Here is a 55,554-nt window from a genome sequence, read left to right as displayed (position 1 = left end):
GCGATATTCGGCACTTTTGAGCAGCGCACCGACCATCGCGTCAGGCAGGTTGACCGTCTCCAGCGAATAGAGATCAGCCGATGTTTCATCAATGCGAATGATCGTGTTGACGATCGGCATCGCGAGCAGGCCGAGAAATGACAGAAGGATCATCATCACTGGAAAGCCGCGCGCGTCTTCGATCGCCGCGTCGCTGCCGAACAGCCGCGCCGCGCGCGGAAACAAACGGTCGGCAAGGAAGAAAAGCAGGATCGCGAGCAGCGAGAAGGCGACAATCGCGTACCAGATATGTCCTTCAACATAATGGCCGATTTCGTGTCCGGTCACCGCCTTCACCTCATCGAGGGATGCCTTGCCGAGCGCGACGTCCGAAATGGCGATCCGCGCCGATGAGCCTATTCCCGAGACATTGGCGCTGAAATTGTTCGACTGGCGCGATCCATCGAACATCAGGATATGGCTGTGCGGGATATCGACGCGGTCAGCCATGACAACGAGTGCATCGCGCACCGGGCCAGCCGGAACAGGCCTATATTCGTTAAATATGGGCTCAATAACGATCGGCGAGACGAGCAGCAACGCCGAAATTGCGACCCCCACCAGCCCGCCCGTCCAGACCCACCAGCGCCTACCGGTTCGCCGGATCAGCGCATAGATGGCAAGGAAGAACAGGCTGCCGAGCAACGCAGTGATGACTGCCGAGATTGCTGTCTGCCCAAGCCAGTCGCCAAACGGCTGGCTGGTCCGGTCATAGGCCGCCTCGCGCCCCCAGTCTGCATAGGCGTCCCACGGAAGGCTGGTAATCGCCGAGAGGAGGAAAAAACTCACACAGAGAAGGAATGTCCGGAGCGCCCAGCCGCGCCGCGCCAGGCGCGCATCAAGTCGGTCGAGAATGCGCAGCCGCACGAAGAGGATCGTGACGACCGCTGCGACCAGAAGACCCCACAGCGAAAGCCAATGACTACCCTGCGTATAGTTGGCGGCTTTTGCGAGCGCGTCGGGCCCGAGGCTGTCGATAGCGGCTTTGGTGGCGGCGGCGGGATCGAAACGCATCATGCTCTCCCTGCTATATCGCTCCTTGGTAAAGGTCGGATCGCTTTGCGCAACCCGGCGCGGTCAAAACCCCGGCACCTGCGTCATCGCATCATGTTCGCTTTCAACCCACCTCCGGCCGTTCGCAGTGTTAAGTGAACGGACGGCAGCTTCCGAGGCGGCCAAGGGCTGCACCGAATGGCCGTTTTGTTGACGAAAGCCGCCATGCGACAGACCGCTCCTATCTCGGTACACAACGTGAACAAAAGTCCTTTCCTACATCCTTTTCGTCACTTATCGTACCTGTCGGGACGCTGCGTCCCTTGCTCTTTGAACTGTAGTAAAAACTGCGCCTAACCCGGTGAAGCGAGGGAAGCTAACGCACGCAAATACGCCGTGTTCGAAGCCGTTCGCGAGTCGTTCAGGTGTGACTTTCGTGTGACCTTTGGCGGTTTTCCGCCATTGGGCGGCAGACTCTAAGCCTTGCGCGGCATCCGGTAGGGCAGCATCCCCTGCACGATCGGCGTCACCAGCCGGTCGAGCGACAGGCTCTCGTGCACCCCTTCGCCTTCATGCCCGAACATTTTCGTGCGCAGCGCCGAGCGTGCGTAGAAGGGGGCGTCGAGCCAGGTCTTGACGATGCGCGGGCGAAAGCCTGCATCGGCCCTGGTGCTGCGCCCGATGGCGAACGGGGTCGGCATCAGGCGCTGGTGCGGCGGCAGGGGCTCGTCGGCCCAATGGCCGGTCTTGTCGCAGCGCAGCGCCATTGCGAACTCGCTGCCGTCGCGGCGCACGCCTTCGTAGATCACGCCGACGTCAGGGCCGACATGCGCGCGCGACCATTGCCAGTCGCGGAAGCCGTCCTCCAACGGTTCGCTGCCCTGGTTCGAATCGAAATAGCCATTGCCCGACCAGCGGATACCTGGCGCGCCGAAATCGGCCTCGACACGCGCGCGCGGGGAAATCGGGTGCCACATATGCCCGCCGCCGAGGTCGAACGCCGTGGTGCCCATGACTTGCGGCGTGACGCGGACGCGCCCCTTCACATTGAACGGCATCAGCGCGCAGCGTTCGTCGATGTCGATGACCAGCGCATCGCCGTCCCAATGCACCGCGCTGGGGCCGACCGAGAAGCTCGCCGCTTCGCGCGACACGCTGGCTTCACCGCGTTCGGTCATTGCCCAGCGGTTCCCACGGGGGCCGGTCAGCGCGACGTTGATGCTGCAATGGTCGAGCGGGTTTTCGCGTCCGCTGGCCTTGTAATAGGGCGAGAAAACGCTGCCGATGAACGCGATAATCGTCAGCCCGTACCGGCCGTCGTCGGAGATCGCGTCGACATACCACCAGCTATATCCGCCCCCCGGGACGTCGCGGTCGAAACGCGGTCCGAGAGCAGGGCTGCGGATGCCAGCCGTCCCGAAAGCGCGGCCATCGGTACGCCCGCCCCAGGATGGGTGCTCCCGCCCGCGCAATAGAGCCCAGGCATCCGGGTGCGCGACCCCTGGCGGCGGAAGGAGGCCGCCCACCCGTGCGAGGCCCGTCCATACAGGGCCCCACCCGTCGAGGGATTGAGCCGCTCGAAATCGTTCGGCGTCAGCACCGAAAGGGACGTGGGCGAGAGCGTCAGCCCGCAGCGTTCCAGTGTCGCCAGCATCTGCGATTGGCATATCTCGATCTCCTGCGGGGTGTAGCTGTGGGTGTCGCCATTGGCGGGCGCATTGACGATGATCTGGAACGCGTCGTTTTCCTGCGCGCAGACATAGACGCTTGGCGCATCGGGCACTTCGCCGCACGCAATGGCGTCGAATTCGGCGCGGTAATCGTCCGAAAAGAACACATTGTGGCGGGTGAGGGGCAGGCCGGACGTGGTCCCCTTTGCCAGCCACACCAGTGCCGATAGCGAGCGAGCGTCGACTGGAACCGCGCCGACCGCGCGCGCTGCGGCCAGCCCGAAACGGCCTGCGCCGAGTGCGGCAGGATCGGCGTTGACGATGACCTTCTCAGCCGCAACGCGCTCGCCGGTCGCGGTCAGGACGCCTGAGGCGCGTCCGCGTTCGGACAGCACTTCGGCCACGCGCTCGCTGTAACGCAGCTTTGCGCCCGCGCGTTCAGCGAGGGCGGCGAGGGCAGACCCCAGCCGGTGCATCCCGCCCTCGACCAGCCACACCCCCTGTGCCTCGACATCGGCGATCAGCATCAGCGTCGCGGGGGTTCGGAATGGCGAAGAGCCGCAATAGGTCGTATAGCGCCCGAACAACTGGCGCAGGCGCGGGTCGGGGAAATAACTGCCCAGCGCCGACCACATCGACCGGTAGGCGCGCAGGTTCAGCCAGTCGGGGAGTCCACGCCAACCCATCCGCCAGCCGAGCGTCAGCGGGTCGGTTTTGGAGTCGCGCAGGAACGGACGGTCGAGGGCATCGTGCAGTCGCCGTGCTTCCATGCGAAATCGGCGGAACCCACGCGCAGCGTCGGGTCCGGCAAAAGCCACAACATTGGCCTCACTGACTTCTGGGTCGGCGTGAAGATCGAGCGTCGATCCGTCGCCCCACGCATGACGCGCGAGCGTTGCTGCCGATGTCAGGGTCAGATGATCGGCGAGGCAGGCGCCGCAGTCGTCGAAAATCTGGTCGAACACATCGCGCATCGTGAAGACCGTCGGCCCCGCGTCGATACCGTCGATGGCACGGAGTTTTCCGCCGGGCATTGCTTCCGATTCGAGCACCGTTACGTCCAGCCCGCGAGACGCCAGCAGCGCGGCGGACACCAGTCCGCCGACTCCGGCTCCGACGATCACGACGCGTTCGGCCATTCGGTCTCCTTGACCGGGCGCACCCTAGCGTCCAGTCAACTGGACATATGGCTACGTCACTTCGTTCGGACATTAAAGTGCGTTGGGTCGGTTGGCGCAACGCAATTCTGGCGAGCGACAAATTCCGCCGCTGGGCCGCGAAGTTTCCGTTGACCCGGCCGGTGGCGCGTGTGCGGGCGCGCGAAACATTCTCGCTGGTGGCGGGGTTCGTCTATTCGCAGGTGCTGGCAGCGTGCGTCGAAGGGGGCGTTCTCGGGCTGCTGGCGAAGGGGCCGACTACAGCGGATCAGGTTGCAGCGGACTGCGAGTTGTCGCCTGCTGCTGCGTTGCGCTTGCTTCGCGCGGCTGCGTCGCTGCGTCTTGCGGAAGATGTCGGCGCGGGGCGCTACATGCTCGGTCGCGTCGGGGCGGCGATCCACGCCGATCCCGGCATCGTCGCGATGATCCGTCACCACAGTTTGCTTTACGCCGATCTCGCCGATCCGCTCGCGCTGCTGCGCAGGGAAGGGGGCGGCGGGGCGTTGTCGGGGTTCTGGCCCTATGCCGAGGGGCAGGGGGGCGGCGTATCGGACTATTCCGCGCTGATGGCCGCATCGCAGCCGATGGTCGCGGCTCAGGCGACCGATGCCTATGATTTCGCGCGTCACCGCAGGATGCTCGACGTCGGCGGCGGGCAGGGGGCGTTCGTGGCGGCCGTCGGCAGTGTCGCGCCCAGGCTGCATCGCGCCGTGTTCGACCTGCCCGATGTCGTCGCGCGCATTGCGGACCCAGCAGTGGAAAAACACGGCGGCAGCTTCCTGACCGACTCGCTGCCGCGCGGTTACGACCTGATCACGCTCGTCCGCATCCTCCACGATCATGACGACGACTCGATGTTGCGGATTTTACGTGCAGCAAAGTCGGCACTCGATTCGGGCGGACGGTTGCTGATCGTCGAGCCGATGGCGGGACTTCGCGGCGACGAGGCAATGGGCGACGCCTATTTCGGCATGTACCTGTTGGCGATGGGATCGGGGCGGGCACGCACCCCGCAGGAACTACGTGTGGCCCTGCAAAACTGCGGATTTTCGCGCACCCGGATGGTCGCCACGTCATTGCCGCTGATCGCGCAAATCATCGCCGCGGACGCCTGACACTACCGACTGTCAGAATTTATTGACATTGATTTTCGTCAACCTAGAGTGACACTCAGGTTGCAGTGGATATCGCTCCACGGAAGCAGCCGGGGGAGACGGCGTTGAGCGCTTCGGCGATCATCTTGGAGGGACCGGGCGATCTCTCGCTTCGCATCCTCTCGCTCGCTCCCACCCAGAATTCAGATGTCGTCGTCGATATCGCCTGGAGCGGAATCAGCTCGGGGACCGAACGCCTGTTGTGGGAAGGGCGGATGCCCGACTTCCCCGGCATGGGGTATCCCTTGGTGCCCGGATACGAATCGGTGGGACGCATTGTCGATGCGGGACCGGAAGCGCGCGGGCGCATCGGTGAGTGGGTCTTTGTGCCCGGAGCCAATTGCTACGAAGGTGCGCGTGGGCTGTTCGGCGGCGCATCGAGCCGCGTCGTGGTGCCGTCGGCGCGGGTCATCCCGGTGCCCGAAAGTCTCGGCGCGCGGGGCGTCCTTTGTGCGCTTGCCGCGACGGCGCAACATGCGATTGCGGGTCATGCAGCGCCCGATCTGATCGTTGGGCACGGCGTGCTCGGACGTTTGCTCGCCCGTGTGACCATTGCCTCGGGCGCACCGGCACCGACCGTGTGGGAAACCAACCCGGTCCGCCACGACGGCGCGCAGGGCTATGTTGTCACCGACGCCGAGCACGACGAGCGCCGCGACTATCGCGCGATCTATGACGCGAGCGGCGCGGAGGGGTTGGTCGATAGCCTCATCATGCGGCTGGCGCGGGGCGGCGAGCTGGTGCTCGCGGGCTTTTACTCCAAACCGGTCAGCTTCGCCTTTCCCCCCGCGTTCATGCGCGAAGCGCGCCTCCGTATAGCCTCCGAATTCCTGCCTGCCGATATGGCTGCCGTTTCGGCGATGCTCGACAGCGGCGCGCTCGATCTGGGCGGTCTCGTCACCGACATCCGCCCCGTTGGCGAATTCGACACGGCTTACCCGCAGGCGTTCACCGATCCTGCCTGCCTTAAAATGGTGCTCGACTGGAGTGCGCTATGAGTATGTTCGATCCTAGCGACCTGCGCGAAGAAGCCAGCCATGAGCCCGATCCCGTCCACACCGGCCCAGTGACAAAAGAAACGCAGATCATCGCGATTTACGGCAAGGGCGGCAGCGGCAAGTCGTTCGCGCTGGCCAACCTCAGCTACATGATGGCGCAACAGGGCAAGCGGGTTTTGCTGATCGGCTGCGACCCGAAATCCGACACGACCAGCCTGCTCTTCGGCGGCAAATCGACGCCGACGATCATCGAAACCTCTTCTGCGAAGAAACTCGCGGGCGAAGAAATCGGCATCGAGGATGTCTGCTTCCAGCGCGACGGGGTGTTCGCCATGGAACTGGGCGGACCCGAGGTCGGACGCGGCTGCGGCGGGCGCGGGATCATCCACGGGTTCGAGACGCTGGAGAAGCTGGGCTTCCACGAATGGGGCTTCGATTACGTCCTGCTCGATTTCCTCGGCGATGTCGTCTGCGGGGGCTTCGGCCTGCCGATCGCGCGCGACATGTGCCAGAAAGTCATCGTCGTCGCGTCGAACGACCTGCAGTCGCTCTATGTCGCGAACAACGTCTGCAAGGCAGTCGAATATTTCCGCAAGATGGGCGGCAATGTCGGCGTCGCGGGGATGATCCTGAACAAGGACGACGGGACGGGCGAGGCGAATGCGTTTGCCGAAGCCGTCGGCATTCCGGTGCTGACCGCGATCCCGGCGAATGAGGACATCCGCAAGAAGAGCGCGAACTACCAGATCATCGGCAAGCCCGGCGGCCAATGGGCGTCGCTGTTCGAGGAACTGGCGGTCAATGTGGCGGAAGCGCCGCCGCTGCGTCCGACGCCGCTCGATCAGGACGGGCTGCTCGGCCTGTTCAGTGCCGACATTACGGGGGCGGACTATTCGCTGAAGCCCGCAACGCAGGCCGATATGCGCGGCGTCGAATTCGTCGCGAAGCCCAGCCTCGAAGTGGTGTACGACACTGTCTGAGCTCGCAACTCCCTTGCCCGAAGGGGGCTGTTCGAGCGCGGACACGCTGCGCGCGGCTGCGGTGCAGGCAGGCAAATCGGATGTGCTTGCGCGCTATGCAGCCGACTATCCGCAGGGGCCGCACGACCAGCCGCAATCGATGTGTCCGGCGTTCGGTTCGTTGCGCGTCGGTCTCCGCATGCGCCGCACCGCGACTGTGCTCTCGGGGTCGGCCTGCTGTGTCTATGGCCTGACCTTCACGTCGCATTTCTACGGCGCGAAGCGGTCGGTCGGCTACGTCCCGTTCTCCTCCGAAACGCTGGTCACGGGCAAGCTGTTCGAGGACATCAAGGAAGCGGTCGAGGGCCTTGCCGATCCGGCGCTTTACGACAGCATCATCGTCACCAATTTGTGTGTGCCGACCGCGAGCGGGGTGCCGCTGCAGCTGCTGCCCAAATCGATCAATGGCGTCCGCATCATCGGCATCGACGTGCCGGGGTTCGGGATTCCGACCCATGCCGAGGCGAAGGATGTACTCGCCGGGGCCATGCTCAATTACGCGCGGATGGAGGCCGAGACCGGCCCCGTTGCTGCGCCCAAAGAACGATCGGCCCTGCCGACGGTGACGCTCCTGGGTGAGATGTTTCCCGTTGACCCGGTTGGTATCGGGCAGATGCTCGAACCCCTCGGCCTTGCGGCCGGGCCGGTCGTCCCGACCCGCGAGTGGCGCGAACTGTATTCGGCGCTCGATTGCGCGGCGGTTGCCGCGATCCACCCTTTCTACACTGCCAGCGTTCGCGAATTCGAAGCCGCCGGACGCACCGTCATCGGATCCGCCCCGGTGGGTGTGGACGGGACGGCGGCGTGGCTCGACGCGGTCGGCAGCGCGTGCGGTATAGCACAGGCTAAAGTGGATGAGGCGAAGAACCGCTTCGTGCCCGCCATCCGCGCCGCGCTCGCCGCCAAACCGATTTCGGGACGCATCACGGTCTCAGGCTATGAAGGCTCCGAACTGCTGGTCGCGCGCCTGCTGATCGAAAGCGGCGCAGATGTTCCCTATGTCGGCACGGCCGCACCGCGCACGGTCTGGAGCGACCCCGATCGCGAATGGCTGATCGCCCGCGGTGTGCACGTCGAATATCGCGCGAGTCTGGAAAAGGATTTGCAGGCGGTCGATGCATTCGAACCGGACCTCGCCATCGGGACGACGCCGGTCGTGCAGCACGCCAAGGCGAAGGCCATTCCGGCGCTGTATTTCACCAATTTGATTTCTGCGCGGCCGCTGATGGGCGTCGCGGGGGCGGGCAGCCTCGCGCAGGTGGTCAATGCCGCCATGGGCAACCGGGCGCGTTTCGACAAGATGAAGGCGTTCTTCGCTGGCGTCGGCGAAGGGCCGACGGCGGGGGTGTGGGAAAAGCAACCGGTCGACCGGCCCGAATTTAAGGCCAAGCTTGCGGCCAAGCGCATCGCAGCGGCCAAGGCCGAAGAGGCGGTGGGCGTATGACGCTCATCCTCGATCACGACCGCGCGGGCGGTTACTGGGGGGCGGTTTACGCGTTCACCGCGATCAAGGGATTGCAGGTCATCATCGACGGCCCGGTCGGGTGCGAGAACCTGCCGGTCACCAGTGTCCTGCATTACACCGATGCGCTGCCGCCGCATGAACTGCCTATCGTCGTGACCGGTCTTGGCGAGCAGGAACTCGGCCGCGACGGCACCGAGGGCGCGATGAAGCGCGCGTGGAAAACGCTCGATCCCGATCTGCCCGCGGTTGTCGTCACCGGCAGCATTTCGGAAATGATCGGCGGCGGCGTAACGCCCGAAGGGACGAACATCGTCCGCTTCCTGCCGCGCACGATCGACGAAGATCAGTGGCAGGCCGCCGACCGGGCGCTAACCTGGCTGTGGACGCAGTTCGGGCCGAAGAAAGTGCCGGGGCCGCGCATCCTGCCCGAAGGCGCGAAACCGCGCGTCAACATCATCGGTGCGCAATACGGACAGTTCAATTGCCCGAGCGATCTCGCCGAAATCCGGCGGTTGATCGAAGGGATCGGGTGCGAGGTCAACATGGCCTTCCCGCTGGGAAGCCATCTCGCCGATGTTCGGAAGCTGGCCGATGCGTCGGTTAACGTGTGTCTGTACCGTGAGTTCGGGCGCGGGCTGTGCGAGACGCTTGAGCGGCCTTACCTTCAGGCACCCATCGGGCTGGAGAGCACGACGCTGTTCCTCCGCAAGCTCGGCGAGCTGACCGGCGTCGATCCCGAGCCGTTCATCGAGCGCGAGAAGCACACGACAATCAAACCGCTGTGGGATCTGTGGCGCAGCGTCACCCAGGATTTCTACGCAACCGCCAGCTTCGGCATCGTCGCGGGCGAAACCTATGCGCGTGGGATCCGGTCGTTCCTCGAGGACGACATGGGGCTACCCTGCAACTTCGCGATTGCGCGGACGGCGGGGACCAAGTCGGACAATGCGGCGGTTCGCACCGCGATCCACAACAATGGCCCGCTGATCCTGTTCGGCAGCTTCAACGAGCGCATGTATTCGGCAGAGGCCGGTGGGCGCAGTATGTTCGTCCCCGCGTCGTTCCCTGGTGCTGTTATCCGCCGTCATACCGGCACACCGTTCATGGGTTATGCGGGTGCGAGCTATCTGATTCAGGAAGTGTGCAACGCGCTGTTCGATGCGCTGTTCAACATCCTGCCGCTCGGGACCGTGCTCGACAAGGTCGAGGCGACGCCCGCACGGAACTTGAGCGAGCTGGCGTGGGACGTGACCGCCAAGGACAGCCTCGATGCTGCTGTCGAGCGCGCGCCGGTACTGGTCCGCATCTCGATGGCCAAGCGCATCCGCGATGCCGCCGAGCGCGCAGCACGCCGCGCAGGCGAAGCGGTCGTGACGCAGAGCCGCGTCGACGAAGCCATGCTGGAGGCGAATGCGTGAGCGCGCCCCGCACCCTTTCGGTCCAGATGGACCTCAACAAATCCTCGCGAAGGGCATGCCCTTCACGCGGATACCGCCCGGGGGCGCACCCGTCGCTCCATCTTTCCAAGGGCATAATGGAGACGGAAACATGAGCGATAACAGAGACGGGGTCGGGACCTACCTGACCGCCGACGAGGCGAAAGAGTTCCACAAGATTTTCGTGAGCAGCTTCATGGGCTTCACGGCGGTCGCGGTGGTTGCCCACGTCCTCGTCTGGATGTGGAAGCCCTGGCTGGGTTGATCCGCAAACGACGACCGGTTTGTCGTTGCCCGATCTCGGTCGGGGGATAAGAGGCCGGAATTGACACCTCAATACAAGGAACCACGACGATGTGGAGACTTTGGATGATTTTCGACCCGCGGCGTACGCTGGTCGCACTCGCGATTTTCCTGTTCGTGCTGGCATTGCTGATTCACTTCATCCTGCTGAGCACCGACCGGTTCAACTGGCTCGACGGCCCGCATGCGGCAGCCACCGTTGCGGCAGCCCCGGCGACCACTACGCCGTAGCGATACGGCACGGGGAAGCGGAGCGGGGCCGGGCGCGACACCGGCTCCGTTCCGCGACCCGGAATTTGGGTTTGCGTACAAAAATGGACTTCGCCCGACGACCGGGTGAAGCACGCGGAGACGTGCCATGGCGCTGTTGAGCTTCGAGAGGAAATACCGGGTTCGGGGAGGGACGCTGATCGGTGGCGACCTGTTCGATTTCTGGGTGGGCCCGTTTTACGTCGGATTTTTCGGCGTCACGACGGCGCTCTGCGCGGCCCTTGGCACGGCGCTCATCTTTTACGCGGCCTCGCTGGGACCGACGTGGAACCCGTGGCTGATTTCGATCGCGCCACCCGATATCTCTTATGGCCTGGCGCTGGCGCCGCTCAAGGAGGGCGGCTTCTGGCAGATCATCACCATTTGCGCGATCGGGGCCTTTGTGTCCTGGGCTTTGCGCGAGGTAGAGATCTGTCGCAAACTCGGCATTGGCTATCACGTCCCCTTTGCCTTCAGCGTCGCGATTTTCGCGTACATCTCGCTGGAGGTGATCCGCCCGGTGCTGCTGGGCGCGTGGGGTTTCGGCTTCCCTTACGGGATTTTCAGCCACCTCGATTGGGTGTCGAATACGGGGTATCAGTACCTCCACTTCCACTACAATCCCGCGCACATGATCGCCGTGTCGTTCTTCTTCACGACGACGATGGCGCTGGCGCTGCACGGCTCGCTGATCCTGTCGGCGGTCAATCCCGCCAAGGGCCAGGACGTGAAGACGCCCGAATATGAGGACGCATTTTTCCGCGACACCATCGGCTACTCGGTGGGGACGCTCGGCATCCACCGCCTCGGCCTGTTCCTTGCGCTGAGCGCGGCATTCTGGAGCGCGGTCTGCATCATCATCAGCGGCCCGTTCTGGACGCGCGGCTGGCCCGAATGGTGGACCTGGTGGCTCAATCTGCCGATCTGGTCGTGAGGGGGAGATAGGACATGGCACGCTATCAGAATATCTTCACCCAGGTTCAGCTGCAGGGCGCACCCGAAATCGGCCCCGCGCTCCCGGCAGGCGACTTTGGCCGCGACGGCAAACCCGGCTTTTCCTACTGGATGGGCAAGTTCGGCAACGCGCAGATCGGCCCGATCTATCTGGGGCGTCTCGGCATCGCGGCGATCCTGTGTTTCTTCATCGCGTTCGAGATCACCGGGCTGAACATGCTCGCCTCGGTCAACTGGGATCCCATCCAGTTCGTCCGGCAGCTGTTCTGGCTGGCGCTCGAACCGCCGGGGCCGGAGTACGGTTTCCAGTTCTTCGTGCCTTTGGCCAAGGGCGGGTGGTGGCAGATTGCGGCGTTCTTCATGACGGCATCGGTGCTGCTCTGGTGGGCGCGCATCTATACCCGCGCCAAGGCATTGGGGATGGGCACGCACGTCGCCTGGGCGTTTGCGAGCGCGATCTTCCTGATGCTGTCGATCGGGTTCATCCGACCGATGCTGATGGGCAGCTGGGCGGAAAGCGTGCCTTTCGGCATCTTCCCGCATCTCGACTGGACCGCAGCTTTCTCGATCCGCTACGGCAATCTCTTCTACAACCCGTTCCATGCGCTTTCGATCGCGTTCCTTTACGGGTCTACACTCCTGTTCGCGATGCACGGCGCGACGATCCTTGCGGTCGGACGTTACGGCGGCGAGCGCGAGCTGGAACAGATTACCGACCGGGGGACGGCCACCGAACGTGCCGCGCTGTTCTGGCGCTGGACGATGGGCTTCAACGCCACGATGGAATCGATCCATCGCTGGGCGTGGTGGTTCGCAGTGCTGACGACCTTGACCGGCGGTATCGGCATTCTGCTGACCGGCACGGTTGTCGATAACTGGTATCTGTGGGCGCAACAGCATGGCTATGCGCCCAGCTATCCGTCGACGGGTGTCGTCGATCCTGCCACTCTTCCGGGAGCAGCAAAATGAGCCAGACGCGCCTCCTTATCGCTTCGGTCACGGTCGTTCCCCTGCTGCTTGCCGGGTGCGAAGTCGGACCGAAGCAGACAACGCAAACCGGCTATCGCGGCACGGGGATCGACCAGGTCGTCAACCCGAAGCTGGTCAAGGCACAGGTACCGATCCCGGCAAACGTCTATGCGACGCCTGACGACAGTGGGCCGCGTGCCAGCGAGACCTACAAGAATGTGCAGGTGCTCGGCGGTGCTTCGACCGAACGGTTCAATCATCTCATGGCGCAGATGAACAACTGGGTTGCGCCGCAGACCGGCAAGGATCCGAACGAGGTCGGCTGTAATTACTGCCACAATCCCAACAACATGGCGTCTGACGAGAAATACACCAAAGTCGTCGCGCGGCGCATGATCCAGATGACGCAGAACATCAACGCCAACTACACGCAACACGTGCAGGGGACGGGCGTGACCTGCTGGACGTGCCACCGCGGGAATGCCGTGCCGCAGTATAAATGGGCGACGGCTGCACCGGCGAAATCAATGGGCTTTGCAGAGGTCAACACCGGGCAAAATCATCCATCACCCTCGGCAGCTTATGCCTCGCTGCCAAGCGATCCGTTTTCGGCCTATTTGAAAGACGACGGGGTCAATAACATCCGCGTGGCTTCGAGTATGCCGTTGCCGTCGTCCAATCATGTCGTTTCGGTGAAGGAAGCAGAGAAGACCTATGGTCTGATGATGCACTTGTCATCTGGCCTCGGCGTCAACTGCACCTATTGCCACAACACGGCATCGTTCCGGGCGTGGAACATGAGCAGCCCGCAGCGCGCGGTGGCGTGGTATGGCCTGCGGATGGTCGCCAAGACCAACGCCGAATATATGACGCCGCTTGCCAGCGTGTTCCCGGCGGTCCATCCTGGCGGCGGTGACAGTCCATGGCGCAAGGGGCCGATGGGCGACACCTACAAGATCAACTGCGCGACCTGTCACCAGGGCGTCAACAAGCCGATGAACGGCGTGTCGATGCGTGCGGATAATCCGCTGTTGTGGCCCGCTGGCGGCCTTGTCGCCACCACTGCCGCATTGGTCGCGCCCAAGGCCGATCCCAATGCGACTGCGGCGAGTTGCAATGCCGATTTCGACAAGGCCTTGCTCGGCAAGACGGTCGAGTTCGATACGGGCGCGGCAACGATCCGGTCCACATCCGCACCATTGCTCGACAGTCTGGTGCAGGTTGCCGGGCGCTGCTCGAACTTCAAAATGGCGGTCGAGGGACACACCGATGCGGTGGGCGATGCGGCATCCAACCTGAAGCTCAGCCAGGCCCGCGCCGATGCGGTCGACAAATATCTGGCCGAACGCGGCGTCGCGGCAACACAGCTGTCGGCGCAGGGCTTCGGCTCGTCACGGCCGCTGGATAGTTCGGGGACGCCTGCGGGTAACCAGAAGAACCGGCGGATCGAGGTGACGGTCGCGGCGAAATAGGAGCCTTAGGGACTGTCTCCCGCTACGGCTGTGAGGGACAGTCCCCAAGCAGGGACAGTCCCTACTCGCTATCGAGAACCTACCGTTTCCGCGCTTTGCGCGCGGCATATTTGGCGTCGCGGATCGCTTTTTGCTCTTCGGGCGTGGGCACCTTCGGCGGGGGCGGCGCATTGGCTGCTGCCTCGGCCGCGCGCTCCTTGCGCGCCAGCTTCTCTGCTTCGAACGCTGCACGCTTTTCGGCGCGGGCCTTCTCGGCTGCGACTGCCTTGGCTGCCGCTGTTTCGCGCCGCGCGGCCAGTTCGGCCTCGTCCACAACGGGCTTCGCCTTCAGCTTTGCAAGTGCCGCCTCCTTGGCTTTGGCGGCAAGCGCGGCGCGCTCCTGAAAGGTCGGCTGTTTGAACGCAGGCATGAAATCGGTTCCGGTCGGGTGATGACAATGCCGCGCTGATAGTCGCGTGACGATTTCGCGCAAGGGTGTGTCGTACATGGCAATTGCCGCGCGCTGCCCCTATCGCCATTCACATGACCCCCCGCGAACTCCTCGGCACCGCGCATGTCCCCGGTGGCGAGCCGCTGCGCCTGTTCCGGCGCGGCGAGGATTTCATGATTGTGCTCGACCGCAACGAGCTGATGAACAGCCGGATGAGCGGGTCGGAGGAAGCGCTGGCGATAATGACCTGCGACCGGCTCGGCATGCGGGCCGCGCCGCACCTGCTGATCGGCGGCTATGGCATGGGCTTCACCCTGCGCGCGGCGCTGGCGCTGCTGTCGGCCGATGCGCGGGTGACGGTCGCCGAACTGGTGCCAGAGATCATCGACTGGGCACGCGGCCCGATGGCGACGCTTGCGGCGGGGTGCCTCGATGACCGCCGGGTATCGCTCGACATGCGCGACGTGGCCGACGTCATCGGCGATGCGCGCGGCGCATATGACGCGATCCTGCTCGACGTCGACAACGGCCCCGATGGTCTGGTCCGCGCCGCGAACGACCGGATTTACTCGCGGACAGGGCTGGCGGCGGCAAAAGCGGCCTTGAGGTCGGGGGGTGTGTTGGCTGTGTGGTCGGCGGCACCCGATGCGGTGTTTGCGCGGCGGTTAAGCGAAGCGGGGTTTGCGGTCGACGAAGTCGTGGTGCGCGCGCGCAGTAACGGCAAGGGGCCGCGCCATGTGATCTGGTTCGCGGTGCCGCGTTAGCGATCAGCGAAGGCCCGAGCACGGGCAAAGACCGCGCTTCGTCGGTCGGCTTTGCCGCCGGCCGGGCTTGTCGGCGTGCAAAATAGCTGTGCTATTTCGTCTCGCCGCCTACGCCGCCATCGGCACCCTTGCCAACGCGCACATTCCCCAGATCTCGCTCAGCGCCTCGGTCAGCTTGTCGATATCCCCATCGGTGTGAACCGGCGAGGGCGTGATCCGCAGGCGCTCGGTCCCCTTGGGCACGGTCGGATAGTTGATCGGCTGCACATAGATACCGTGGTTGTCCATCAACCAGTCGCTGATCATCTTCGCATGGTGCGCGTCGCCGACCATTACCGGGATGATGTGGCTGGGGTTATCGAGGTGCGGGATGCCCATCGCGTCGAGCCGCTGGCGGACGATCTTCACGCGGTTCTGGTGCCGCGTGCGTTCGATCTGGCTTTCCTTGAGGTGCCGGATCGACGCCGCTGCACCCGCCGCGATCGCGGGGGGCAGGGCGGTAGAGAAGATGAAGCCGCTGGCGAAACTGCGGACGAAATCGCACAGGTTTTTCGACGCGGCGATGTAGCCGCCCATGACGCCATAGGCTTTGCCGAGCGTCCCCTCGATCACGTCGATCCGGTCCATCAGCACTTCGCGTTCGGCAATGCCGCCACCGCGCGGGCCGTAGAGGCCGACGGCATGGACTTCGTCGATGTAGCTGAGCGCGCCGTGCTTTTCGCAGACGTCGAGAATCTCGGCGATCGGGGCGATGTCGCCGTCCATCGAATAGACGCTCTCGAACGCGACCAGCTTGGGGCGGCCGGGTTCGACCTGGCTGAGCAGTTCGTCGAGGTGCGCGACGTCGTTGTGGCGGAAGCGCAGGCACTCGGCGCGGCTGTGGCGGATGCCCTCGATCATCGAGGCGTGGTTGAGCGCGTCGGAGAGGACGACGCAGTTCGGCATCCGTGCGGCGAGGGTGCCGAGCGCCGCCCAGTTCGACACATAGCCGCTGGTGAAGAGCAGCGCGGCTTCCTTGCCGTGCAGGTCGGCGAGTTCGCGTTCGAGCAGGACGTGCTGGTGGTTGGTGCCGCTGATATTGCGGGTGCCGCCCGCGCCCGCGCCGCAGCTGTCGAGCGTTGCGTGCATGGCGCCCAGCACCTTGGGATGCTGGCCCATGCCGAGGTAATCGTTCGAGCACCACACGGTGACTTCGCCGATTTCGACCGAATCGCGGTAGCGGCGCGCGTTCGGGAACTGTCCCTGTTTGCGTTCGATTTCGTGGAAGACGCGGTAGTTGCCGGCTTCGCGCAATCCGTCGAGCTGCTCGCTGAACAGGGCCTCGTAGTCCATTTTTTGTCCTCCCCTCAGAGTTCTTTGACAGGCGCAGCGGGTATTGCCCAGCGCCACAATGCGCTGTCGCGGAGCGGCAGCACGAGAAACAGATGTTCGACCACGCCGAGCAGGGCGAGGCCGGTCAGCAACGACCACATCACCGCCGCATCGCCGGTGCTGGCGAGCGCCGTCCGGGCGAGCCAAACCGTCGTGCCGATCCCGAGCGCGAGCGAGACAGGCATCAGCGCGTTGAACGGGCGGCTGCGGAAATAGCTCTTCAGATAGGCCAACTGCGGCGGCAAAATCTCGGTCGAGAAATTGGGCACGCCAAGAAACACGTTGAACTTGGTCGACAGGCGCATCGCGAACAGGATGCCGAAAGCATAAGCGCCGGTCGGATTGGCGCTGCCCCAGGTCAGCACGAGCAGCAAAGCCAGCGTGGCGACCAGTGCCAGCTCGTGGTGGATGACGGTAGCTGCCGACATGCGGAACCGCGTCCAGCCGCGCGCGTCGTCGGGGCAGGGGGTGCGGCGCGGGCCGGTGGTGGTGCCGGTCAGGAAGCTCAGCTCGTGCCAACCCCAGACGGCGAAGGCGGCTACGAAGGAAGCGTAGGTGGCGAGCAGTGTGACCGAAGGTGCTGCCGCCGCAATGATCCCGACGCCGAACAAGGCGGCCATGCCAGTGACCGTCAGGCTGTTGGTAAAACTGACCGTCGGCCGGTTATCGAGCCATACGACAAGGGCCGTGGAGGCGAACCACAGCAGCGCCACGAAAACGAGCGGCAGGATATGACCCGTCGTGCTCACCAGGCGGGCACCAGCCGGACTTTGGCGGGCAGCGCATTGTGCTCGGTAGGCATGAAATAGAGGCGGACCATATGGTAGCCGATCTTGGCTTTGCTCAGCAGGCGTCCGACCGCACCGGCGCTCTGTCCCTCGACATGCGCGATGCGGATCGCTTCCATGCGGTTGCGGAATACGGGAGAGTCGCTGTCGAGCACCACCGGGAACACCTGCCGCGTGATCGCCGAGCAGGTGCGGAATACGGTGTAATCATATTCGGTCGGGTCGATGCCGAGCGCGGCGTGGAAATGCGGACGGGCGTGATCGCGGACGTACATCGTCGCATAGACCGCGACGAGGAAGAACCGGATCCATAATTTGTTGAGGCCGCTCAGCAGTTTCGGGTCCGAACGCATGACCAGTGCGAACGCCTCGCCATGGCGGAACTCGTCGTTGCACCATTGTTCGAACCAGTTGAAAATCGGGTGGATCATCCGGTCCGGGTTGCGCTGCAGATGGCGGAAGATCGTGATGTAGCGCGCGTAGCCGATCTTTTCGCTCAGGTATGTCGCGTAATAGATGAATTTCGGGCGGAAAAAGGTGTATTTCTTGGTCTTGGTCAGGAAGCTCAGGTCGATGCCGATCCCGGCGTCCTTCAGGCTGTCGTTGATGAAGCCGGCATGGCGGCTCTCGTCGCGCGCCATCAGCTTGTAGAGCGCCTTGGCATCGGGGTTTTTCGTGCGCTTGGCGATTTCGGCATAAAGGATGCAGCCCGAGAATTCCGACGTCAGCGACGACACGAGAAAATCGACGAACTCGCGGCGCAGGTTGGGCTCCATCGCATCGATCAGCCCTTCGAAGCTTTCCGATTTCTTGAAATGCTCCTTGTTGGGGTCGGCGGTCATCTCCGCAATCAGCGCATCCCATTCGCGGCGGACGAGCGACACGTCGAGCTTGTCCATCGCGTCGAAATCGGTGGTGTAAAAACGCGGACTGAGCACCGTGTCCTGCGTGGCGATGGCGTGCGCGTCATCCTTGGTGAAGTTCTGCGCGGTTGCGAAATTGTGCGTCATGTCGTTCATAGCGCGCGTCCGTTGGAAAAGCTGATTTCGTACAATTCGGTAATCTCGAAGCGTGCCTTGAGCCGGGTCCAGAAGCGGCCCAGCGGCGTCGCCCGCGTGACGGTCGCCATGCGGTGTTCGACCAGCCGCTCGCCATAGGGCAGGCGGATCGAGGTGCCGTGGACGCGGACCTTGTCCCCCGGGTAAATCTGCACATCGCCGTCGAGTTCGACATGCGCGTGCAGATGATCGAAGCCATGTTCGACCTCGATCGTGCAGGGCGTGTCGAAGGAGCGCGTCACTTGAGCAGGTCCGCCATGAAGGCGCGGTTGGTCGAACCGAACGCCGACAATTCGATGCTGCGGCCCGTGCCGGTATCGGTCAGCGAGAGCTGGCCGTTGGGCCAGGATTCGAGGTGGTAGGGCACTGTCATGCCGACGTGCTTCATCCGCCGTTCGCGGCTGAGACCGCGCAGCAGGCCGCGGATGAAGCCGCTCGGCTCGCCGGGCGCGATGTCCTTGACCACGCCGCCCGTCGCGGCATCGGTGATGAGCAGACCGCCGCCCGCCTGATCGCCGAAGCTCAGGCTGCGCGTTGCCGTCGGGGTCAGATGTGCCGCCGTGCGGATCGCCACCGGCGAGGCTGTAACGGGCGCATAGCCCAACCGGACCGCGCTTGCCGCGATCAGCGTAAAGGCGATGACACCCGCGCCGAACCAGATTGCGCCCTTCGGCACCGTCTGTTCGTGGCTGTGGTTGACCAGACTCATGCCGCCACTGCCAGCACCGGAGGCGTGGCCGCGGCCGGCGTCCCCTGCGCCGCGCCGACCGTACGGGCGAGGAGGCCCGCGACGTTCTCCGCTTCGGAAATGCTGCGCAGCATTGGTTGCACTTCGGTAAGTGCCCAAGGGCGGGCATGCGGCCACAGCTGCATCCAGCCGAGCCGTTGCTGCTCGGTCAGGCGCAGCGCGATGTCGCCGATGCCTTTGCCCTGCATCGCAAGGTCCGCCGCCGCAATCGTCCCGAGCGGCAGGTTGACGCATTTGGGCAGCGCAATGCCGAAGCGCAGCACGATCCGCTTGTTGGTCAGCGTATAGACCGTCGTCCGCGCTGCGCCCCAGGCGATCGCCCCGATGACCGCGAGGCCGATCGCCCCGATGCCGAGCGTCATCAGCGTCCCCGTCCAACCGTTCACGCCGCGCAATGCACCCACCGCGCCCCATCCGGCGAGCAGCGCGAAATAGATCGCGACTGCCCGGATGTGATAGGCATGCACCGCCAGTCGCCACGCGTCGGGCGACCCCTGCCACAGGATGCGTTCCCCCTGCGGCAGGTCGCCCGGCAAGCCGCGCACCGGCTCTACATCATATTCGACGATCACAGGTACGGTTCCTGCCGCTCGGGTGTGGCGTAGAGGTAGCCGCCGCCGAAATAGGCCTGGGCGCGTTCTTCCTCATAAAGGGTGATCGTGCCTGTGGTCGGGGCGAGCGGCGCGCCGGCGAACTGCGGCGCGGTCAGCGCGTCGCACACGACTTGTCGTGCGCGACCGTTGATTTTCGACATGGTCATCGGGACCAGCACATGCTGACCCGCGACGCCGTTGACCGCCATTTCGAGGTAACGGATCAGGCGGTCGGCCTTGTCGACCCAGATGTCGGTCACCGTTCCGGCAAGGCCGCCACCGGCACCGATCACTGCCATGCCGCGCGGGTCGGGGTCGCGCCCGTCGATCCAGATGGCGTCGGTCGAAGCGAGCGGCACGATGCGCGGATGCCCCTCGATATCGAGATCGGGCAGTTTCGCGCGGTTCGCCCAGGCCGCCGGACCGATGCCGTCGGTCAGCGGGTTACCGGTCGGACGCAGCGGCGAACCGGGGAAGCGCTCGCGCGCCACCGGCAGGTCGATCGGCTCGCGCGGATAATCCGCTGTCGAGCGGGTGCCGCGCCCGAAGGGCAGCTTGAACGTCTTGGGGCTGGCATCGTGGATCAGCGCACGGCTGTGGATCTTGCCGCCGAAGTCGTCCTCGAGCGGAAACCCTTCGCGGCGGCTCTCGCGGTTCAGGTAGATCACGAGCCCGATGAAGAACAGCACGAACGCATTCAACGTGATGAGAGCCACATCGATGTTCCCAGAAATCACGGGTGACATGGGCGTTTCCTTTCGTTTCTCAGGCCGGAAATTCGGCAAGGCCGAACGGCCGGTTGGTACGCAGCGACTTTTCGGAGGCGGGGCGCACGAGCGGCCCCACAGCAATCAATGTGGCGATCAACAGGACGATCTCGGCCGTGTAGACCGTGGCATAGCCCGACGCGCCGAGCGCATCGCGGACGAGCCCGCCGAGCAGGATCGCGCTGCCCGCGCAGCTTGCCTGCACCGCGCCCCAGGCCCCGAGCGCGAGGCCTGAGCGCTTGCCGTCCTGCGACAGCGCCATCGTCGCGGTCAGCGTGCCGACCGAAAACAGCCCGCCGCCAAAGCCCATCAGCGCCGCGCCGATGCCGAGCAGCGCGGCGTTTTGCGCGGGGGCAGCGAAGATGATCATCGCGAAAGCGGCAATGCCCGCGACGCAGCCGAAGCCCGCAAGGCGATGCGGTTCGCCACCACCGCCCAGCGCGCGCGCCGCCAGCGCGAAGGCGAGCAGAGTGCCGGTCGCCCAGAGCGCGGTGAGCGAGGTGGTCGCACCGACCGACAGGTGCAGCATCTGCCCGCCATAGGGTTCGAGCAGCACGTCCTGCATCGCGAACGCAGCCGCGCCGAGGCCGACCGCGACCAGCAGGCGCAAGTTGCGCCCCTCGCGGATGAAGCGCTGCCATTCGGCGCTGAAGGCTGGGGCGGGAACCGTGCTGCGGACCCGCGAGCGCGCTTCCTGTTTCCACAATGCGATCACGTTGAAGATCACGGTGAGCACCGCTGCGCCCTGCACGACTTGCGCGAGGCGGGTCGGGGTATAGTCGATCAGCACGCGGCCCATCACCAGCGCACTGACCATCATGCCGACCAGCAGCATGACATAGAGCAGCGCCACGACGCGCGGGGCGGTGTCTTCATCGGCAAGGTCGGTCGCGAGCGCGAGGCCCGCCGTCTGGGTCGTGTGCATGCCTGCCCCGACCAGCAGGAACGCGACCGCCGCGCCGACCTGTCCGACGATGGCGCTGTTGCCGTCCAGCGTCATGACGAGCAGCGCAAAGGGCATGATTGCGAGCCCGCCGAACTGCGCCATCGTGCCGAACCAGATGTACGGCACCCGCTTCCAGCCCAAAACCGAGCGGTGATGGTCCGACTTGTGCCCAATCAGCGCGCGCAGCGGCGCGAACAGCAGGGGCAGCGAGACCATTGCGGAAACAACCCAGGCGTGCAGGCCGAGTTCGACAATCATCACGCGGTTCAGCGTGCCCGTCAGCAGCACCGCGCACATGCCGACCGAAATCTGAAACAGCGACAGGCGCAGCAGACGCGACAGGGGCAGTTCGGCCGACGCCGCATCCGCGAACGGCAGGAAACGGGTGCCGATGCGGTTCCAGAAGGAGGGGCGAGTGGCGGCGGTCACGCGGGGAGCACCTCCAGCGCATGGCTTTTATAGAAGCCGCTGCTGATCCGGTCGCCGCGCTTTGCGGTCGCCCCGAAATGCGCGCGCAGCTTGTGCTCGGTAACAGGGATAATCGCGGGCGCGCGGTCGCTGCGCGGGAACATCAGCCCCGCCATGTGCATGACGGTGAGCAGCGGCGTCCGCGGCGCGAAGGTGAAGATCACGGAGCCGCTGGTGCGGGCGCGAAGCGCCTCTACGGCGGCGATGATGTCGGTGCTGTTGTAATGGATCAGCGAGTCCATTGCGACGACATGGTCAAACCGGCCGAGATCGGCGCTCAGCATGTCGCCGCTACGCCAATCGATGTTCATGCCGCTCGGCGCGCGATCGCGGGCGATGTCGACAAGGCCCGCCGCGACATCGATCGCGACGACTTCCGCGCCGCGCGCCGCCGCTTCGACCGCCAGCGCGCCGGTGCCGCAGCCTGCGTCGAGCAGGCGCAGGCCGGTCATGTCGGCAGGCAGCCACGACAAGATCGTCGCGCGCATCCGGTCGCGCCCGGCGCGCACCGTCGCGCGGATGCCGCTGACCGGGGCGTCCGACGTCAGCCGCTCCCACGCATCGCGAGCCGTCGAGTCGAAATAGGTTTCGAGGGCGTCGCGGCGGGCGTCAAAGGCAAGCGTGCCGCTCATTCGAAGCCCAAAAACTCGAAAATGTCGCGGTCCTTCATCGGCATCGCGTCGAGCGCGTCGGTTCCGGCCCACAATGTTGCGGCAAGGCGGAGATACTCAGCCTTCACCGCTTCGATCTCGGGGGTCGTATCCATTTCGAAGATCGTGCACTTTTTCAGGCGCGAGCGGCGAATGGCGTCAAGATCGGGGAAGTGCGCCAGCGTCTTGAGGCCTGTCGCTTCGTTGAAGCGGTCGATCTCGTCGGTCGCGGCGCTCCGGTTGGCAATGACGCCCGCCATACGGACTTCGTAGTTCTTCGACTTGGCTTTGATGGCGGCGACGATGCGGTTCATCGCGAAGATGCTGTCGAAGTCGTTCGCCGCGACGACAACAGCGCGCTCGGCATGTTGCAGCGGGGCGGCAAAACCACCGCAAACGACATCGCCCAACACGTCGAAGATCACGACGTCGGTTTCTTCCAGCAGGTGATGCTGCTTGAGCAATTTCACCGTCTGGCCGACGACATAGCCGCCGCAGCCGGTACCTGCCGGGGGGCCACCAGCTTCGACGCACATGACGCCGTTGAACCCCTCGAACATATAGTCCTCGGGACGGAGTTCCTCATGGTGGAAATCGACGGTTTCAAGGACGTCGATGACGGTCGGCATCAGCTTCTTGGTCAGCGTGAAGGTGCTGTCGTGCTTCGGGTCGCAACCGATTTGCAGCACGCGCTTGCCGAGCAAGCTGAGTGCGGCGCTCAGGTTCGACGAGGTCGTCGATTTGCCGATGCCGCCCTTGCCGTACACCGCGAACACTTTCGCGTTGCCGATCTTGTCGGCGCCGTCGAGCGCGACCTGCACGCTCCCTTCGCCGTCTAACCCTTTTTTCAGGTTATCCATCAAACGATCAGGAACGCGGACGGGTGGGTCCATCAAAGCCATGCAAAATTCCTCATGCCGCGATACCTTCGAGCCGGTCTTCGATCGCGTCCGAAGCGGCGTGGAGCGCGGCGAGGGTCGCCGCGTCGGGAGTCCAATAATGGCGGTCGCTGGCTTCGAGCAGCCGCCCTGCGACGCGGGCGGTCGCCTTGGGATTCAATGCCGAGAGCCGTTCGCGCATGACGTCGTCGAGAACGAACGTCTCGCTGATCGCCTGATAGAGATAGGGGCTGACCTGTCCGGTGGTTGCCGACCAGCCCGAGATGCAGGTCACGCTAGCCTCGATATTGCGGACGCCCTCGAACCCGTGATCGAGCATCCCCTCATACCATTTCGGGTTGAGGACGCGGCTGCGTGTTTCGAGATCGACTTGTTCGGCAAGCGTGCGGACTTTCGCGTCGCCTTGCGTAGCGTCAACGATATAGACCGGCGCGGCTTTGCCCTTGGCACGCGCGACCGAGCGGCTGATGCCGCCGAGCGCGTCGACATATTGGTCGATGGTGGTGACGCCGAGTTCGACCGAGTCGAGGTTCTGATACGCGAAATCGACCGTGGCGAGTGCGGATTGCAACAAGTCGGACTGGCGTACCGGCGCGCCTTTGACGCCGTATGCAAAGCCTTTTTTGGCCTCGAACATGTTCGCCAGCTCGTCGGGATCGGTCCAATTGCCGCTGTCGATCAGCTGGTTGACGTTGGCACCGTACGCACCCTCGGCATTCGAGAAGACGCGCAGCGCAGCCGTTTCGAGGTCGCAGCCGTGCTTGGCGGCATGAGCAAGGCTGTGCTTGCGGACAAAGTTCATATCCTCGGGCTCGTCGGCCTGCGCCGCAAGCAGCGCAGCTTCGGCCATCATGCGCGTCTGAAGCGGGAGCAGGTCGCGGAAGATACCCGACAGCGTGACGACAACATCGATGCGCTGGCGACCCAGCTCGGCCAGCGGGATGAGTTCGGCACCCGACAAACGCCCATAGCCGTCGTGGCGGGGCCGCGCGCCGATGAGCGCGAGCACCTGCGCGATCTGCGCGCCTTCGCTTTTCAGATTGTCGGTGCCCCACAGCACTATCGCGAGCGTTTCAGGGAAAGTACCGCCATCGGCAAGGTGGCGGTCGATGAGCTGTGTCGCCTGCGCGGTGCCCTCTGCCACCGCGACGCGGCTGGGCAGTTTGAACGGGTCGAAGCCGTGGAGGTTGCGTCCGGTCGGCAATACCTCAGCGTTGCGGAGCAGGTCGCCCCCCGGAGCAGGGCGCACGAACCCGGCGTCGAGTGCATGGACGATGCCGTCGAGTTCGCCGTTCGTGTCGAGCAGCGCATTAATCCGCGCGCGGTCGGCCTCGGGCGCGGCATCGAGGATCGCCGCACGCTGCGACGCTTCCATCGGCGCGCCGACGACGTGCAGGCCGTGCGGGATGAGCGCGCGTTCGATGTCGTAGAGATTGGCGGCAAGCGCGGCGACATTGCTAGCGTCGAGGTCCATCTCGGCGGCAGCCGCGACGATCATCGGCTCGATGCCGACACGCTCCGCATCGGTCGAGGTCCGCCAGCGTTCGACCAGCGCCTTGAGGTTGGCCAGCCCCTTGTAAAGTCCGGCCTCCTCGAGCGCGGGCGTGATGTACGAGATGAGCGTCGCGCCCGAGCGGCGCTTGGCGAGCATCCCCTCGGACGGGTTGTTCGCGGCGTAGAGGTAGAAGTTCGGCACATCACCGATCAGTCGGTCGGGCCAGCAATCGCCGGTTAGGCCGACCTGCTTGCCGGGCATCCATTCCATCGCGCCATGCGTGCCGAAGTGAAGGATCGCGTCGGCACCGAAATCCTGGCGCATCCAGCGGTAGAAGGCGCTGAACGCATGCGTCGGGGCGAAATCGCCCTCGAACTGCAACCGCATCGGGTCGCCCTCGAAACCGAACGCAGGCTGCACGCCGACGAAGACATTGCCGAATTGCGCGCCGAGCACATGGATATGGCCGCTCGATGCCTGCGCCTTGCCGGGGGCGGGGCCCCAGACCTTCTCGATTTCGCGCAGGAACGGCTCGTCGCGGACATGGTCGTCGGCGGAAATGCGGGCATGGACGTTGCAGTCCGCGCCGTAGCGGTCGGCATTGCCTTTAAGAATCGCGGTGCGGAGGGCGTCGACCGTTGGCGGCACGATGACGTCATAACCTTCGGCGTAGAGCCGAACGAGCGTGGCGCGGACGCTTTCGAACACGGCGAGATGCGCGGCGGTGCCGACCGCGCCAGCGTTCGGCGGAAAGTTGAACAATACCAGCGCGACCTTGCGCTGGGCGCGCTCGGAGCGGCGAAGCGCGATCATTTTAGCGACCTTGCCTGCCAGCGCTTCGGCGCGTTCGGGGCAGGAGACCATTTCGCGGACAAGGCTCGACGCCGGAAAAGTGCAGTTGCACGCGCAGCCGGTGCAGGCCGCACCCGACGCATCCGACCGCCCGCCAAACACGGTGGGGATGATCGCGCCGTCGAGTTCAGGAATGGCGACCATCATCGTGGCTTCGAGCGGGAGCAGCCCCTGCCGCCCTGCGCCCCACGCCTGCAGCGTCTGGAATTCGAGCGGGTGCGCCGCGATGTAGGGCACGTCGAGCTTCGACAGGATTTCTTCGGCGGCGGCTGTGTCGTTGTATGCGGGGCCACCGACGAGCGAGAAGCCGGCCAGCGAGATCACGGCATCGACTGTCGAGACGCCGTCCTTCATGAAGTATTTTTCGATGGCGGGACGGCTGTCGAGGCCGCTGGCGAAGGCGGGGACGACCTTGACGCCCTTTGCTTCGAGCGCCGTGATCACTCCGTCATAATGGCCGGTGTCACGCCCGAGGATGTACGAGCGCAGCATCAATATGCCGACCGTGCCGGTCTTGCCCTTGGCCGGGAGCGCCTTCGCGTCCTCGACGATCCGCAGCGGCAGGGCAGGGTGGTAGAGGCCGACCTCGGGATATTCGACCGGGTTGTCGGCTTTCATCGTCCCGCGCAGGTCGCGGCGCTCGCCGTCCGCGTAACGGTCGACCAGCATACGGACCATGTTCACGACATTGTCGTCGCTGCCCGCCAGCCAATATTGCAGCGTCAGGAAATAGGCGCGAACGTCTTGCGCGGCACCTGGGATGAAGCGCAGGATTTTGGGCAGGCGGCGCAGCATCTTCATCTGCCCTGCGCCCGAACTTGCGGCGGGCTTGCCGTCCTTGCCAGGCTTGCCGCGCAGCCGCTTGAGCAGCGCCATCGGCCCGGTGGCGGGCTTGTCCATCCGGTAGCCGCCGATCCGCGTCAGCTTCACCACCTCGGCCCCCGACATCAGGCCGAGCATCGCATCGCACGCCTCGCGGCGCGCTTCGAGCGCGGGCAGGACGGCGCGGATATGGTCTTCGAGGAATAGCATCGTCGAAACAACGATATCGCCGGTGGCGATGTCGGCCTTGCAACGTTCAAGCGAGTCGGGCGCGCGTTCCCAGTCGGCGGCGGCGTGGAACGCGATGCTGATGCCACTGCCTTCGCGCGCCAGCTGCTGCGCGGCGCGCTCGACCGCACCCGACAAATGATTGTCGAGCGTCACGATGACGACCCGCACTTTGGGGGCGAGGCTACCGTGCATAATGCGCTTTCGCGTCATACAAGGTGTCGAGGCTGATCGTCGCCAGCCCCTGTTCGGCGGCAAAGCGTTCGGTGTTCTTGCGCGCCTTGCCGCGCACGAAAAACGGGATTTTGCGGAGTTCGGCTTCGGCTGCGGCATCCCAAAGATTGCCGTCACCCTGAACTTGTTTCAGGGTCCACCCCTCCGCCGGAACCGATTGCTCGGGTTGAGGAGTGGATGCTGAAACGAGCTCAGCATGACGGGTGCTGGTGGAAGCAGCATGCCCAGCCGCCCCGTGATGGCTCGCCCCATTGGCATCGCTGAATTCGAAATCGTCGCGGAACATCGTCAGCAGATGCTCTTCCAGTCCCATCGTCAGCGGGTGAACCCAGCTGTCGAACAGGACGTTCGCGCCTTCCCAGCCCATTTGCGGCGAGTGGCGTGCGGGGAAGTCCTGGACATGGACCGGTGCCGAAATAACCGCGCAAGAAATCCGCAGGCGCTTGGCGATGTGGCGTTCCATCTGGCTGCCGAGCACCAGTTCAGGCGCGGCGGCGATGATCGCGTCTTCGACTTCCATATGGTCGTCGGTAATCAGCGGCTCGACGCCGTATTTAGCCGCTGCCTCGCGCAGGTCGCGGGCGAACTCGCGGTTGTAACAGCCGAGGCCGACGACTTCGAAACCGAGTTCCTCATGTGCGACGCGGGCAGCGGCGATGGCGTGGATTGCGTCGCCGAAGATGAAAACCCGCTTGCCGGTCAGATAGTTCGAATCGACCGAGCGCGACCACCACGGCATCCGCGACTGCGCGGCGGCAATGGCGGGCTCGGGGTCGGTCCCGGCAAGTGCGGCGACTTCGCGGACGAATTCGGTCGTCGCGCCGTGTCCGATGGGGACGGTGCGGACGATGGGCTGGCGGAAGGTCCGCTCCAACCAGCGCACCGTGGTATCGCCGATTTCGGGATACATCAGCACGTTGAAATCGGCACGACCGATGTCGGCGATCTGCGCGGCGCTCGCTCCCAACGGCGCGACGAGATGGACATCGACCCCGACCGAGTCGAGCAGCGTAGTCACTTCGATGATGTCGTCACGGTGGCGGAATCCGAGCGCGGTCGGGCCGAGCAAATTCGCGCGCAGCCGACGCCCCTCGACAGGCGCGCGCACTACGTCGCGATCGGCGAGTTTGCGGACCAGCTGGTAGAAGGTTTCGCCCGCGCCCCAATTCTCCTTGCGGCTATAGCTCGGGAGTTCAAGCGCCACGACCGGGCAGGGCAGATTCATCGCATCGACGAGCCCGGCCGGATCGTCCTGGATCAGTTCGGCAGTGCACGACGCGCCGACCAACATGGCGGCAGGCTTGAACCGCTCGTACGCATCGCGTGCCGACGACTGGAACAGCTCGGCAGTGTCCTTGCCCAGATCGCGCGCCTGGAATGTCGTGTACGTCACGGGCGGGCGCGCGCCGCGCCGCTCGATCATCGTGAACAGCAGGTCGGCATAAGTATCGCCCTGCGGCGCATGCAGAACATAATGGATATCGGTCATCGCGGTCGCGACGCGCATCGCGCCGACATGCGGCGGGCCTTCATATGTCCAGACGGCGAGTTGCATCAGACCCTCAAGACGTCGCGCCGCCGCAGCGGGCGCGCAAAGAGTTCGGCGAGATCGCCCGCTTGGTCGAAGCCGTGGATCGGCGAGAACACCAGTTCTATCGCCCATTTCGTCGAGAGCCCTTCTGCCTCCAACGGATTGGCGAGGCCGAGGCCGCAAACAGTCAGATCGGGCTTGGCCGCACGGACACGGTCGAGTTGCTTGTCGACGTCCTGTCCTTCGCTGATCTGCGTGCCGGCGGGCAGCGCGGCGAGGTCGCGGGCAAGATGGCGGCGGTGAAGATACGGCGTGCCGACTTCGACCGGGATCATGCCGAGCTCGTTGGCGAGGAAGCGTGCCAGCGGCACTTCCATCTGCGAGTCAGGCATGAAGAAGATCGACTTGCCGTTGAGGCGGCTGCGGCTGTGTTCGATGGCTTTGACGGCGCGGGCGCGCGGGGCGGCGATGACGGCGTCGAATTTGGCTCCCGGTATGTCGAACGCATCGGCGGCAGCGCGCAGCCAGTCGGTCGTGCCTTCGACCCCGAACGGGAACATCGCGTCGAGCCGCACCGCACCGCGATCGTCGAGCGCCATCGCGGTTGTGCCGAGGAAGGGTTGCGCGAGCAGATAACGGGTGTTCGGCCCAATGGAGGGAAGGGCATCGGCCCGGCGTCCGGGGAGGACATGTACCGGGCCGATACCCAACTCGGCAAACAGGCGGAGGAACTGGTCCTCGACGATATCGGGCAGCGCGCCGACGATCAGGAGTTCGGTGGCGCTCGTTGCCGGGGCGGGGCACTCCGGGACCAGCGCCGCGAGGCAGGCATCTTCGCCTTCGGTGAAGGTCGTCTCGATGCCGCTGCCCGAATAGTTGAGCACCCGCACCGCAGGGTTGTGCTTGACCGACAGGCGTTGCGCCGCGCGGCTGAGGTCGAGCTTGATGACTTCGCTCGGGCACGACCCGACAAGAAACAGCATCTTGATGTCGGGCCGCCGCGCGAGCAGCCGGTCGACGACGCGGTCGAGTTCCTCGTTGGCATCGGCAAGGCCCGCCAGATCGCGCTCCTCGATGATCGCGGTGGCAAAGCGGGGCTCGGCAAAGATCATAACGCCCGCCGCCGATTGGAGCAGATGCGCGCAGGTCCGCGAACCGACGACGAGGAAGAAGGCGTCCTGAATCTTGCGGTGCAGCCAGACGATCCCGGTCAGCCCGCAGAACACTTCGCGCTGGCCGCGCTCGCGCAGGACGGGCAGGTCGGCGGTGGCGGGCATCACGGTCATGCCGTGGCCCCGCCGGGCAGCTGAGCTTCGAGTCGTGCGGCGCGCAGCTTCAGCAGGAATTGCGTCGCGTTGACGATATAGGTGGCATAGGCGGCGAGGGCGACGAGCATGCGCGCCTCGACCGTGCCGATGTTCAGCAACAGCATCGCCAGATAGGTCGTGTGCAGCGCGATGACGATCATCGACACCGCGTCCTCCCACCAGAACGGCTCGGCGAACAGCCATTTGCCGAACACTGTCTTTTCCCAGATCGAACCAGTAATCATGATCGTGTACAGGGTGAAGGTCTTGATAATGATGGAGATATCGGCTGCGCCCTGTCCCTGACCGGTGGTCAGGTACCGCAGCACGAGGACAACGCTGACGAGGCAGACGAGGAACTGGATCGGTGCGAGAATGCCCTGAACCAACGTCCAGACAGAGGCGTCGCGGCGCATACGTTCTTGGTCAGTGTAGAGACCCTGCCGTGCGCTTTGCTGCGCTGATATGCTGCGGCTCGTCATTGCGGTTGCGACACGCCTCTCCACCCAGAAATCGAGACTGGCGCACCCTCTGGAAAGTGTCAAACTTTTTTGACGTAAAAGAAAAACGACAGTTTTTTTGTGCCGAAACGTGGCGGGGGAATTGCCAAGCAATTCGAACGGGCATAGCATCCCGAGTCGCTGGAGGTGGCAGTCAACGGGTCGCCTCATGAGATTGCGATATCGTTTGCAATCCGGCCGGTCGGGAGAACCGGGAATGGCATCGGTGGTCGGGATGATGGAGCAGGCACGTGCCTTCCTCCCCGATTTCGTCGCACGTCGTAAGCGGGGAGCGGGGCCTCGCGGCCCCGAACCGCGCGAACCGCAATCGCCGGTTTCTGCCCTCAAAATTGTCGGCGCGTCGCCGCTGCCGAATTTTGCCAATCCGCTTGCCGACCTGATCGAACGGGCCGTTATCCCGCGGGTGGTCGAGGCGCATCTGGCCGATACGATTCCGGTGGACGTCCGGAACCGCTGGCATGATGAGGCGCTGTCGTTCGCGGCGATGGCGATCGATGCCGATGCCAAGGAACTGCTCGACCGGCTCGATACGATGCTGGACAGTGGGACCGAAATCGAAGCGATTCTTGTCCACATTCTGGCCCCTGCTGCTCGACGTCTGGGGATCATGTGGGAACAGGACGATTGCGATTTCGTCGATGTCACCATGGGGCTTTGGCGACTGCAGGAGGTCGTTCGCGAACTTTCCTCGCGGATACCGGCGCGGCCCGGTCTTCCAACGGGTGGCTATCGCGCCGTTTTCTCGGCGATGCCGGGCGAACAGCATAATTTCGGGACAGTGATCGTCGAGGACATCTTTCGACGTGCGGGCTGGTCGACCGAATTGCTGCTTGAGGCACAACAGGGAGCCTTGCTCGCTGCCGTTGCGTCCGACCGCTACGACCTCGTCGGCTTGACCGTCAGCCTCGACGTACATACGGATCGCCTGCCGTCGCTGATTTTGGCGATACGCAGCGTATCGAGAAATCCACGGCTATGCATATTGCTTGGCGGCCGCGTTCTGATGAACGATCCCCAACTCGCTCTCCGCGTCGGTGCCGATGGAACGGCAGCCGATGCACAGTCGGCGGTCGCTTTGGCCGACCGGCTGGTTACCGCGAATGCCTGTCGCGAGGTATTCACCGCCTGACTGTGAAGGGCATGGCGATGAAGAAGGCATTTGATCGTGCCGGATAACGGCGTTGGGTTCCGCGCCCCCGAACAGGGGCTTGGCGGCTTCGGGGCGGCGAGCGTGGGGCGGCTCGCGTCGGCTTCGGGCGATATCGCGCTCATTATGGCATCCGATGGGCGGATCATCGACGTGTCGTTCGCGTCGGGCGATCCCACCGGGGCCGGACAGGATGGCTGGATCGGGCGCAACTGGGCCGACCTAGCCAATATCGAAAGCCAGCCCAAGATCGCCGAGATGCTGGCGGCGGCGCATAGCGACGCCGTGCCCCGCTGGCGGCAGATCAACCATCCGAGCAACGACGGCGATGTGCCGGTGCGCTATCTGGCGGTCGGGTCGGGCAGCGATGGCAATATCGTGGCGATCGGGCAGGACATGCGCGCGCAGGCGGCGCTGCAACAGCGCCTGATCCAGGCGCAACAGTCGCTTGAGCGCGATTACCTGAAGTTGCGTCAGGCCGAAACGCGCTACCGGATGCTGTTCGATCTGGACAGCGAAGCAGTGATGATCGTCGAGGCCGACACCCGCCGCATCCGCGAAGCCAATCCGGCGGCGACGGCGCTGGCCAAGGTAAAGCCCGGAGCTCTAGTCAACCGCACGCTGACAAGCCTCATCCATAGCAGCGATCACGAGGCTCTGTTCGCCTACCTCGGGCAGGCGACAGCGAGCGACACGGCGGAGCCGGTCCAGCTGCGGCTCGCGGGTGGTAAGGCGAATATCGGCGTGTCAGCTATGGCGTTCCGGCAGGATCGTACGGCATTCTACCTGATCCGGTTCCTGACGAAATCGCACGGCGACACGGCCGACATCCAGCCGATGCGCGACCTGATCGAGCGGCTGCCCGACGGGTTCGTCCTGACCGACGCGAAGCTGTCGATGCTGTCGGTCAATGCCGCCTTCGTCGATATGGCGGGCGAAGTTTCGGCGGCGCGGCTCAAGGGCACATCGCTTGGAGACTATCTCGGTCGCTCGGGCATCGACGTCGATCTCATCGTCGACCAGATCCGCGAATACGGCAATGTCCGCAACATCGCGACGATCCTGCGCGGGCGGGGCGGCAACGTAGAAGAAGTCGAAGTGTCGGCGGTAGCGGCCCCGACCATCGAGGGCGACGGCTATGGCTTCTCGATCCGCAGCATCGCCCGCCGCGCCCGCGATTTGCCGCCGCAGCCCAAGGACATGCCGCGTTCGGTCGAACAGCTGACCGAACTCGTCGGGCGCATGTCGTTGAAAGACATCGTCCGCGAATCGACCGACCTGATCGAGCGGCTCTGTATCGAGGCGGCACTCGAATACACCAGCGACAATCGCGCCTCGGCGGCTGAAATTCTGGGCGTGTCGCGGCAATCGCTCTATTCGAAACTGCACCGGCACGGGCTGGGCAATCTGGTCGGCGACGGGGATTAGTCCGCGCGGCTTGGGACGCTGAATTAACTGTCCATTCTTCTTGACGCTCTCCAGTGTCAGGCATAGCCTCGCACCCATGGCCAGCTCGCTGTCCCCGCCCGCTCCGGTGCCGGTTCCCGCCGTGCGCGATGTGCTTGCGCTGCTGAAGCCGATCACTTGGTTTCCGCCGATGTGGGCGTTCCTGTGCGGGGTGGTGTCGTCGGGCGTGCCGGTGGCCGAGCGGCTGCCTTTTCTCCTCATCGGCGTCGTCCTTACCGGCCCGCTGGTGTGCGGCACGAGCCAAGCTGTGAACGACTGGTTCGACCGCCATGTCGATGCGATCAACGAGCCCGACCGTCCGATCCCGTCGGGGCGGATTGCGGGCAACTGGGGCCTGCGGATCGCGATTATCGGCACGGCGCTGGGGGCGGTTGTCGCCTGGCCTGCCGGAACCTGGGTGTTTGCCGCGACCTTGCTCGGGCTGGCTTGCGCCTGGGCATATAGTGCGCCCCCGCTGCGGCTGAAGGCCGATGGCTGGGCCGGACCGGCGGTCGTCGCGATTACCTATGAAGGTCTGACGTGGTTTACTGGCGCGGCGGTAATGCTCGGCGCATTGCCCTCGGCACAGATACTCATTGTGTTGCTGCTCTACAGCCTTGGCGCGCACGGGATCATGACATTGAACGATTTCAAGGCGGTCGAGGGCGACCGCGCGACAGGCGTGCGCTCGCTGCCCGTACGCCTCGGCGTGACGAATGCGGCGCGGCTGGCGTGTCTGGTCATGGCGGTGCCGCAGGCGGCGGTCGTCGCGTTGCTCATGCAATGGGCGCTGGTCCTGTCGGCGGGAGTCGTCGGTGCGCTGTTGCTTGTCCAGTTCGCCCTGATGGCGCGGATGCTGAGCGACCCCAAGGCGCTTGCCCCTTGGTATAACGCCACCGGCACGAGCTGTTACGTCCTCGGCATGCTCGCCGCCGCCCTCGGCCTCGGGGGCGTGATATGACGCCACTGTCTTGGCCGCAGATTGCGCGCCTCGGACTTGTCCAGAGCGCGATCGGCGCGATGGTCATGCTGTCGACGTCGCTGCTCAACCGGGTGATGGTCGTCGAATACGCGATGGCGGCGGCCATCCCGGCAGGGCTGGTGGCGTGGCACTATGCGGTGCAATTGTCGCGCCCGGCCTGGGGGTACGGTTCCGACAAGGGGCGGCGGCGGACCCCGTGGATTATCGGCGGGATGGCGGTACTGGCGGGCGGGTCGATGCTCGCGGTCACGGCCACGGTTTGGCAGATGCTGGCGCTTGCCATCCTCGCCTTCACCCTGATCGGCGCGGGTGTCGGCGCGGCGGGGACATCGCTGTTGGCGCTGCTGGCGACGCGGACGGCACCCGAACGCCGCGCGGGCGCGGCGTCGCTGACGTGGATCATGATGATCGTCGGGATCATCGTGGCGGCAGGTGTCGCGGGCAAGTTGCTCGAACCCTTTTCGGTGCAGCGGCTGTTTGCGGTGGTCGGCGGGGTGGCGCTGGTCGCTTTTGCGCTGGCCCTGCTCGGGGTGTGGGGTATCGAGGGCGTACCGGTCGCCGAGCCGCGCGCAAGCCCCGAAACCGGTTTCGGCACGGCGCTCCGCGAAATCTGGGCCGACCCCGAAGCGCGTAACTTTACGGTTTTCGTCTTCATGTCGATGCTCGCCTATTCGATGCAGGACATGATCCTCGAACCCTTTGCGGGCCTGATGTTCGCGTACACGCCGGGGCAATCGACCGGCCTGTCGGGTATCCAGCATCAAGGCGTGCTGGCGGGCATGATCCTCGTCGGTTTCGGTGCGCGGACCTTCGGCGGCGGGACCGCGCGCGGCCTTCGCGGCTGGACGGTCGGGGGATGCCTCGGCTCGGCGGTCGCTGTGGCGGCGCTGGCAGCGGGCGCTCAACTCGCGCCACACTGGCCGCTAGCTGCCAATGTCGCGCTGCTCGGCTTCTGCAATGGCGTGTTCGCGGTTTCGGCTATCGGCGCGATGATGGCGCTGGCCGGGCAGGGCGGTGGGCAAAAGGAAGGCATCCGTATGGGCGTATGGGGGGCGGCGCAGGCGATTGCCTTCGGCCTCGGCGGGCTGATCGGCGCGGTCGGTGTCGATGCCATGCGCGCGATGACCGGGGCCGATGGCCTCGCCTTTTCCAATGTATTCGCGGTCGAGGCGGGGCTGTTCCTCGTTGCGGCCTGGCTTGCGGCGGGGGCGGTATCGTCTGCCCCGGCGCGGGCGCGGGAGGTACTGGCATGAGTTACGATTACGATACGATTGTCGTCGGCGGCGGGCCGTCGGGTGCGACAGCGGCGACCGATCTGGCGCGGCTGGGGCGGCGGGTGCTGCTGATCGACCGCGCGGGACGCATCAAGCCATGCGGTGGCGCGATCCCGCCGCGCCTCAACCGCGATTTCGAGATTCCGGACAGCCTGATGGTCGCCCAGGCAACGACCGCGCGGATGATCGCGCCGTCGGGAAACTGTGTCGATATGCCCGTCGGCAACGGCGCGGTTGGCATGGTCGACCGCGAAGTGTTCGACGAATGGCTACGCGCGCGGGCGGCGCTCGCGGGTGCCGAACGCGAAACCGGAACGTTCGAGCGCATCGACCGCGATCCCGACGGTGCGGCGCGCGTGGTGTGGCGCGGCGAGCGCGGCGGCGCGGAACTTAGCGCGCGCGCAAAGACGGTGATCGGTGCGGACGGCGCACGCTCGGGCGTCGCGCGGCAGGAACTGAAAGGGGCCGACCGCATCCCCTGCGTGTTCGCCTATCACGAAATTGTCGAGGTACCTGAGGGCGGCGTGCCCGGGTACGACCCCAACCGCTGCGACGTGCTGTATCAGGGCCGGCATTCGCCCGACTTTTACGCCTGGGTGTTTCCGCACGGGCATACCGCCAGCATCGGTTTGGGCAGCGCCAATAAGGGGTTTCCGCTGCGCGAGGCGACGGCGGAACTGCGGCGGCAGACCGGTCTCGACGCGCTGAAAACGATCCGCAAGGAAGGCGCGCCGATTCCGCTCAAGCCGCTGAAACGCTGGGACAACGGGCGCGACGTTGTGGTCGCGGGCGATGCGGCTGGCGTTGTCGCACCTGCCTCGGGCGAGGGGATTTACTACGCGATGGCGGCGGGGCGCGAAGCGGCTGACGCGGTCGAGCTCTGCCTCGCCACCGGCAAGGCTTCGGCGCTCAAACAGGCGCGGAAACGTTTCATGCGCCAGCATGGCCGGGTGTTTCTGATCCTCGGTATCATGCAATATTTCTGGTATTCGTCGGACAAGCGCCGCGAGCGCTTCGTCAAAATGTGCGCCGATCCCGATGTCCAGCGGCTGACGTGGGATGCGTATATGAACAAGGCGCTGGTCCGCGCCGACCCGATGGCGCACGTCCGCATCTTCTTCAAGGATCTCGGGCATTTGCTGGGCATCGGCAAGGTCGACGGACCGCCGATAGTTCCCGCCGAATGAGCTGGTTCTTCGCCAGCGGTCACGCTGTCGATGTCGTGCTGGGGTTCATGTTGATCGAGGGCATCTGGCTGGTCGTACGACGATGGTCGCCGCTCACTGTCTTCCTGACGCTGGCCCCCGGCGCGCTGATGCTGATCGCGCTGCGCGCCGCGCTTACGGGGGCACCGTGGTACTGGATTGCCTTGCCGCTGACGGTGTCGCTGCCGGTCCATCTGGCCGACATGCGACACCGCCGACAGGCGTAGTTACTTCAGCGTATTGAGGTACGCGATCAGGTTCGCTCGCTGCTGCGGATCCTTTACGCCGGTATAGGTCATCTTGGTGCCGGGAATCACGCGCTGCGGATTTTCGAGATACTGGAACAGTTTCTCGTCGCTCCACACGATGCCGCTCGCCTTGTTGGCGGCGGAATAGCTGAAGCCCGGGATCTCGCCCGAATGACGACCCTGGATCGAGTGCAGCGAGGGGCCGACCATGTTCTTGCCGGCTTCCGATGAATGGCAGGTCTTGCAGTTGAGGAAAACCTTTTCGCCGGCGGCCGCGTCGCCAGTAAAGCTCGCGAATTTGCTGCCGTCGAGCGTATCGGTGTTGTCCGCGGCAGGCGCGACCGCCGCAGCCGGTGCCGCAGCATTGGTTTCTGCCGTTGCCGCAGCGGGTGCCGCATCGTCTTCGGCCTTTTTGGAACAGGCCGGCAAAGCCAGTAACGCAACGATACCCAGCGAAACGCCCAGATATGCCTTCACACTCGCCATGTGCTTCTCCATCCGCAAATTCTTGCTGACGCCATAGTCAGGCGGCGGAAATTGCATGAAAAGGATGCCCGCGCAATCACAATAGCTTGTGTCCAAAATGCCATCGTCTAGCGTGGTCGGAAGAGGGGACGGCAGCGATGCAGCAGAGCACGGGTTTCGACTGGCACGCCGACCGGGATCGCCTGTTGGCGGAGGCGCATGCGCGGCCCTCTACTCCGCTCGATGCGCCGGTCGTCGCGATCCGCCTCGCCAATGTGTCCGGACAGGAAGCTGCCGATAGCGATCGCGCCCATATGGCCGATCTGTGTGCCCGTTTCGACGCGCAAGTACCTGATCGCCGTGCCCGTTGGTGGGCGCTTGAGGGGCCGGGCTGGTCGCTGCGCTGGGAGCGCCATACCGAATTTTCGAGCTGGACGTTCTTTTGCCCGCCACCGACAGCCGCCGATCCGCGCGGTCCGCTCGAACGCCTTCCTTCGGACTGGCTCCTGCAATTTCCGGAGGATGTACTTGTTGCGACAATGCTCGAGCTGCGGCGCGACGATACCGGCGACCGGTCGCCGCCGCTGGCTTCCGATGGCGTGATCATCGGTGCGGAAGTGCTTGAGAGAGCCGCTCGCGTCTTCACCGACTTTCGCGCCGACGACAGCGGCATGACGCGGTTCCGAGTTATGCTGCGCTCTAACGATGCAGCATTGGCGGGACGGCTGGCGCTGATTCTTCTCGAAATCGAGACCTATCGGTTAATGGCGCTCCTCGCCTTTCCGCTGGCGGGCGAGGCGACGGTGAAGTTGCGCGCGATCGAGGCTGAAGCGGGCGAGCTCGCCTCGCGGCTGGCGGCGGAAGAGGGGGTGGAGGCCGACCGCACTTTGCTCTCGCGGCTGATAACGCTGTCGGGCGAGGCGGAAGGCTTGAGCGCGCGCACCACCTTCCGCTTCGGCGGTGCCAACGCCTATCATGACCTTGTCCGCGACCGCGTTGCGTCGTTGCGCGAAGAAAAGATCGCGGGCGTCCAGACCATCGCCGAATTCATGGAGCGCCGCCTCGCGCCCGCAATGCGGACCTGCAATTCGGTGGCGGAACGCGAACGCGCGGTGATTGCGCGTATCGCGCGGGCAGGGGCGATGCTCGACACGCGGATCAAGGTGGCGGACGAGGCGACGAGTGCCGAACTGCTCAGTTCGATGAACGCCCGCGCCGACGCTTCGCTGCGCCTGCAACGCACGGTCGAAGGGCTGTCGGTGGCGGCCATCAGCTATTATTCGCTGATGCTGTTGTCCTATCCGATCAAAGCGCTGGAACATGTCCAGCATGGCTTCGATGCGACGCTGGCGCTTGGGATTGCCGCACCCGTAATTGCCGTGCTGGTCTGGTTGTCGCTGCGTGCGATCCGGCGCAAGATCGAAGGCCATTAAGCGTTTGCCGTTATCGATTGCTAAAACGTGCCGTTACCGGACAGTTGCAGTTTAACCACGAATATGGCTGGTCACGATGGTCAACGGCGCGTTTACGTTTGCGCCTATGACACGTCGCCTAGTCCTGACCAACGAGTCGGCCCGCCACCCCTTCCGGCAGATCCTGCCGCCTCCCGTCATCGAGGTGAGCGGCACGCGGGAGCCGCTGTCGGATCGCGCGCTTTTCGCGCTGACGTTCATCGCTGCATTCATGGCGTTTTCGACCTTCCTCGCCTGACGCGAAGGGAATTGCCTCCCGGTGCGTAATATCGTCCAACAGGGACGACCATGGCATCCGGCGGAGGGACGTGACACAGGCGCAACCGGCACTGCGGCGTGACGATATGGTCAGCGACGATGCGCTGATGGCGCGGGTGCACGCGCGCGATGCGACGGCATTCCGTATCCTCGTCGACCGCCATGTCCGCCCGCTTCACCGCATCGCCTATCGCATGATCGGCGACGCGACCGAGGCCGAGGATCTGGCGCAGGAGGCGTTGCTGCGGCTGTGGCGCGACGCTGCCAAATGGCAGGCGGGCGGCGCGGGGACGGGCGCGTGGCTCAAGCGTGTGGTCGTCAACCAGTGCCTCGACCGGCTGCGGCGGCGGCGCTTTGCCAGCGACGCCGAGGTGCCCGACCGCGTCGACGAGGCGCCGCTCGCACCCGACGAAATGGACGCGGCACGGCTGCGCGCAGTGACGGTCGCCGCGATTGCCGCGCTGCCCGACCGGCAGCGCGCGGCAATCGTGCTGACCTATTATGAAGAGGTATCGAACCAGGTGGCGGCAGAGACGATGGACATGAACATCAAGGCGTTCGAGTCGCTGCTGCTCCGTGCGCGTACCGCGCTGCGCGCAGCGCTGACCCCGATCAAGGAGGCGGCGCAATGACCGACGCCCTTAACGCGGCACTCGCCAAAGAACTCGACCGCTTCGACGTCCCGCCGTTGTCGGCAGGACTTGCGGACCGGATCATTGCTGCCGCCGCGACGCCGACCGCCGCGCCGTTCGCCGTGCCGCGCCGTGACCGGCGCGGCATGTGGCGGCGCGGGCGGCAGGTCGTGCTGGGCACCTGCGCGGTCGCGCTGTTGAGCGCGGGGGCGGTTGCTTCGGGCCTGCTCGGCAGCGTCGGGATCGAGGTGCCGGTACTGACCGCAATGCTGGCACCCAAGCCGAGGCCGGTCGCGAAGCCCGTGCACGTCGCGCCGAAACCCGCAGACGTGCGGAGCGCGATTGCACCACTGCCGCCCGTGGTGCCGCTCGCCGATCCGACTCCGGTGGGCTTGCTCCCGCGCCCGCTGCTGCCGGGCGAGCGCATGGCGTTGCGCGAAGAACGGCGCGAGCGGCGTGAGGTCTTCGCCGCCGAGCACCCTGTCGCGGCGGCCCTGATCCGTGAGCGTGTTCGCCAGCAACTTCAACGACGTGCCGCCGAACGACGTCAGGCGCTGATGGGGCCGGGTATCGACCCGTCGATCCCCGGTACCCGCCCGCTCGACCTGGCCGACCGCGCGGCGCTTGCCCGGGCCGCGCGGCGCGACCGGCTGGTGGCGGAAAAGATGATCGACCGGCGTATCCAGGCGCGCGAGGCAAAACTGGCCGATCGGCAGGCAGCGGATACGCCGGCTGCGGCCGCTCCGCCGACCGTATCGATGCCGCTACCGCTACCGGTTGCCCAAGGCGACGCGGCACCCTTCGGCCAACGCCTGCAGCACATGACGCCCGAAGCGCGCGCTGCCCGCCGCGAGCGGCTCCAGGCGCTGTCGCCCGAACAGCGCGCTCGACTTCGCGAGCGCGCGCAGCAACGCCGTGCGCAACGACTGGGCCAGCAATAGCAAGTCTGCCCCCCGAATGGTTCTCCCGAAGGGTTTCTCCGCCTTCCGCGTTCTCCCCTTCGAGCGATCGGCCGATCCTCCCACACTTACACCCCGATGGTCGGGGACAGGTTCAGGAGCAAGTTCGATGAAAACACTTATCCTCGTTTCGATTGTCGCGCTGGCGGCGTCCGGCGCAGCCCTGGCCGAGCCGGTCACCCGCACGACCACCTATGACGGGCCGAAGGTCGATGCGACCCGGGTGACCGTCCGCGACAAGGCGGCGGGCACCTACAGCCGCGATATGACCGCGATCCGCGCCAGCGATGGCGCTATCGCGACGCGCAGCTACGACCGGACACGTGCTGATACCGGTGTGACGGCGAGCGGCAGCGCCACCGGCTTCAACGGCAAGACGCGCAGCTTCGATTACGAACGTACCCGCACCGACACCGGTTATACCGCCAGCGGCACAGCGACCGGGCGCGGTGGGGAAACCTACACGCTGGCCGGACAGGGAATGCGGACCGACAGCGGTTACACCCGCGACCGGACCGTCACCAACAGCGCGGGCGCTACGGTGTTCGATAAAAACGTTACGGCGACCCGCGCCAACGGCCAAATCACGCGCGATGTCAGCACGACCCGCGCGGCGGGTTTCCACCGGCCCCGGTTCGGCGGCGGACGGCGTCACTAGCGCCGTCGTCGAGGCGGTCGACCGGGTGGATGCACCCCCTTACCCGGTCGGCCGTCTAGTTTGTCGGGAAACAATCCCCGGCCGGACACGCCTTGTGCAGCATCCAGGCGAGCCATGCCGACACGACGCACATTGCCGCTGTCATGATAAACTGATCGGTCGCCGAGACGCCGAGGGCGCTGAGCGCGACCGCCAGCACCGATCCCACGACCATGCATCCCGCGTTGACGAAATTATTGGCGCCCACGGTGCGCGCCGTCTCGCTCTTCGCCACCGTCGTCGTCAGGAAAGCATAAAGCGGCACGACGAACATGCCGCCCGACACGGCAATCGCCAGCAAACAGGTGAGCAGCACGGGCGCGCCGGGCAGATGCGCGAATTCGACGATGTTGTAGAGCGACCCTTCCGGCCCGCGCGTCCAGAATTTCGCGATAAAGTGAAAGCCGAGCACGAAGGCACCCATGAACAGCACGCAGACCGGCGCAAACCGCGCCGAAACCTCGTTCTTGAGCAGTCGGTTGATCCAGACCGACCCGATGGCGATGCCGATCGAAAAAATGGCGAGAAACAGGCTGGCGACGCTTTTGTCGGCTTGAAGGACGTTCTTCACCAATGGCGGAAACTGTACGAACAACACTGCCCCGATCATCCAGAAAAAGCTGATCGAGACGATCGCCAGAAACAGGTGCCGGACATGCATCGTCGCCGAGATCAGACGGTAGGACGCGCGGAAAATATTCCAATCGATCCGGTGATCGCTGCCCACGGGTGGGGCTGAAGGTACCTCGCGGCCTGCGAACCAGCCGATGACGGCGATAATGATGACGCCGGCGGCGGCAACATGATGGTTGATGAATCCGGCCAGGATCGTGCCTGCCAAAATCGCAATATAAGTGCCCGCCTCGACCAGACCGGTGCCGCCAAGCACCTCGTCGGTGGCAAGATGCTGGGGCAGAATTGCGTATTTTATCGGCCCGAAAAAGGTCGAATGCACGCCCATCGAAAACAGCGCGATCATCATCAGCGGGATGTTGCCGATCAGCAGTCCCGCACCGCCGATCACCATGATGCCGATCTCGCAGGTTTTCACGATCCGCACCAGCCGCGCCTTGTCATAGGCATCGGCCAGCTGTCCGGCGACGGCCGACAGCAGGAAAAAGGGCAGAATGAACACGGCGGAGGCGACCGCGCTGAACATCTCTTCCTGCTTGGGATCGTTGTAGATGTTGTAGATCACGAACAGGACCATCGCGGTCTTGAACAGATTGTCGTTCATCGCGCCGAGGAACTGCGTGACGAACAAGGGCAGGAAACGGCGCCGGTTCATCAGCGCGAGCGACATCTGCATGGGGGTGGGGCGATCCTTAGCCGGTTTCGCGAGCGCCATAGCGGGCTTTGCGCGCGCGTCCAATGGCGGTTAGAGGGTCGATCCGTGCTAAGCCTGCCCAACATTCTCACCCTGTCGCGGATCGTTACGGTCCCGTTGCTGGTGGCGCTGCTGTGGTGGCCGACCTGGCAGCTTGGCTACGGGCTGGCGTTCGCGGTTTATTGCCTGATGGGTATCACCGACTATTTCGACGGCTATCTGGCCCGCGCGCAAGGGACGGTGTCGAAGTTGGGCCAGTTCCTCGATCCCATCGCCGACAAGATCATGATCGCTGCCGTAATCCTTGTGCTCGCGGCGCAGGGCGTGCTGCGCGGGCCGTATGTCGGCGACATGCATGTCATCGCCGGGCTGATCATTTTGATCCGCGAAATTGCGGTGTCGGGCCTGCGCGAATTTCTCGGGCCGTTGCGTGTTTCGATACCCGTGTCGCGGCTCGCCAAGTGGAAGACGACGCTGCAGATGATCAGCCTTGGCGCGCTGATTCTCGGGCGCGCGCTGCCCGAATGGACCGTGCCGCTGGGCAGCGATGTCGCCAACTTGCCGCATACCGTCGGCCTGACGACGCTGTGGGCGGCCGCTGTGCTGACGGTCATTACCGGCTGGGACTATCTGCGTGCCGGCCTGAAGCACATGGACTGAGCGGCTTGGTCACGTTGCTCTATTTCGCCAGGGTGCGCGAAGCGTTGGGGACGGGCGAGGAGCGGATCGATCTGCCCGACGGTGTGGCGACGGTCACCGATCTCGCCGACTGGCTCGCCACCCGCCACCCGGTCTTCGCCGACCGCGACCGTCTGCGCGTGGCGGTCGATCAAGTCATGGCGCGGTTCGACACCGACATCCGGAGCGCAAAGGAAATCGCGTTCTTCCCGCCGGTAACGGGCGGATGATCGCCGTCCGCGTCTCTGCCGAGCTGTTCGATACGGGCGCAGAAATCGCCGCGCTCGGGAAGGATGGCATGGGCGCGGTGGCCAGCTTTACCGGGATCGTGCGCGGCGATGGCGGGCTGACCGCGCTGACCCTCGAACATTATCCGGCAATGACCGAAGCGGCATTGCGCGCGCTGGCCGGGGAAGCGGCGTCGCGCTGGTCGCTGGGTGGCGTCACACTTGTCCACCGGGTCGGGCGGCTGGTCCCGGGCGACCCCATTGTTCTCGTCGCTTGCGCGAGCGCGCATCGCAGCGACGCGCTGGAGGCATGTGCGTTCCTGATCGACCGGTTGAAGACCGATGCCCCGTTTTGGAAGCGTGAAAGCTTCGCCGACGGGCGCGAGGTCTGGGTCGAGGCGCGGACGAGCGACGACGCGGCAGCGGCGCGCTGGAGCTAGGCGAGCGCGCGATACAGGCTGAACGCACTCGTCGCTGTCAGCACGATCCCGACCAGTCGCAACAGCATCGTCGGGGCAATACGCTTTGCCAGCAGCGCACCGAACGGGGCAGCGGCAATGCCGCCGATCAGCAATCCGATCGTCGCGGTCGTGAACGCCTCGAATCCGATTCCCACGATGAAGGCAATCGAGATGCTGGTGGTCAGGAAGAACTCGGCGGTATTGACCGTGCCGATGGTCTTGCGCGGGTCGCTGCCCTGCAGCAGCAGGTTCGACGTTACTACCGGTCCCCAGCCGCCGCCGCCCGCCGCATCGAGGAACCCGCCGATCAGCCCGAGCGGCGCGATCACGCGCGGGCGGCGCGGTTGCGGCGTCACCCCGAACGAGCGCGCGAGCAGGTAAATGCCGATCAGCGAGAGATAGGCCATGACGAACGGTCGCGTGATCGAGGCGTCGAGGCTGACCAGGATATAGGCGCCGAGTACACCGCCGATAATGCCCGGGAACACCAGCCGCACGAACAGCCACCAGTCGACATTGCGGTGCGCGACATGGCTTATCCCGCTCGCCGCCGTGGTAAACATCTCGACGAGATGGACGCCCGCCGATCCCTGTTTGGGCGGCACGCCGAGGACGCTGACCAGCAGCGTGTTCGAGATCACGCCGAACGCCATGCCTAGGGCACCGTCGATCAGCTGCGCGGCAAAGCCGACCGCGATGAACGGCAACAGCGCTTCGAACATCGCAAGGTCGAACGTCATGGGTGCCGGTGTTGCAGGGCTGCGCGCGCCCGGCAAGCACACAAGCACTCGCTCCCGCAAAAGCCCAGCTTTCGGCTTGGGTTTGAAACCGCTCGTCGTCGTGCCTAAATCGCGTCCTCACAACAGTGCCGGGGAGGCACCTATGGCAAGCGGCCTGATTTCCTATCTCGACTCGATCAAGGCGCGCGACCCTGCGGCGCGCTCGCGATGGGAAGTGCTGCTCTATCCAGGGGCCTGGGCGCTGGCGTTCCACCGGCTGGCGCACTGGCTCTATGGCGGAGAGCTCTACTGGGCGGCGCGCTTCGTCAATCATGTCGGGCGGTTCTTCACCGCGATCGACATTCACCCGGGTGCGAAGATCGGGCGGAATTTCTTTATCGATCATGGGTTTACCGTCATCGGCGAGACGGCGGAGATCGGCGACGATGTGACGATCTACCAGTGCGTGACCTTGGGCGGTACCAACCCGGCCGATGGCATCCCCGGCAAGCGCCATCCAACCATTTCGGACGGCGTTATTATCGGTTCGGGCGCGCAAGTGCTGGGTCCGATCACGGTCGGCGCGGGTGCGCGGATCGGCGCGAACTCGGTGGTGACGAAGGATGTCGTGCCCGGCGCGACGATGGTCGGCATTCCGGCGCGGTCGACTTTGGTCGAGGCGAACAGCGGCTTCGTCCCCTATGGTACCCCGTGCAGCGAACGCTTCGACCCGGCGACGCAGCAGCTCGAAATCCTGAAATGCGAAGTGGAAACGCTGCGCGCGAAACTCGCCGCCTATGTCGACGAACGCGAAGAGGGGCGTAAATCCGCTTGAGCGTCCTCGCGTTTCCCAACCGTGCGCCCCCGCAAGTCGGTTTCGACCGTGCCGAACTGACCCGCATTCTCGATCTCTATGGCCGCATGGTCGCCGCCGGACACTGGCGCGACTATGCCGTCCAGTTCGACCGCGACGCTGCTGTGTTTGCCGCCTACCGCCGCGCGACCGAACGCCCCGAATATCGCGTTGAGAAACACCCAGCTTTCCGCAACCGCCAGGGCCAATGGGCGCTGATCGGCGAGCATGGGAATGTGCTCAAGCGCGGGCAGGAGTTGGGGCCGGTATTGGCCCCGGTCGAGCGGCGGTTGATGAAGCTGGTTGAGGGTTAGTAGTATGAGGGCCACTCCAGGTTCCGCAGCGAGCAATTTCTCCTTTGCGGTAGCATGGCTTTGGGCGGCAACGCTTTCTGTGCCGTCAGCGACTGCTGCTCAAACGTCGATCATGCTCGAAGAAGCGAGGGCCGCGTCTCCCGACGATTTGGCGCGCCGCTTTCTGCCTCGCGCCAGCGTGAGGATCGTCAAAGCGATTGTTTCTCCAAACGGTATGGATGCGCCATTGCCATGGGTAACTTCGATCCAGCTGTTCGAGGCGCCCGTTCCATCGGAAGATCGCGAATTTTGTGCGACACGTTCCTACGTCATCGATTTTGCGACTATCAACCCAGCCACTGCGATGGAGCCGCAACCTGCTGCACCAAAGGGCACGCGCGTCCAATCCTATGCTCGTTGGGTGCCAGACAGTCGGCTACAGGGTGTCTGTGATGCTCCGTTGAAACCATCGTTTGCAGTGGATACGAGTGACCGCGCAAATGCGCTTACGCTTGTTCGAAACCTTGCAGCGCTTTGGATTCGCGCACGCAGAGGCAAACGACTGGCACTGGATTTGGCGTTTGCCGATGAGTATGCCGACCAATTGGATCGCTATCAGCAGTCGCGGATTGCATCGGGACAGGTTAGAACAGCGGTATTGACTCAACGGTTTGCCAGTCCGCTTGCGGCATTCCGGGAGTTTCCGATCGATGAAATCGCGTATGTCGATCCACTCCGTGGCGTGCTGTTCGCTGGTGGCCTATGGGAGGCCGAGGTGAAGTGGGACGGTCGAACAGTGACGGCGTTGACGCTAAAGCGCCGGATTCCTCCCCCATTTTAGGACCACGAGTTCCTGCTTACCCCTGCATCGTCTTGAAGATCAGCATCGACTGCTCGTTCCCCGATGCGGGAACGATCTCTCCTGTCCGGTCGGTGATCTTGTCCCACAGGCGTGCCACCGCCTCTGGGGTGCGGTCGTCGGCGGGCAGGAACGCGCCGGGGGTCAGCGTCACATAGGCCGCCTGCACCACGCCCGCGCCCGCGCCGATAATGGCGTTCGAGGGGGCGTCTTCGCTCACCAGATAGAGCGCGGCAGGGACGACGTTTTCGGGGGCGAACGCCTTGAAGGCTTCGGCGGGAAACAAGTCTTCGGTCATCCGCGTGCCCGCGACCGGCGCGATGGTGTTGACGCGGACGTTGTACTTCGCGCCCTCCAAATAGAGCGTCTTGGTCAGCCCCGCGAGGCCCAGCTTGGCCGCGCCATAATTCGCTTGCCCGAAATTGCCGAACAGGCCGGTCGACGACGCGGTCATCAGGATACGGCCATAGGCCTGTTCGCGCATCGTGTCCCACACTGCTTTGGTCACATTGGCGCTGCCGCTCAGATGGACTTTCACCACCAGATCGAAATCGGCCGGCTCCATCTTGGCAAAACTCTTGTCGCGCAGGATACCCGCGTTGTTGATCAGGATGTCGACGCGGCCCCATTCGGCCTTGGCCTGTTCGACCATTGCGACCATCTGCTCATATTCGGTGACGCTGCCGCCGTTCGACATGGCGGTGCCGCCGAGGCTGCGGATTTCTTCGACCACGGCCAAGGCGGCGTCCGAATGGCCGGTGCCATCGCGCGCAACGCCCAGATCGTTGACCACGACTTTCGCGCCGCGCTTGGCCAGTTCGAGTGCATAGGCGCGGCCCAAGCCGCCACCGGCACCCGTGACGATGGCAACGCGATTTTCGAATGAGATAGTCATGACCGGAACCCCTGATGCATCGGCAAAAACAAGCCCAGCCGATGCACCGGGTTTCCGTTTACGTCAACCGCGACGCTTGCGCGGGCCGCCCTTGCGATCGCTCTCGCGCGCCGAATTCTGACGGCACTCGTCGGTCACGGTCGCCGAGCAGCGTGGGTAGCTCGCCTGTGCCGTGGGAGCGGGGGCCGGTTCGGCCATGGGAGCCGCAGGTGCAGTCGGGGCCGCCATTTCCGTAGCAGGGGGTGCGGCATGCGGCATCGGGGCAGCGGCAGGGTCAGCCGGCGGGGCAGGCGGGGGCGGCGTCATGGCCGGATCGGTCGGGGGCGCGGGCGGCGTGGTCTGCATCGCATCGGCAGGCGGTGTGCCCGGGGCGGTCTGGGCAAAGGCGGTGCTGCTCGCGAGCAGCGCGGCAGCGATGGCAATCATTTTCATTATCGATCTCCGTCGGGGCGGCGCAGGGGGCGTGCACCGTCGTGGAGATCAATGGCCATCAACGCAGAAAGTTTCCTCGTTTCGCCTCGCCGACGGTTCGACTGGTCTAAAGACGCCCCTCGGCATCGAGTGCATAACCCGCCGACCGCACCGTGCGGATGATGTCCGCATAACCGCCCTCGTTGATCGCTTTCCGCAGCCGACGGATGTGGACATCGACGGTGCGCGGCTCGATATCGCTGTCATGACCCCAGACGCTGTCGAGCAACCGCTCGCGTGAAAAGACATGCGCGGGGTGTTCGAGGAAGTGCTTGAGCAGGCGGAATTCGGTCGGCCCCAGCGGCACCATCTTGCCGCCGCGCTTCACCTTGTGCCCGACGGTATCCATTTCGAGATCGGCATAAACCAGGGCCTCGCCCGCCAGCGCCGGACGCACACGGCGCAGCACCGCGCCGACGCGCGCGACGAGTTCGCGCGGCGAAAACGGCTTGGTCACATAATCGTCGGCCCCGGTTTCCAACCCGCGCACGCGGTCCTCTTCCTCGCCGCGCGCGGTCAGCATGATGATCGGCACGTTGGCGGTCTCGGGCATCCGGCGCAGGCGGCGGCAGACCTCGATACCCGACAGCCCCTCGACCATCCAGTCGAGCAGCACGATGTCGGGCGCATTCTCCTGCGCCAGCAACAGCGCCTCTTCGCCGTCCGCCGTCTGCTTGACGTCGAAATCCTCGCGGCGGAAATGATAGACCAGCAGTTCGGCTAGCGCCGCATCGTCCTCGACCAGCAGCATTTTGGCGCGTGCCATTGGCGTCAGGCTCCTTCGTCTTCGGCAAAGGGGTCGCCCTTGTCGCGCTCGGCCATATATTCGCCGGTGGCGGCGAAATAGACCATCTCGGCGACGTTGGTGGCATGGTCGCCCACCCGCTCGATGTTCTTGGCGACGAACAGCAGGTGTGCGGCATTGCCGATGCTCTGCGGGTTCTCGACCATATAGGTGACGAGCGTACGAAAGATCGAATTGTAGAAATCGTCGACCACCTTGTCGCGCTCGTTGACCGCGACTGCCAGCGCGGCATCGCGCGCGGCATAGGCGTTGAGCACGTCGTGAACCATTTCGGTCGCGATCTTGGCCATCGACGGCAGCAGCGAGATCGGTTCGATCTTGCGCCGTCCCTCCAGCGCACCGGCGCGCTTGGCGATATTCTTGGCATAGTCGCCGATGCGCTCGAGCACGGCGGCGATCTTCAGTGCGGCGATCACATCGCGCAGGTCGTCGGCCATCGGGGCGCGCAGCGCGATGATGCGGACGGCCAGTTTCTCGACCTCGCTTTCGAGGCGGTCGATGGCCTTGTCTTCCTCGATGACCTTGCGGGCGAGATCAAGATCGCGCTTGACCAGCGCTTCCATCGCACTGGCAATCGCGGCTTCGGCGCGACCGCCCATCTCGGCGATATGGCCGCGCAGCTCGCCGATCTCGTCGTCGAAGGCTTTGACGGTATGCTCTGTTCCGATGGCCATCAGCCGTACCTTCCGGTGATATAGTCCTTGGTGCGCTCCATCTTCGGATTGGTGAAGATGTCCGACGTTACCCCGTATTCGACGAGCGTGCCGAGGTGGAAAAACGCTGTCCGCTGCGACACGCGTGCCGCCTGTTGCATGTTATGCGTGACGATGACGATGGCATAGCGCCCGCGCAGGGCGTGGATGAGCTCCTCGATGCGGGCGGTGGCAATCGGGTCGAGCGCCGAACAGGGCTCGTCCATCAGGATGACTTCGGGATCGACCGCGATGGCGCGCGCAATGCACAGGCGCTGTTGCTGACCGCCCGACAGCGCGGTGCCGCTGGCGTCGAGCCGGTCCTTGACCTCTTCCCACAGCCCGGCGCGCACCAGCGATTCCTCGACGATGCGGTCCATGTCCGACTTGGCCGAGGCGAGGCCGTGGATGCGCGGGCCATAGGCTACGTTTTCGTAGATCGATTTGGGGAAGGGGTTGGGCTTCTGGAACACCATGCCGACGCGCGCGCGCAGCTGCACGACGTCCATGCTGGGCGCGTAGATATTCTCGCCGTCGAGCGTAATGTCGCCTTCGACCCGCGCGCTCGCGACGGTGTCGTTCATGCGGTTGAGCGTCCGCAGGAAGGTCGATTTGCCGCAGCCCGACGGGCCGATGAACGCGGTGACATTTTCCTGCGTCACATCGATCGACACATCGTCGATGGCCTTTTTCGGGCCGTACCACACCGACACGTTGCGCGCGGTCATCTTGATAATGGACTCTGTCACCAGCGTGTCTCGAATTTGTTGCGGAGGTAGATGGCGATCCCGTTCATCGCGAGCAGGAAGACGAGCAGCACGATGATTGCGGCGGAGGTTTTCTCGATAAAGCCGCGTGAGATTTCATCGGACCACAGGAAAATCTGGACCGGCAGCACGCTCGACGGATCGGTGATGCTGCCCGGCGGCGTGGCGACGAACGCACGCATCCCGATCATCAGCAGCGGCGCCGTCTCGCCCAGCGCGCGCGCCATGCCGATGATCGTGCCGGTCAAGATGCCGGGAAGTGCGAGCGGCAGGACGTGATGGAACACCACCTGGATCGGCGACGCGCCGACGCCAAGTGCCGCGTCGCGGATCGACGGCGGTACCGCCTTGATGGCGTTGCGGCCCGCGATCACGATCACCGGCATCGTCATCAGCGCGAGCGTCATCCCGCCGACCAGCGGCGCCGAGCGCGGCAGGTCGAGCGTGTTGAGGAACACTGCCAGCCCCAACAGCCCGAAGATGATCGAGGGGACCGCCGCCAGATTGTTGATCGACACCTCGATCAGGTCGGTCCAGCGGTTTCGCGGCGCATATTCCTCAAGATAGACCGCCGACAGCACGCCGATGGGGAAGGCGAGCACGAGTGTCACCAGCATCGTCAGCAACGAGCCCTTGAACGCGCCCCAGATGCCCGCCTGTGTCGGGTCGGTCGCATCGCTGTCGGTCAGGAACGCCAGATTGAACCCGCGCGACACCGCGCCCTTTGCCTTCATATCGGCGTAGAGTTTTTGCATCGCCGCATCGCCTTCGCTGCTTTCGGCAATGCCGAGCGCGGGGGAGGCGGGGATTGTGATCGTTGCCTTGCGCGTCAGGATCGACGGGTCGGCCTTGATCGCCGCCCGCAGCGCCAGCCAGCCACTGTCGGACAGTGTCGCCGCACCCTGCGGCCCGAATGCGGCTTCGGCAGCACGGCTCACCGCTCCCGGCAGGTCGGCAGCGGCAAATTGCGAATCGACATCGCCGCCGCCCGACAAAGCGGCAGGCGACAGCGGAATGGCGAGCGCGGGAAAGTCGAACGGCACCGCGATATTGAGGCGCGTGAAGCCGCGCGCCCCGCTCGATGCCATGGTCAGGATCAGGAACGCGAGAAAGCCAGCCGACAGCAGCACCGCAAACAGCCCGAGCGCCTTGAAGTTGCGTTCCGAGCTGTAGCGCTTGCGGATGCGCCGCTGCATCGCGTCCGACCGCCATTCGGTAGGGGTGCGGGCTTCAGTCATAGGCTTCGCGATACCGTTTGACGACGCCGAGCGCGACGATGTTGAGCAACAGCGTCACCACGAACAACACGAGGCCGAGCGCGAACGCCGCCAGTGTCTTGGCGCTATCGAATTCCTGGTCGCCGGTCAGCAATTGGACGATCTGCACCGTCACTGTGGTGACGCTGGCGAAGGGATTGGCGGTCAGGTTGGCCGCAAGGCCTGCGGCCATCACCACGATCATGGTTTCGCCGATCGCGCGGCTGACGGCGAGCAGGACACCGCCGACGATGCCGGGCAGCGCGGCGGGAACGAGTACACGGCGGATGGTCTCGGACTTGGTCGCGCCCATCGCGAGGCTCCCGTCGCGCATTGCCTGAGGCACGGCGGCAAGCGAATCATCGGCCATCGACGACACGAACGGGATGATCATGATCCCCATGACGAGGCCCGCCGCGAGCGCACTTTCCGAACTCGCGCCGGGAATGCCGATCCAGTCACCGAAGCCTCGGATGACGGGGGCGACTGTCAGCGCGGCGAAATAGCCGTAAACCACCGTCGGTACGCCCGCGAGGATCTCGAGCAGCGGCTTCATCCATTTGCGCGTATTCGCGGCGGCATATTGTGTCAGGTAGATCGCGCTCATCAAGCCGAGCGGGATCGCGACGAGCATCGCAATGATCGCGCCGATGAAGATCGTCCCCCAGAACAGCGGGATCGCCCCCAGCGCCTTCATGTCGCCGCCCGACGCCGCCTGCGGACTCCAGCGCGTGCCGAACAGGAAGTCGAAGACGCCGACCTTGCCGAAGAAGCGAACCGATTCGAACAGCAGCGACGCGACGATCCCGACCGTCGTCAGGATCGCGATCAGCGAGGCAAGCAGCAGCGTGATCGTCACGGCCCGCTCGACCCGCGTCCGTGCGCGGAAATCGGGCTTCACCCGCGTAAAGGCGAAAAAGCCGCCGGCGAATGACAGCACGGCGGCGAGCGCGAGGCCGATCAGCCCGTAGTGCAGTTTGGCCGCCTTATACTCGGGTGCCAGCGCTTCTGCCGCCGGGTTGAACGCGCTCTGCAACGTCCCTTCGGCCAGCCCGCGTGCTTCAGATAGCACCGCGCGGCGCGCGAACGGGTCGGCCGCGAGCGGGGCCGCCGCAGGGCTGGCGATCACCCGCTGCGTCACCAGTCCCGGCGACACACCCGTCCAGACGGCGGCAAACAACAGCGCGGGCAGCGCCGTCCAGAGTGCAACATAGGCCCCGTGATACCCCGGCAACGAATGCTGCGCGCGGGCGGGAACTGCAAAGCGTCCCGCCCGTGCACGGCCGACCAGCCACGCGACCGCGCCCAGCCCGACGGCCAACACGAAGAGCAGTGTCAGCGACACCGACGCGGTTTCCCGATGCTTACTTCAGCACCGAAGGGTCGAGCGGCTTGAAATCGCGCGCGGCGGTGGCGGCTTCGGCGCGCACTGCTTCGGGCGAGATCACCATGCCCTTTTTGGCGAGGAAGCCATCAGGCCCCCAGGCTTTGGCGAATTCGGCAACGAATTCCTTCAGGCCGGGAATGGCGTTCAGGTGCGCCGCCTTCACATAGATGTAGAGCGGCCGCGCGCCGGGGTAGCTGAAGTCCGAAATCGTCGCATAGGTCGGCGCGATCCCGTTCAGCGTGTTCGCCATCAGCTTGTCCTTGTTCTCCTCGGCAAAGGAGAAGCCGAAAATGCCGAGCGCCTTGGGATCGGCCTCGATCTTCTGGACGATCAGATTGTCGTTCTCGCCGGCATCGACGAACGCGCCGTCTTCGCGGATCGTGGTGCACACCTTCTTGTGCGCCGCCTCGTCGCTTTTCTTGAGCGCGGCCATTGCCGGGTCGCTGTCGCAACCCTTGGCCAGGATCAGTTCGGCAAGCGCATCGCGCGTGCCCGAGGTCGAGGGCGGGCCGTAAACCTTGATCGCTTCTGCGGGGAGCGCCGGGTTCACGTCCTTCCACGTCTTCGCCGTCTGCGGCTTGCCGAACGGGGTCGCGGCCAGCGCCTTATACAGATCGACCGTGGTCAGCGGGATTTTCAGCCCCTTGTTCGATTCGGCAAAGGCAATGCCGTCGAGGCCGATCTGGATTTCGACGATATCCTTGACGCCCTTGGCCGCGCACGCCTCATATTCCGATTTCTTGATCCGCCGCGAGGCATTCGAGACATCGGGGAACGCCGCGCCGATGCCGCCGCAGAACAATTTGAAGCCAGCGCCTGTTCCGGTCGACTCGACGATGGGCGATTTGAACTTGGGGTTGGCGTTGACGAACTGTTCGGCAATCGCGGTTGCGAACGGATAAACGGTCGACGAGCCGACGGCGCGGACCTGATTACGCGACTCGCCGCCGCCGGCAGTCGAATCGCAGGCAGAAAGCGTCGCAAGCGCGAGCGTCAAAACGGCGGTGGCGCGGAAAAAGGTCATCGGTCCCCCAAAAATATCATCGGGCGGACGCGCCCGGTCGTGCAGCGCCGTTAGCGGCACCCCGCGTCGCTTAAGTTTCAGTTCGGTGACACTATTGTGACAGCGTCCGGCGCGGCAGTGGGCAATATCGCCGGATGGGCCGCGGGTGGCAGCAGGATCGATACCGTAGTACCCACGCCCGGCGCGCTCGCGATGTCGAGCCGCCCCCGGTGTCGTTCGACGATATGCTTGACGATCGCGAGGCCGAGGCCGGTGCCGCCCTGCGCGCGGCTACGCCCCGGATCGACGCGATAAAAGCGTTCGGTGAGGCGGGGGAGGTGCTCGGCGGCGATTCCTTCGCCCTGATCGGTGACCGACAGGCGGATCAGTGTGTCGCCATCGCGGCGCAGCGCAATCGTCACCGGTGTGCCGCGCTTCCCGTATTTCAGCGCGTTGCCGACGAGATTGTGAAGCACCTGCGCCAACTGTGCCGCATCGCCCGCGACCATCGGCACGTCCGGCGCGAGGTCGAGCGTCAGGTCCGCCCGGGCCGCCTCGTCGCTGTCGCGCAGGTCGGCGGCGACTTCCTCGACCAGTCGCCCCAGCGCGACTGGCATCTCGGGCAGGCGGTATTTCTCCGCCTCGATCCGGCTCAGCGAGATGAGATCGTCGATCAGACGCTGCATCCGCCGCGCTTCCTTCATCATCACCGACAGGAAACGGTTGCGGACCTCTGCATCGGCCCCGGCCTTTTCGTCGTCCAGTGTCTCGATAAACCCGATGATCGCCGCCAGCGGTGTCCGCAGTTCATGGCTGGAGTTCGCCACGAAATCGACCCGCGCGCGCTCGGCGGCATGACTGGTCGTACGGTCGATCAGATGGACCAGCCGCCGCCCCGGCGCGATCGTGGCCACCTGCATCTCGACCCGCTGGTCGCGCCCGCCCAGCCCGATCAGCTCGGTCGCCCCATCGGCCCCGCCCGCGCCCAGCCGCTCCGCCGCCGCCGGATGACGGATGGCAAGCCGGACATCCTCCCCGATGACATGACCGCCGAGCAGCGCGCGCGCGGCGGCATTGGCAATGCGGACGCGCCCGTCGACGACCAGCAGCACCGGCTCGGCAATGGCGTCGATCACCGCCTGTTCGGAGACCGGGGTCGCGGCAGCAGCGGGTTGCGGGCTATGCGACCGGTCGTCGGGCGCTCCCGTCGCCGAAACGAGCACCGCCGCCAGGCCGCCGACCAGCACTGCCACGATCCGAAGATCGGGCGCAAGCGCCGCTACCGCCGCCGCAGCGCAGACGATCAGCAGGGCGACGGTGATACGGATCATGGCGCGGCGTTTTTCCGTTGTAGACCGACTCGATAGGATGATCTGTCCCGACTAGGGCCACATGCCAACCAAGTTAACCAATCATCATCGCCACGCGCCGAATTTATGGTTATGCACCGCAGAAGAACGAACGGGGCAGCGCGACGAGATGGCCGGACAGGAAGAATTCGACGAAGGCACTCCCGAAGCCAAAGGGGTGGCCGACCGCCGTCAGCTGTTGCGTCTCGGCGGCCTCGGCGTTGCCGCCGTCGTGACGATCCGTCCGGCTATCGCGCAGGCGGCGACGTCTGTCCTTACCTGTCAGGTGCCGGTCCCCGATGCCGGTCGTAGCGGCAGCTATATCGCTGCCGATGGCAGTGTGGTCCCGACTGGCACCGCGGGTGCCTTCCCCGGTT

The 55,554-nt window shown here is 64.9% G+C and carries 59 protein-coding genes (2 of these 59 only partly in view); 29 read left to right on the top strand and 30 right to left on the bottom strand.

The window, feature by feature from the left end; genetic code table 11:
• The 3 genes from M0209_RS08375 to crtD all read right to left on the bottom strand — a co-directional run.
• A protein-coding gene (locus M0209_RS08375; protein WP_258887829.1) for a M48 family metalloprotease crosses the window boundary here: on the bottom strand, window positions 1–1,053 show its 5' portion. 126 nt of this gene lie to the left of the window's left edge; the window shows 1,053 of its 1,179 coding nt (coding positions 1–1,053); its start codon is at window positions 1,051–1,053; its stop codon lies beyond the left edge, outside the window.
• A gap of 455 nt (window positions 1,054–1,508) precedes the next feature.
• A complete protein-coding gene (locus M0209_RS08370) occupies window positions 1,509–2,210 on the bottom strand; it encodes a hydratase (RefSeq protein ID WP_258887828.1) in 702 nt (233 codons plus the stop codon).
• 122 nt (window positions 2,211–2,332) lie between these two features.
• Entirely contained in the window at window positions 2,333–3,841 is a 1,509-nt protein-coding gene (crtD, locus tag M0209_RS08365) for a 1-hydroxycarotenoid 3,4-desaturase CrtD (RefSeq protein ID WP_258887827.1), read from the bottom strand.
• Between the two features lie 47 nt (window positions 3,842–3,888).
• On the opposite strand from crtD, the gene M0209_RS08360 reads away from it, so the two are divergent.
• The 10 genes from M0209_RS08360 (at window position 3,889) to pufC (ending at window position 13,878) form a co-directional block, all read left to right on the top strand.
• Window positions 3,889–4,974, top strand: coding sequence for a methyltransferase (locus tag M0209_RS08360; RefSeq protein WP_258887826.1), 1,086 nt, complete (start codon window positions 3,889–3,891; stop codon window positions 4,972–4,974).
• Window positions 4,975–5,078: 104 nt separating this feature from the next.
• Entirely contained in the window at window positions 5,079–6,011 is a 933-nt protein-coding gene (gene bchC, locus M0209_RS08355; protein ID WP_258887825.1) for a chlorophyll synthesis pathway protein BchC, read from the top strand.
• Window positions 6,008–6,991, top strand: a complete 984-nt coding sequence (locus M0209_RS08350; RefSeq protein ID WP_258887824.1) for a chlorophyllide a reductase iron protein subunit X — start codon at window positions 6,008–6,010, stop codon at window positions 6,989–6,991. Before bchC ends, M0209_RS08350 begins: the two co-directional genes overlap by 4 nt.
• Window positions 6,992–7,004: 13 nt before the next feature.
• On the top strand, window positions 7,005–8,474 hold the full coding sequence (bchY, locus tag M0209_RS08345; protein ID WP_258887823.1) for a chlorophyllide a reductase subunit Y: 1,470 nt from the start codon (window positions 7,005–7,007) through the stop codon (window positions 8,472–8,474).
• Window positions 8,471–9,913 carry a chlorophyllide a reductase subunit Z gene (bchZ, locus tag M0209_RS08340; protein WP_258887822.1) on the top strand — a complete coding sequence of 481 codons (1,443 nt, stop codon included), beginning with the start codon at window positions 8,471–8,473 and terminating at the stop codon, window positions 9,911–9,913. Before bchY ends, bchZ begins: the two co-directional genes overlap by 4 nt.
• Before the next feature lie 130 nt (window positions 9,914–10,043).
• Entirely contained in the window at window positions 10,044–10,196 is a 153-nt protein-coding gene (gene pufB / locus M0209_RS08335; protein ID WP_258887821.1) for a light-harvesting antenna LH1, beta subunit, read from the top strand.
• Between the two features lie 89 nt (window positions 10,197–10,285).
• Complete coding sequence (gene pufA / locus M0209_RS08330) at window positions 10,286–10,465, top strand: light-harvesting antenna LH1, alpha subunit (RefSeq protein ID WP_258887820.1); 180 nt, start codon at window positions 10,286–10,288, stop codon at window positions 10,463–10,465.
• A gap of 127 nt (window positions 10,466–10,592) precedes the next feature.
• Entirely contained in the window at window positions 10,593–11,417 is an 825-nt protein-coding gene (gene pufL, locus M0209_RS08325) for a photosynthetic reaction center subunit L (RefSeq protein WP_258887819.1), read from the top strand.
• A gap of 14 nt (window positions 11,418–11,431) precedes the next feature.
• Window positions 11,432–12,406: a photosynthetic reaction center subunit M gene (gene pufM, locus M0209_RS08320; protein WP_258887818.1), complete on the top strand. Its 975-nt coding sequence runs from the start codon at window positions 11,432–11,434 to the stop codon at window positions 12,404–12,406.
• Window positions 12,403–13,878, top strand: coding sequence for a photosynthetic reaction center cytochrome PufC (gene pufC / locus M0209_RS08315; protein WP_258887817.1), 1,476 nt, complete (start codon window positions 12,403–12,405; stop codon window positions 13,876–13,878). The genes pufM and pufC overlap by 4 nt, the downstream gene beginning before the upstream one ends.
• Window positions 13,879–13,957: 79 nt before the next feature.
• On the opposite strand, the gene M0209_RS08310 is transcribed toward pufC, so the two are convergent.
• Entirely contained in the window at window positions 13,958–14,365 is a 408-nt protein-coding gene (locus M0209_RS08310) for a DUF6481 family protein (RefSeq protein WP_309547055.1), read from the bottom strand.
• 35 nt (window positions 14,366–14,400) lie between these two features.
• Here M0209_RS08310 and M0209_RS08305 point away from each other — a divergent pair, with 35 nt between their 5' ends.
• Window positions 14,401–15,072 (top strand): spermidine synthase, encoded by a 672-nt coding sequence (locus M0209_RS08305; RefSeq protein WP_258887816.1) that lies wholly within the window; start codon window positions 14,401–14,403, stop codon window positions 15,070–15,072.
• A gap of 108 nt (window positions 15,073–15,180) precedes the next feature.
• Here M0209_RS08305 and hemA read toward each other — a convergent pair whose 3' ends face one another.
• Genes hemA through bchF form a run of 14 tightly spaced genes read right to left on the bottom strand, consistent with a single transcriptional unit; the run spans window position 15,181 to window position 30,311 of the window.
• Window positions 15,181–16,404, bottom strand: coding sequence for a 5-aminolevulinate synthase (gene hemA, locus M0209_RS08300; protein WP_258887815.1), 1,224 nt, complete (start codon window positions 16,402–16,404; stop codon window positions 15,181–15,183).
• Window positions 16,405–16,418: 14 nt separating this feature from the next.
• On the bottom strand, window positions 16,419–17,192 hold the full coding sequence (puhE, locus tag M0209_RS08295; RefSeq protein WP_258887814.1) for a putative photosynthetic complex assembly protein PuhE: 774 nt from the start codon (window positions 17,190–17,192) through the stop codon (window positions 16,419–16,421).
• Window positions 17,189–18,250, bottom strand: a complete 1,062-nt coding sequence (acsF, locus tag M0209_RS08290) for a magnesium-protoporphyrin IX monomethyl ester (oxidative) cyclase (protein WP_408988192.1) — start codon at window positions 18,248–18,250, stop codon at window positions 17,189–17,191. Before acsF ends, puhE begins: the two co-directional genes overlap by 4 nt.
• Complete coding sequence (locus tag M0209_RS08285) at window positions 18,247–18,531, bottom strand: hypothetical protein (protein WP_258887813.1); 285 nt, start codon at window positions 18,529–18,531, stop codon at window positions 18,247–18,249. Before M0209_RS08285 ends, acsF begins: the two co-directional genes overlap by 4 nt.
• Window positions 18,528–18,998 (bottom strand): photosynthetic complex assembly protein PuhC, encoded by a 471-nt coding sequence (gene puhC / locus M0209_RS08280; RefSeq protein ID WP_258887812.1) that lies wholly within the window; start codon window positions 18,996–18,998, stop codon window positions 18,528–18,530. Before puhC ends, M0209_RS08285 begins: the two co-directional genes overlap by 4 nt.
• Complete coding sequence (puhB, locus tag M0209_RS08275; RefSeq protein ID WP_258887811.1) at window positions 18,995–19,609, bottom strand: photosynthetic complex putative assembly protein PuhB; 615 nt, start codon at window positions 19,607–19,609, stop codon at window positions 18,995–18,997. Before puhB ends, puhC begins: the two co-directional genes overlap by 4 nt.
• Window positions 19,606–20,376, bottom strand: a complete 771-nt coding sequence (gene puhA, locus M0209_RS08270) for a photosynthetic reaction center subunit H (protein ID WP_258887810.1) — start codon at window positions 20,374–20,376, stop codon at window positions 19,606–19,608. Before puhA ends, puhB begins: the two co-directional genes overlap by 4 nt.
• Window positions 20,377–20,395: 19 nt before the next feature.
• Window positions 20,396–21,772 (bottom strand): PucC family protein, encoded by a 1,377-nt coding sequence (locus M0209_RS08265; protein ID WP_258887809.1) that lies wholly within the window; start codon window positions 21,770–21,772, stop codon window positions 20,396–20,398.
• Entirely contained in the window at window positions 21,769–22,443 is a 675-nt protein-coding gene (bchM, locus tag M0209_RS08260) for a magnesium protoporphyrin IX methyltransferase (RefSeq protein WP_258887808.1), read from the bottom strand. The genes M0209_RS08265 and bchM overlap by 4 nt, the downstream gene beginning before the upstream one ends.
• Entirely contained in the window at window positions 22,440–23,321 is an 882-nt protein-coding gene (gene bchL, locus M0209_RS08255) for a ferredoxin:protochlorophyllide reductase (ATP-dependent) iron-sulfur ATP-binding protein (RefSeq protein ID WP_258887807.1), read from the bottom strand. Before bchL ends, bchM begins: the two co-directional genes overlap by 4 nt.
• Window positions 23,322–23,373: 52 nt before the next feature.
• Complete coding sequence (locus M0209_RS08250; protein WP_258887806.1) at window positions 23,374–26,952, bottom strand: magnesium chelatase subunit H; 3,579 nt, start codon at window positions 26,950–26,952, stop codon at window positions 23,374–23,376.
• The gene (gene bchB / locus M0209_RS08245; protein WP_258887805.1) at window positions 26,942–28,546 is read right to left on the bottom strand and encodes a ferredoxin:protochlorophyllide reductase (ATP-dependent) subunit B; all 1,605 of its coding nucleotides are present in this window, start codon (window positions 28,544–28,546) and stop codon (window positions 26,942–26,944) included. The genes M0209_RS08250 and bchB overlap by 11 nt, the downstream gene beginning before the upstream one ends.
• Window positions 28,546–29,808, bottom strand: a complete 1,263-nt coding sequence (locus M0209_RS08240; protein WP_258887804.1) for a ferredoxin:protochlorophyllide reductase (ATP-dependent) subunit N — start codon at window positions 29,806–29,808, stop codon at window positions 28,546–28,548. Before M0209_RS08240 ends, bchB begins: the two co-directional genes overlap by 1 nt.
• Window positions 29,805–30,311 (bottom strand): 2-vinyl bacteriochlorophyllide hydratase, encoded by a 507-nt coding sequence (gene bchF / locus M0209_RS08235; protein WP_258887803.1) that lies wholly within the window; start codon window positions 30,309–30,311, stop codon window positions 29,805–29,807. The genes M0209_RS08240 and bchF overlap by 4 nt, the downstream gene beginning before the upstream one ends.
• 235 nt (window positions 30,312–30,546) lie before the next feature.
• Between bchF and M0209_RS08230 the strand changes: the two genes are divergently transcribed.
• The 6 genes from M0209_RS08230 (at window position 30,547) to M0209_RS08205 (ending at window position 36,631) form a co-directional block, all read left to right on the top strand.
• Entirely contained in the window at window positions 30,547–31,479 is a 933-nt protein-coding gene (locus M0209_RS08230; RefSeq protein ID WP_258887802.1) for a B12-binding domain-containing protein, read from the top strand.
• A 36-nt stretch (window positions 31,480–31,515) separates the two neighbouring features.
• Entirely contained in the window at window positions 31,516–32,925 is a 1,410-nt protein-coding gene (gene ppsR / locus M0209_RS08225; RefSeq protein ID WP_258887801.1) for a transcriptional regulator PpsR, read from the top strand.
• 76 nt (window positions 32,926–33,001) lie between these two features.
• Entirely contained in the window at window positions 33,002–33,904 is a 903-nt protein-coding gene (gene chlG / locus M0209_RS08220) for a chlorophyll synthase ChlG (protein WP_258887800.1), read from the top strand.
• Window positions 33,901–35,178 carry a BCD family MFS transporter gene (locus tag M0209_RS08215; RefSeq protein ID WP_258887799.1) on the top strand — a complete coding sequence of 426 codons (1,278 nt, stop codon included), beginning with the start codon at window positions 33,901–33,903 and terminating at the stop codon, window positions 35,176–35,178. The genes chlG and M0209_RS08215 overlap by 4 nt, the downstream gene beginning before the upstream one ends.
• Entirely contained in the window at window positions 35,175–36,386 is a 1,212-nt protein-coding gene (locus M0209_RS08210; protein ID WP_258887798.1) for a geranylgeranyl diphosphate reductase, read from the top strand. The genes M0209_RS08215 and M0209_RS08210 overlap by 4 nt, the downstream gene beginning before the upstream one ends.
• Complete coding sequence (locus M0209_RS08205) at window positions 36,383–36,631, top strand: hypothetical protein (protein WP_258887797.1); 249 nt, start codon at window positions 36,383–36,385, stop codon at window positions 36,629–36,631. The genes M0209_RS08210 and M0209_RS08205 overlap by 4 nt, the downstream gene beginning before the upstream one ends.
• Here M0209_RS08205 and M0209_RS08200 read toward each other — a convergent pair whose 3' ends face one another.
• The gene (locus M0209_RS08200; RefSeq protein ID WP_309547054.1) at window positions 36,632–37,195 is read right to left on the bottom strand and encodes a cytochrome c family protein; all 564 of its coding nucleotides are present in this window, start codon (window positions 37,193–37,195) and stop codon (window positions 36,632–36,634) included. It lies immediately after the preceding gene.
• 80 nt (window positions 37,196–37,275) lie between these two features.
• On the opposite strand from M0209_RS08200, the gene M0209_RS08195 reads away from it, so the two are divergent.
• The 5 genes from M0209_RS08195 to M0209_RS08175 all read left to right on the top strand — a co-directional run bounded on the left by M0209_RS08195 (window position 37,276) and on the right by M0209_RS08175 (window position 41,096).
• Window positions 37,276–38,550 carry a DUF3422 family protein gene (locus tag M0209_RS08195; RefSeq protein ID WP_258887796.1) on the top strand — a complete coding sequence of 425 codons (1,275 nt, stop codon included), beginning with the start codon at window positions 37,276–37,278 and terminating at the stop codon, window positions 38,548–38,550.
• Window positions 38,551–38,656: 106 nt separating this feature from the next.
• A complete protein-coding gene (locus tag M0209_RS08190; protein WP_258887795.1) occupies window positions 38,657–38,827 on the top strand; it encodes a hypothetical protein in 171 nt (56 codons plus the stop codon).
• Between the two features lie 70 nt (window positions 38,828–38,897).
• Window positions 38,898–39,479, top strand: coding sequence for a sigma-70 family RNA polymerase sigma factor (locus M0209_RS08185; protein ID WP_258887794.1), 582 nt, complete (start codon window positions 38,898–38,900; stop codon window positions 39,477–39,479).
• Window positions 39,476–40,420, top strand: a complete 945-nt coding sequence (locus tag M0209_RS08180; protein ID WP_258887793.1) for a DUF3106 domain-containing protein — start codon at window positions 39,476–39,478, stop codon at window positions 40,418–40,420. The genes M0209_RS08185 and M0209_RS08180 overlap by 4 nt, the downstream gene beginning before the upstream one ends.
• Window positions 40,421–40,547: 127 nt before the next feature.
• A complete protein-coding gene (locus tag M0209_RS08175) occupies window positions 40,548–41,096 on the top strand; it encodes a nucleoside 2-deoxyribosyltransferase (RefSeq protein ID WP_258887792.1) in 549 nt (182 codons plus the stop codon).
• Window positions 41,097–41,151: 55 nt separating this feature from the next.
• Here the strand turns inward: M0209_RS08175 and M0209_RS08170 are convergent, their stop codons facing one another.
• A complete protein-coding gene (locus M0209_RS08170) occupies window positions 41,152–42,444 on the bottom strand; it encodes an MFS transporter (RefSeq protein WP_258887791.1) in 1,293 nt (430 codons plus the stop codon).
• 84 nt (window positions 42,445–42,528) lie between these two features.
• Here M0209_RS08170 and pgsA point away from each other — a divergent pair, with 84 nt between their 5' ends.
• From pgsA to M0209_RS08155, 3 genes are read left to right on the top strand one after another with little or no spacing between them, the layout of a single operon-like run.
• Entirely contained in the window at window positions 42,529–43,122 is a 594-nt protein-coding gene (pgsA, locus tag M0209_RS08165) for a CDP-diacylglycerol--glycerol-3-phosphate 3-phosphatidyltransferase (protein WP_258887790.1), read from the top strand.
• A 5-nt stretch (window positions 43,123–43,127) separates the two neighbouring features.
• Complete coding sequence (gene moaD, locus M0209_RS08160; protein ID WP_258887789.1) at window positions 43,128–43,370, top strand: molybdopterin converting factor subunit 1; 243 nt, start codon at window positions 43,128–43,130, stop codon at window positions 43,368–43,370.
• Complete coding sequence (locus M0209_RS08155; RefSeq protein WP_258887788.1) at window positions 43,367–43,807, top strand: molybdenum cofactor biosynthesis protein MoaE; 441 nt, start codon at window positions 43,367–43,369, stop codon at window positions 43,805–43,807. Before moaD ends, M0209_RS08155 begins: the two co-directional genes overlap by 4 nt.
• On the opposite strand, the gene M0209_RS08150 is transcribed toward M0209_RS08155, so the two are convergent.
• On the bottom strand, window positions 43,804–44,568 hold the full coding sequence (locus M0209_RS08150) for a sulfite exporter TauE/SafE family protein (protein ID WP_258887787.1): 765 nt from the start codon (window positions 44,566–44,568) through the stop codon (window positions 43,804–43,806). The genes M0209_RS08155 and M0209_RS08150 overlap by 4 nt on opposite strands.
• 142 nt (window positions 44,569–44,710) lie before the next feature.
• On the opposite strand from M0209_RS08150, the gene epsC reads away from it, so the two are divergent.
• The 3 genes from epsC (at window position 44,711) to M0209_RS08135 (ending at window position 46,534) form a co-directional block, all read left to right on the top strand.
• Window positions 44,711–45,382, top strand: a complete 672-nt coding sequence (epsC, locus tag M0209_RS08145; RefSeq protein ID WP_258887786.1) for a serine O-acetyltransferase EpsC — start codon at window positions 44,711–44,713, stop codon at window positions 45,380–45,382.
• Complete coding sequence (locus tag M0209_RS08140; protein WP_258887785.1) at window positions 45,379–45,714, top strand: DUF2794 domain-containing protein; 336 nt, start codon at window positions 45,379–45,381, stop codon at window positions 45,712–45,714. Before epsC ends, M0209_RS08140 begins: the two co-directional genes overlap by 4 nt.
• Window positions 45,715–45,826: 112 nt before the next feature.
• The gene (locus M0209_RS08135) at window positions 45,827–46,534 is read left to right on the top strand and encodes a hypothetical protein (protein WP_258887784.1); all 708 of its coding nucleotides are present in this window, start codon (window positions 45,827–45,829) and stop codon (window positions 46,532–46,534) included.
• A gap of 16 nt (window positions 46,535–46,550) precedes the next feature.
• On the opposite strand, the gene M0209_RS08130 is transcribed toward M0209_RS08135, so the two are convergent.
• The 9 genes from M0209_RS08130 to M0209_RS08090 all read right to left on the bottom strand — a co-directional run bounded on the left by M0209_RS08130 (window position 46,551) and on the right by M0209_RS08090 (window position 55,159).
• Window positions 46,551–47,447, bottom strand: coding sequence for an SDR family NAD(P)-dependent oxidoreductase (locus M0209_RS08130; RefSeq protein ID WP_258887783.1), 897 nt, complete (start codon window positions 47,445–47,447; stop codon window positions 46,551–46,553).
• 63 nt (window positions 47,448–47,510) lie between these two features.
• Entirely contained in the window at window positions 47,511–47,879 is a 369-nt protein-coding gene (locus M0209_RS08125; protein WP_258887782.1) for a hypothetical protein, read from the bottom strand.
• A 106-nt stretch (window positions 47,880–47,985) separates the two neighbouring features.
• Window positions 47,986–48,684, bottom strand: coding sequence for a phosphate regulon transcriptional regulator PhoB (gene phoB, locus M0209_RS08120; protein ID WP_258887781.1), 699 nt, complete (start codon window positions 48,682–48,684; stop codon window positions 47,986–47,988).
• A gap of 5 nt (window positions 48,685–48,689) precedes the next feature.
• On the bottom strand, window positions 48,690–49,397 hold the full coding sequence (gene phoU / locus M0209_RS08115) for a phosphate signaling complex protein PhoU (protein WP_258887780.1): 708 nt from the start codon (window positions 49,395–49,397) through the stop codon (window positions 48,690–48,692).
• Window positions 49,397–50,143, bottom strand: a complete 747-nt coding sequence (gene pstB, locus M0209_RS08110; protein ID WP_258889595.1) for a phosphate ABC transporter ATP-binding protein PstB — start codon at window positions 50,141–50,143, stop codon at window positions 49,397–49,399. Before pstB ends, phoU begins: the two co-directional genes overlap by 1 nt.
• A 17-nt stretch (window positions 50,144–50,160) precedes the next feature.
• Window positions 50,161–51,420 carry a phosphate ABC transporter permease PstA gene (gene pstA / locus M0209_RS08105; RefSeq protein WP_258887779.1) on the bottom strand — a complete coding sequence of 420 codons (1,260 nt, stop codon included), beginning with the start codon at window positions 51,418–51,420 and terminating at the stop codon, window positions 50,161–50,163.
• Window positions 51,413–52,783, bottom strand: a complete 1,371-nt coding sequence (gene pstC / locus M0209_RS08100; RefSeq protein WP_258887778.1) for a phosphate ABC transporter permease subunit PstC — start codon at window positions 52,781–52,783, stop codon at window positions 51,413–51,415. The genes pstA and pstC overlap by 8 nt, the downstream gene beginning before the upstream one ends.
• 19 nt (window positions 52,784–52,802) lie before the next feature.
• Window positions 52,803–53,849: a substrate-binding domain-containing protein gene (locus tag M0209_RS08095; protein ID WP_258887777.1), complete on the bottom strand. Its 1,047-nt coding sequence runs from the start codon at window positions 53,847–53,849 to the stop codon at window positions 52,803–52,805.
• Between the two features lie 77 nt (window positions 53,850–53,926).
• On the bottom strand, window positions 53,927–55,159 hold the full coding sequence (locus tag M0209_RS08090) for a cell wall metabolism sensor histidine kinase WalK (protein WP_258887776.1): 1,233 nt from the start codon (window positions 55,157–55,159) through the stop codon (window positions 53,927–53,929).
• Window positions 55,160–55,307: 148 nt separating this feature from the next.
• On the opposite strand from M0209_RS08090, the gene M0209_RS08085 reads away from it, so the two are divergent.
• Window positions 55,308–55,554, top strand: the 5' portion of a protein-coding gene (locus M0209_RS08085) for a hypothetical protein (RefSeq protein WP_258887775.1). It continues 164 nt past the right edge of the window; only the first 247 of its 411 coding nucleotides appear in the window; the start codon lies at window positions 55,308–55,310; the stop codon falls past the right edge of the window.

The organism is Sphingomonas sp. SUN039, from assembly GCF_024758725.1.
Lineage (GTDB): Bacteria > Pseudomonadota > Alphaproteobacteria > Sphingomonadales > Sphingomonadaceae > Sphingomonas_O.
The sequence above is the reverse complement of the archived record's forward strand: the minus strand, read 5'-3'. Positions and strand labels throughout refer to the sequence as shown.

Bases quoted from the DNA above. Each gene is read 5' to 3' on its own strand.
- M0209_RS08370 (WP_258887828.1), bottom strand. From the start codon at position 2,210: ATGACCGAACGCGGTGAAGCCAGCGTGTCGCGCGAAGCGGCGAGCTTC.
- crtD (WP_258887827.1), bottom strand. From the start codon at position 3,841: ATGGCCGAACGCGTCGTGATCGTCGGAGCCGGAGTCGGCGGACTGGTG.
- M0209_RS08360 (WP_258887826.1), top strand. From the start codon at position 3,889: ATGGCTACGTCACTTCGTTCGGACATTAAAGTGCGTTGGGTCGGTTGG.
- M0209_RS08350 (WP_258887824.1), top strand. From the start codon at position 6,008: ATGAGTATGTTCGATCCTAGCGACCTGCGCGAAGAAGCCAGCCATGAG.
- bchZ (WP_258887822.1), top strand. From the start codon at position 8,471: ATGACGCTCATCCTCGATCACGACCGCGCGGGCGGTTACTGGGGGGCG.
- pufB (WP_258887821.1), top strand. From the start codon at position 10,044: ATGAGCGATAACAGAGACGGGGTCGGGACCTACCTGACCGCCGACGAG.
- pufA (WP_258887820.1), top strand. From the start codon at position 10,286: ATGTGGAGACTTTGGATGATTTTCGACCCGCGGCGTACGCTGGTCGCA.
- pufL (WP_258887819.1), top strand. From the start codon at position 10,593: ATGGCGCTGTTGAGCTTCGAGAGGAAATACCGGGTTCGGGGAGGGACG.
- pufM (WP_258887818.1), top strand. From the start codon at position 11,432: ATGGCACGCTATCAGAATATCTTCACCCAGGTTCAGCTGCAGGGCGCA.
- pufC (WP_258887817.1), top strand. From the start codon at position 12,403: ATGAGCCAGACGCGCCTCCTTATCGCTTCGGTCACGGTCGTTCCCCTG.
- M0209_RS08310 (WP_309547055.1), bottom strand. From the start codon at position 14,365: ATGTACGACACACCCTTGCGCGAAATCGTCACGCGACTATCAGCGCGG.
- M0209_RS08305 (WP_258887816.1), top strand. From the start codon at position 14,401: ATGACCCCCCGCGAACTCCTCGGCACCGCGCATGTCCCCGGTGGCGAG.
- hemA (WP_258887815.1), bottom strand. From the start codon at position 16,404: ATGGACTACGAGGCCCTGTTCAGCGAGCAGCTCGACGGATTGCGCGAA.
- acsF (WP_408988192.1), bottom strand. From the start codon at position 18,250: ATGAACGACATGACGCACAATTTCGCAACCGCGCAGAACTTCACCAAG.
- puhC (WP_258887812.1), bottom strand. From the start codon at position 18,998: ATGAGTCTGGTCAACCACAGCCACGAACAGACGGTGCCGAAGGGCGCA.
- puhA (WP_258887810.1), bottom strand. From the start codon at position 20,376: ATGTCACCCGTGATTTCTGGGAACATCGATGTGGCTCTCATCACGTTG.
- bchM (WP_258887808.1), bottom strand. From the start codon at position 22,443: ATGAGCGGCACGCTTGCCTTTGACGCCCGCCGCGACGCCCTCGAAACC.
- bchL (WP_258887807.1), bottom strand. From the start codon at position 23,321: ATGGATAACCTGAAAAAAGGGTTAGACGGCGAAGGGAGCGTGCAGGTC.
- M0209_RS08250 (WP_258887806.1), bottom strand. From the start codon at position 26,952: ATGCACGGTAGCCTCGCCCCCAAAGTGCGGGTCGTCATCGTGACGCTC.
- bchB (WP_258887805.1), bottom strand. From the start codon at position 28,546: ATGCAACTCGCCGTCTGGACATATGAAGGCCCGCCGCATGTCGGCGCG.
- M0209_RS08240 (WP_258887804.1), bottom strand. From the start codon at position 29,808: ATGACCGTGATGCCCGCCACCGCCGACCTGCCCGTCCTGCGCGAGCGC.
- bchF (WP_258887803.1), bottom strand. From the start codon at position 30,311: ATGACGAGCCGCAGCATATCAGCGCAGCAAAGCGCACGGCAGGGTCTC.
- M0209_RS08230 (WP_258887802.1), top strand. From the start codon at position 30,547: ATGGCATCGGTGGTCGGGATGATGGAGCAGGCACGTGCCTTCCTCCCC.
- chlG (WP_258887800.1), top strand. From the start codon at position 33,002: ATGGCCAGCTCGCTGTCCCCGCCCGCTCCGGTGCCGGTTCCCGCCGTG.
- M0209_RS08215 (WP_258887799.1), top strand. From the start codon at position 33,901: ATGACGCCACTGTCTTGGCCGCAGATTGCGCGCCTCGGACTTGTCCAG.
- M0209_RS08210 (WP_258887798.1), top strand. From the start codon at position 35,175: ATGAGTTACGATTACGATACGATTGTCGTCGGCGGCGGGCCGTCGGGT.
- M0209_RS08205 (WP_258887797.1), top strand. From the start codon at position 36,383: ATGAGCTGGTTCTTCGCCAGCGGTCACGCTGTCGATGTCGTGCTGGGG.
- M0209_RS08200 (WP_309547054.1), bottom strand. From the start codon at position 37,195: ATGCAATTTCCGCCGCCTGACTATGGCGTCAGCAAGAATTTGCGGATG.
- M0209_RS08195 (WP_258887796.1), top strand. From the start codon at position 37,276: ATGCAGCAGAGCACGGGTTTCGACTGGCACGCCGACCGGGATCGCCTG.
- M0209_RS08190 (WP_258887795.1), top strand. From the start codon at position 38,657: ATGACACGTCGCCTAGTCCTGACCAACGAGTCGGCCCGCCACCCCTTC.
- M0209_RS08180 (WP_258887793.1), top strand. From the start codon at position 39,476: ATGACCGACGCCCTTAACGCGGCACTCGCCAAAGAACTCGACCGCTTC.
- M0209_RS08175 (WP_258887792.1), top strand. From the start codon at position 40,548: ATGAAAACACTTATCCTCGTTTCGATTGTCGCGCTGGCGGCGTCCGGC.
- M0209_RS08170 (WP_258887791.1), bottom strand. From the start codon at position 42,444: ATGCAGATGTCGCTCGCGCTGATGAACCGGCGCCGTTTCCTGCCCTTG.
- M0209_RS08155 (WP_258887788.1), top strand. From the start codon at position 43,367: ATGATCGCCGTCCGCGTCTCTGCCGAGCTGTTCGATACGGGCGCAGAA.
- M0209_RS08150 (WP_258887787.1), bottom strand. From the start codon at position 44,568: ATGACGTTCGACCTTGCGATGTTCGAAGCGCTGTTGCCGTTCATCGCG.
- epsC (WP_258887786.1), top strand. From the start codon at position 44,711: ATGGCAAGCGGCCTGATTTCCTATCTCGACTCGATCAAGGCGCGCGAC.
- M0209_RS08135 (WP_258887784.1), top strand. From the start codon at position 45,827: ATGCTCGAAGAAGCGAGGGCCGCGTCTCCCGACGATTTGGCGCGCCGC.
- M0209_RS08130 (WP_258887783.1), bottom strand. From the start codon at position 47,447: ATGACTATCTCATTCGAAAATCGCGTTGCCATCGTCACGGGTGCCGGT.
- M0209_RS08125 (WP_258887782.1), bottom strand. From the start codon at position 47,879: ATGAAAATGATTGCCATCGCTGCCGCGCTGCTCGCGAGCAGCACCGCC.
- phoB (WP_258887781.1), bottom strand. From the start codon at position 48,684: ATGGCACGCGCCAAAATGCTGCTGGTCGAGGACGATGCGGCGCTAGCC.
- phoU (WP_258887780.1), bottom strand. From the start codon at position 49,397: ATGGCCATCGGAACAGAGCATACCGTCAAAGCCTTCGACGACGAGATC.
- pstB (WP_258889595.1), bottom strand. From the start codon at position 50,143: ATGACCGCGCGCAACGTGTCGGTGTGGTACGGCCCGAAAAAGGCCATC.
- pstA (WP_258887779.1), bottom strand. From the start codon at position 51,420: ATGACTGAAGCCCGCACCCCTACCGAATGGCGGTCGGACGCGATGCAG.
- M0209_RS08095 (WP_258887777.1), bottom strand. From the start codon at position 53,849: ATGACCTTTTTCCGCGCCACCGCCGTTTTGACGCTCGCGCTTGCGACG.
- M0209_RS08090 (WP_258887776.1), bottom strand. From the start codon at position 55,159: ATGATCCGTATCACCGTCGCCCTGCTGATCGTCTGCGCTGCGGCGGCG.